Annotated in this window: 58 protein-coding genes, 4 tRNA genes and 1 riboswitch (1 of these 63 cut by a window edge); of the genes, 28 read left to right on the forward strand and 34 right to left on the reverse strand. The window is 68.9% G+C overall.

The features are described 5' to 3' along the window. On the forward strand, window positions 1-206 hold a 206-nt coding region (locus ACK5NO_RS10420), incomplete at its 5' end, for a transposase (protein ID WP_416812611.1). An 83-nt stretch (window positions 207-289) separates the two neighbouring features. Here the strand turns inward: ACK5NO_RS10420 and ACK5NO_RS10425 are convergent. Both ACK5NO_RS10425 and ACK5NO_RS10430 read right to left on the reverse strand, forming a co-directional pair. Then, the gene (locus ACK5NO_RS10425) at window positions 290-1327 is read right to left on the reverse strand and encodes a hypothetical protein (RefSeq protein ID WP_416812612.1); all 1038 of its coding nucleotides are present in this window, start codon (window positions 1325-1327) and stop codon (window positions 290-292) included. Window positions 1328-1429: 102 nt separating this feature from the next. After that, the gene (locus tag ACK5NO_RS10430) at window positions 1430-2449 is read right to left on the reverse strand and encodes a hypothetical protein (protein WP_416812613.1); all 1020 of its coding nucleotides are present in this window, start codon (window positions 2447-2449) and stop codon (window positions 1430-1432) included. A gap of 249 nt (window positions 2450-2698) precedes the next feature. On the opposite strand from ACK5NO_RS10430, the gene ACK5NO_RS10435 reads away from it, so the two are divergent. From ACK5NO_RS10435 to ACK5NO_RS10450, 4 genes are all read left to right on the forward strand, one after another. Next, window positions 2699-3139 (forward strand): MarR family winged helix-turn-helix transcriptional regulator, encoded by a 441-nt coding sequence (locus ACK5NO_RS10435; RefSeq protein ID WP_416812614.1) that lies wholly within the window; start codon window positions 2699-2701, stop codon window positions 3137-3139. After that, a complete protein-coding gene (locus ACK5NO_RS10440) occupies window positions 3136-3804 on the forward strand; it encodes an NAD(P)H-dependent oxidoreductase (RefSeq protein WP_416812615.1) in 669 nt (222 codons plus the stop codon). Before ACK5NO_RS10435 ends, ACK5NO_RS10440 begins: the two co-directional genes overlap by 4 nt. A gap of 188 nt (window positions 3805-3992) precedes the next feature. Continuing rightward, window positions 3993-4934: a phosphotransferase gene (locus ACK5NO_RS10445; protein ID WP_416812616.1), complete on the forward strand. Its 942-nt coding sequence runs from the start codon at window positions 3993-3995 to the stop codon at window positions 4932-4934. A gap of 12 nt (window positions 4935-4946) precedes the next feature. Continuing rightward, window positions 4947-5019, forward strand: a tRNA-Lys gene (locus ACK5NO_RS10450). Between the two features lie 216 nt (window positions 5020-5235). Here the strand turns inward: ACK5NO_RS10450 and ACK5NO_RS10455 are convergent. Next, window positions 5236-5442: a hypothetical protein gene (locus ACK5NO_RS10455; RefSeq protein ID WP_416812617.1), complete on the reverse strand. Its 207-nt coding sequence runs from the start codon at window positions 5440-5442 to the stop codon at window positions 5236-5238. Window positions 5443-5682: 240 nt separating this feature from the next. Continuing rightward, a protein-coding gene (locus ACK5NO_RS10460; protein ID WP_416812618.1) for an IS3 family transposase occupies window positions 5683-6944 on the reverse strand; the annotation gives its coding sequence in 2 pieces (ribosomal slippage) (window positions 5683-6659 and window positions 6659-6944; 1263 coding nt in all). A gap of 59 nt (window positions 6945-7003) precedes the next feature. Here ACK5NO_RS10460 and ACK5NO_RS10465 point away from each other — a divergent pair. The 5 genes from ACK5NO_RS10465 (at window position 7004) to ACK5NO_RS10485 (ending at window position 10930) form a co-directional block, all read left to right on the forward strand. Further along, a protein-coding gene (locus ACK5NO_RS10465) for an IS3 family transposase (RefSeq protein ID WP_416812619.1) occupies window positions 7004-8193 on the forward strand; the annotation gives its coding sequence in 2 pieces (ribosomal slippage) (window positions 7004-7270 and window positions 7273-8193; 1188 coding nt in all). Window positions 8194-9092: 899 nt separating this feature from the next. Continuing rightward, a complete protein-coding gene (locus ACK5NO_RS10470; RefSeq protein ID WP_416812620.1) occupies window positions 9093-9446 on the forward strand; it encodes an iron chaperone in 354 nt (117 codons plus the stop codon). A 124-nt stretch (window positions 9447-9570) separates the two neighbouring features. Next, entirely contained in the window at window positions 9571-10119 is a 549-nt protein-coding gene (locus ACK5NO_RS10475; protein ID WP_416812621.1) for a VanZ family protein, read from the forward strand. A gap of 68 nt (window positions 10120-10187) precedes the next feature. Then, on the forward strand, window positions 10188-10373 hold the full coding sequence (locus tag ACK5NO_RS10480) for a hypothetical protein (RefSeq protein ID WP_416812622.1): 186 nt from the start codon (window positions 10188-10190) through the stop codon (window positions 10371-10373). Between the two features lie 188 nt (window positions 10374-10561). Beyond that, window positions 10562-10930 carry a VOC family protein gene (locus tag ACK5NO_RS10485; RefSeq protein ID WP_416812623.1) on the forward strand — a complete coding sequence of 123 codons (369 nt, stop codon included), beginning with the start codon at window positions 10562-10564 and terminating at the stop codon, window positions 10928-10930. On the opposite strand, the gene ACK5NO_RS10490 is transcribed toward ACK5NO_RS10485, so the two are convergent. After that, complete coding sequence (locus ACK5NO_RS10490) at window positions 10927-11373, reverse strand: GNAT family N-acetyltransferase (RefSeq protein ID WP_416812624.1); 447 nt, start codon at window positions 11371-11373, stop codon at window positions 10927-10929. The genes ACK5NO_RS10485 and ACK5NO_RS10490 overlap by 4 nt on opposite strands. Before the next feature lie 59 nt (window positions 11374-11432). Continuing rightward, entirely contained in the window at window positions 11433-12110 is a 678-nt protein-coding gene (locus ACK5NO_RS10495) for a GOLPH3/VPS74 family protein (protein WP_416812625.1), read from the reverse strand. 231 nt (window positions 12111-12341) lie between these two features. Here ACK5NO_RS10495 and ACK5NO_RS10500 point away from each other — a divergent pair, with 231 nt between their 5' ends. After that, entirely contained in the window at window positions 12342-13700 is a 1359-nt protein-coding gene (locus ACK5NO_RS10500) for an MFS transporter (RefSeq protein WP_416812626.1), read from the forward strand. 19 nt (window positions 13701-13719) lie between these two features. Here the strand turns inward: ACK5NO_RS10500 and ACK5NO_RS10505 are convergent, their stop codons facing one another. Further along, window positions 13720-14577 carry a hypothetical protein gene (locus ACK5NO_RS10505; protein ID WP_416812627.1) on the reverse strand — a complete coding sequence of 286 codons (858 nt, stop codon included), beginning with the start codon at window positions 14575-14577 and terminating at the stop codon, window positions 13720-13722. Between the two features lie 90 nt (window positions 14578-14667). On the opposite strand from ACK5NO_RS10505, the gene ACK5NO_RS10510 reads away from it, so the two are divergent. Continuing rightward, window positions 14668-15516 carry an aldo/keto reductase gene (locus tag ACK5NO_RS10510; protein WP_416812628.1) on the forward strand — a complete coding sequence of 283 codons (849 nt, stop codon included), beginning with the start codon at window positions 14668-14670 and terminating at the stop codon, window positions 15514-15516. 2 nt (window positions 15517-15518) lie between these two features. Here ACK5NO_RS10510 and ACK5NO_RS10515 read toward each other — a convergent pair whose 3' ends face one another. After that, window positions 15519-16490 carry a cation diffusion facilitator family transporter gene (locus tag ACK5NO_RS10515; protein WP_416812629.1) on the reverse strand — a complete coding sequence of 324 codons (972 nt, stop codon included), beginning with the start codon at window positions 16488-16490 and terminating at the stop codon, window positions 15519-15521. A gap of 192 nt (window positions 16491-16682) precedes the next feature. On the opposite strand from ACK5NO_RS10515, the gene ACK5NO_RS10520 reads away from it, so the two are divergent. Both ACK5NO_RS10520 and ACK5NO_RS10525 read left to right on the forward strand, forming a co-directional pair. Continuing rightward, complete coding sequence (locus tag ACK5NO_RS10520) at window positions 16683-17075, forward strand: PadR family transcriptional regulator (RefSeq protein WP_416812630.1); 393 nt, start codon at window positions 16683-16685, stop codon at window positions 17073-17075. Then, window positions 17072-18418 (forward strand): permease prefix domain 1-containing protein, encoded by a 1347-nt coding sequence (locus ACK5NO_RS10525; RefSeq protein ID WP_416812631.1) that lies wholly within the window; start codon window positions 17072-17074, stop codon window positions 18416-18418. Before ACK5NO_RS10520 ends, ACK5NO_RS10525 begins: the two co-directional genes overlap by 4 nt. A gap of 35 nt (window positions 18419-18453) precedes the next feature. Here the strand turns inward: ACK5NO_RS10525 and ACK5NO_RS10530 are convergent, their stop codons facing one another. The 4 genes from ACK5NO_RS10530 to ACK5NO_RS10545 all read right to left on the reverse strand — a co-directional run bounded on the left by ACK5NO_RS10530 (window position 18454) and on the right by ACK5NO_RS10545 (window position 22521). After that, entirely contained in the window at window positions 18454-20085 is a 1632-nt protein-coding gene (locus ACK5NO_RS10530; RefSeq protein ID WP_416812632.1) for a bifunctional hydroxymethylpyrimidine kinase/phosphomethylpyrimidine kinase, read from the reverse strand. Further along, complete coding sequence (gene thiE / locus ACK5NO_RS10535; RefSeq protein ID WP_416812633.1) at window positions 20082-20729, reverse strand: thiamine phosphate synthase; 648 nt, start codon at window positions 20727-20729, stop codon at window positions 20082-20084. Before thiE ends, ACK5NO_RS10530 begins: the two co-directional genes overlap by 4 nt. Beyond that, window positions 20726-21553 (reverse strand): hydroxyethylthiazole kinase, encoded by an 828-nt coding sequence (gene thiM, locus ACK5NO_RS10540; protein ID WP_416812634.1) that lies wholly within the window; start codon window positions 21551-21553, stop codon window positions 20726-20728. Before thiM ends, thiE begins: the two co-directional genes overlap by 4 nt. Beyond that, a riboswitch (TPP riboswitch) is annotated at window positions 21545-21639 on the reverse strand. It overlaps the preceding gene by 9 nt. A 102-nt stretch (window positions 21640-21741) precedes the next feature. Next, entirely contained in the window at window positions 21742-22521 is a 780-nt protein-coding gene (locus ACK5NO_RS10545) for a siderophore-interacting protein (RefSeq protein ID WP_416812635.1), read from the reverse strand. A gap of 102 nt (window positions 22522-22623) precedes the next feature. Between ACK5NO_RS10545 and ACK5NO_RS10550 the strand changes: the two genes are divergently transcribed. Further along, window positions 22624-23247: a Pr6Pr family membrane protein gene (locus tag ACK5NO_RS10550; protein WP_416812636.1), complete on the forward strand. Its 624-nt coding sequence runs from the start codon at window positions 22624-22626 to the stop codon at window positions 23245-23247. A gap of 188 nt (window positions 23248-23435) precedes the next feature. Then, window positions 23436-25448 (forward strand): BCCT family transporter, encoded by a 2013-nt coding sequence (locus ACK5NO_RS10555; protein WP_416812637.1) that lies wholly within the window; start codon window positions 23436-23438, stop codon window positions 25446-25448. Window positions 25449-25583: 135 nt separating this feature from the next. Here the strand turns inward: ACK5NO_RS10555 and araA are convergent, their stop codons facing one another. The 12 genes from araA to ACK5NO_RS10615 all read right to left on the reverse strand — a co-directional run bounded on the left by araA (window position 25584) and on the right by ACK5NO_RS10615 (window position 39062). Further along, entirely contained in the window at window positions 25584-27083 is a 1500-nt protein-coding gene (gene araA / locus ACK5NO_RS10560; RefSeq protein WP_416812638.1) for an L-arabinose isomerase, read from the reverse strand. 24 nt (window positions 27084-27107) lie between these two features. Next, the gene (locus tag ACK5NO_RS10565) at window positions 27108-28694 is read right to left on the reverse strand and encodes a xylulokinase (RefSeq protein WP_416812639.1); all 1587 of its coding nucleotides are present in this window, start codon (window positions 28692-28694) and stop codon (window positions 27108-27110) included. Continuing rightward, on the reverse strand, window positions 28694-29419 hold the full coding sequence (locus ACK5NO_RS10570) for an L-ribulose-5-phosphate 4-epimerase (protein WP_416812640.1): 726 nt from the start codon (window positions 29417-29419) through the stop codon (window positions 28694-28696). The genes ACK5NO_RS10565 and ACK5NO_RS10570 overlap by 1 nt, the downstream gene beginning before the upstream one ends. Window positions 29420-29787: 368 nt before the next feature. Beyond that, entirely contained in the window at window positions 29788-31404 is a 1617-nt protein-coding gene (locus tag ACK5NO_RS10575) for a 5-oxoprolinase/urea amidolyase family protein (RefSeq protein WP_416812641.1), read from the reverse strand. Beyond that, window positions 31401-32219 (reverse strand): LamB/YcsF family protein, encoded by an 819-nt coding sequence (locus ACK5NO_RS10580; RefSeq protein ID WP_416812642.1) that lies wholly within the window; start codon window positions 32217-32219, stop codon window positions 31401-31403. The genes ACK5NO_RS10575 and ACK5NO_RS10580 overlap by 4 nt, the downstream gene beginning before the upstream one ends. A gap of 27 nt (window positions 32220-32246) precedes the next feature. After that, entirely contained in the window at window positions 32247-32753 is a 507-nt protein-coding gene (locus ACK5NO_RS10585; protein WP_416812643.1) for a hypothetical protein, read from the reverse strand. Between the two features lie 41 nt (window positions 32754-32794). Further along, window positions 32795-33517 carry a flavodoxin family protein gene (locus ACK5NO_RS10590; RefSeq protein ID WP_416812644.1) on the reverse strand — a complete coding sequence of 241 codons (723 nt, stop codon included), beginning with the start codon at window positions 33515-33517 and terminating at the stop codon, window positions 32795-32797. Window positions 33518-33567: 50 nt separating this feature from the next. Next, a complete protein-coding gene (locus ACK5NO_RS10595) occupies window positions 33568-33828 on the reverse strand; it encodes a YkvA family protein (RefSeq protein WP_416812645.1) in 261 nt (86 codons plus the stop codon). A 256-nt stretch (window positions 33829-34084) separates the two neighbouring features. Continuing rightward, on the reverse strand, window positions 34085-36874 hold the full coding sequence (locus ACK5NO_RS10600; RefSeq protein WP_416812646.1) for a hypothetical protein: 2790 nt from the start codon (window positions 36872-36874) through the stop codon (window positions 34085-34087). After that, entirely contained in the window at window positions 36871-37626 is a 756-nt protein-coding gene (locus tag ACK5NO_RS10605; RefSeq protein ID WP_416812647.1) for an ABC transporter ATP-binding protein, read from the reverse strand. The genes ACK5NO_RS10600 and ACK5NO_RS10605 overlap by 4 nt, the downstream gene beginning before the upstream one ends. Continuing rightward, window positions 37623-38207: a PadR family transcriptional regulator gene (locus tag ACK5NO_RS10610; protein WP_416812648.1), complete on the reverse strand. Its 585-nt coding sequence runs from the start codon at window positions 38205-38207 to the stop codon at window positions 37623-37625. Before ACK5NO_RS10610 ends, ACK5NO_RS10605 begins: the two co-directional genes overlap by 4 nt. Before the next feature lie 366 nt (window positions 38208-38573). Then, window positions 38574-39062: a beta-class carbonic anhydrase gene (locus tag ACK5NO_RS10615; RefSeq protein ID WP_416812649.1), complete on the reverse strand. Its 489-nt coding sequence runs from the start codon at window positions 39060-39062 to the stop codon at window positions 38574-38576. 223 nt (window positions 39063-39285) lie between these two features. Between ACK5NO_RS10615 and ACK5NO_RS10620 the strand changes: the two genes are divergently transcribed. Then, the gene (locus ACK5NO_RS10620; RefSeq protein WP_416812650.1) at window positions 39286-40053 is read left to right on the forward strand and encodes an SDR family NAD(P)-dependent oxidoreductase; all 768 of its coding nucleotides are present in this window, start codon (window positions 39286-39288) and stop codon (window positions 40051-40053) included. Between the two features lie 25 nt (window positions 40054-40078). On the opposite strand, the gene ACK5NO_RS10625 is transcribed toward ACK5NO_RS10620, so the two are convergent. After that, complete coding sequence (locus ACK5NO_RS10625; protein WP_416812651.1) at window positions 40079-41080, reverse strand: LacI family DNA-binding transcriptional regulator; 1002 nt, start codon at window positions 41078-41080, stop codon at window positions 40079-40081. A gap of 208 nt (window positions 41081-41288) precedes the next feature. Here ACK5NO_RS10625 and galT point away from each other — a divergent pair, with 208 nt between their 5' ends. From galT to galE, 3 genes are read left to right on the forward strand one after another with little or no spacing between them, the layout of a single operon-like run. Then, window positions 41289-42479: a galactose-1-phosphate uridylyltransferase gene (gene galT / locus ACK5NO_RS10630; RefSeq protein WP_416812652.1), complete on the forward strand. Its 1191-nt coding sequence runs from the start codon at window positions 41289-41291 to the stop codon at window positions 42477-42479. Further along, complete coding sequence (gene galK / locus ACK5NO_RS10635) at window positions 42476-43624, forward strand: galactokinase (protein ID WP_416812653.1); 1149 nt, start codon at window positions 42476-42478, stop codon at window positions 43622-43624. Before galT ends, galK begins: the two co-directional genes overlap by 4 nt. Before the next feature lie 21 nt (window positions 43625-43645). Continuing rightward, window positions 43646-44623 carry a UDP-glucose 4-epimerase GalE gene (gene galE, locus ACK5NO_RS10640; protein ID WP_416812654.1) on the forward strand — a complete coding sequence of 326 codons (978 nt, stop codon included), beginning with the start codon at window positions 43646-43648 and terminating at the stop codon, window positions 44621-44623. Between the two features lie 13 nt (window positions 44624-44636). Here galE and ACK5NO_RS10645 read toward each other — a convergent pair whose 3' ends face one another. Continuing rightward, window positions 44637-45014: a RidA family protein gene (locus ACK5NO_RS10645; protein ID WP_416812655.1), complete on the reverse strand. Its 378-nt coding sequence runs from the start codon at window positions 45012-45014 to the stop codon at window positions 44637-44639. A 75-nt stretch (window positions 45015-45089) separates the two neighbouring features. Then, the gene (locus ACK5NO_RS10650; protein WP_416812656.1) at window positions 45090-45443 is read right to left on the reverse strand and encodes a metallopeptidase family protein; all 354 of its coding nucleotides are present in this window, start codon (window positions 45441-45443) and stop codon (window positions 45090-45092) included. A 124-nt stretch (window positions 45444-45567) separates the two neighbouring features. Between ACK5NO_RS10650 and ACK5NO_RS10655 the strand changes: the two genes are divergently transcribed. From ACK5NO_RS10655 to ACK5NO_RS10685, 7 genes are all read left to right on the forward strand, one after another. Continuing rightward, a tRNA-Glu gene (locus ACK5NO_RS10655) sits at window positions 45568-45640 on the forward strand. A gap of 64 nt (window positions 45641-45704) precedes the next feature. Next, window positions 45705-45778: transfer RNA gene (locus ACK5NO_RS10660), tRNA-Asp, on the forward strand. 64 nt (window positions 45779-45842) lie between these two features. Beyond that, a tRNA-Phe gene (locus ACK5NO_RS10665) sits at window positions 45843-45918 on the forward strand. A gap of 98 nt (window positions 45919-46016) precedes the next feature. Further along, complete coding sequence (locus ACK5NO_RS10670; RefSeq protein WP_416812657.1) at window positions 46017-46574, forward strand: hypothetical protein; 558 nt, start codon at window positions 46017-46019, stop codon at window positions 46572-46574. 322 nt (window positions 46575-46896) lie between these two features. Then, entirely contained in the window at window positions 46897-47067 is a 171-nt protein-coding gene (locus ACK5NO_RS10675; RefSeq protein ID WP_416812658.1) for a hypothetical protein, read from the forward strand. Window positions 47068-47147: 80 nt separating this feature from the next. Beyond that, the gene (locus tag ACK5NO_RS10680; protein ID WP_416812659.1) at window positions 47148-47543 is read left to right on the forward strand and encodes a hypothetical protein; all 396 of its coding nucleotides are present in this window, start codon (window positions 47148-47150) and stop codon (window positions 47541-47543) included. A gap of 153 nt (window positions 47544-47696) precedes the next feature. Further along, a complete protein-coding gene (locus ACK5NO_RS10685) occupies window positions 47697-48068 on the forward strand; it encodes a phage holin family protein (RefSeq protein ID WP_416812660.1) in 372 nt (123 codons plus the stop codon). Here ACK5NO_RS10685 and ACK5NO_RS10690 read toward each other — a convergent pair. The 3 genes from ACK5NO_RS10690 to ACK5NO_RS10700 form a co-directional block, all read right to left on the reverse strand. Continuing rightward, complete coding sequence (locus tag ACK5NO_RS10690; protein ID WP_416812661.1) at window positions 48052-48966, reverse strand: DMT family transporter; 915 nt, start codon at window positions 48964-48966, stop codon at window positions 48052-48054. The two genes, ACK5NO_RS10685 and ACK5NO_RS10690, sit on opposite strands and share 17 nt — an antisense overlap. Continuing rightward, window positions 48963-49520: a methylated-DNA--[protein]-cysteine S-methyltransferase gene (locus tag ACK5NO_RS10695; protein WP_416812662.1), complete on the reverse strand. Its 558-nt coding sequence runs from the start codon at window positions 49518-49520 to the stop codon at window positions 48963-48965. Before ACK5NO_RS10695 ends, ACK5NO_RS10690 begins: the two co-directional genes overlap by 4 nt. Window positions 49521-49599: 79 nt before the next feature. Further along, window positions 49600-49803: a BldC family transcriptional regulator gene (locus ACK5NO_RS10700; protein WP_084104886.1), complete on the reverse strand. Its 204-nt coding sequence runs from the start codon at window positions 49801-49803 to the stop codon at window positions 49600-49602. 223 nt (window positions 49804-50026) lie between these two features. On the opposite strand from ACK5NO_RS10700, the gene ACK5NO_RS10705 reads away from it, so the two are divergent. Then, window positions 50027-50224 carry a DUF3073 domain-containing protein gene (locus ACK5NO_RS10705; protein WP_416812663.1) on the forward strand — a complete coding sequence of 66 codons (198 nt, stop codon included), beginning with the start codon at window positions 50027-50029 and terminating at the stop codon, window positions 50222-50224. A gap of 105 nt (window positions 50225-50329) precedes the next feature. Here the strand turns inward: ACK5NO_RS10705 and purM are convergent, their stop codons facing one another. From purM to ACK5NO_RS10725, 4 genes are all read right to left on the reverse strand, one after another. Beyond that, window positions 50330-51433: a phosphoribosylformylglycinamidine cyclo-ligase gene (gene purM, locus ACK5NO_RS10710; RefSeq protein WP_416812664.1), complete on the reverse strand. Its 1104-nt coding sequence runs from the start codon at window positions 51431-51433 to the stop codon at window positions 50330-50332. Continuing rightward, on the reverse strand, window positions 51434-52903 hold the full coding sequence (gene purF, locus ACK5NO_RS10715; RefSeq protein ID WP_416812665.1) for an amidophosphoribosyltransferase: 1470 nt from the start codon (window positions 52901-52903) through the stop codon (window positions 51434-51436). A 104-nt stretch (window positions 52904-53007) separates the two neighbouring features. Beyond that, on the reverse strand, window positions 53008-53856 hold the full coding sequence (locus ACK5NO_RS10720; RefSeq protein ID WP_416812666.1) for an ABC transporter ATP-binding protein: 849 nt from the start codon (window positions 53854-53856) through the stop codon (window positions 53008-53010). Beyond that, window positions 53856-54604, reverse strand: the 3' portion of a protein-coding gene (locus ACK5NO_RS10725; RefSeq protein WP_416812667.1) for an ABC transporter ATP-binding protein. 193 nt of this gene lie beyond the right edge of the window; only the last 749 of its 942 coding nucleotides appear in the window; the start codon falls outside the window, past its right edge — the gene reads right to left on this strand; its stop codon occupies window positions 53856-53858. The genes ACK5NO_RS10720 and ACK5NO_RS10725 overlap by 1 nt, the downstream gene beginning before the upstream one ends.

Raw genomic sequence — 54604 nt, forward strand, 5'->3', positions numbered from 1 at the left:
GCGACCCTCACTCACCCTGGCAGCGCGGCTCGAACGAGAACACCAACGGGCTCCTGCGCCAGTACTTCCCCAAGGGCACCAACCTGTCCGTCCACAGTCCGTTGGACCTCGAGCACGTCGCTCAGGAACTCAACGGCCGACCACGCAAAACGCTCGACTGGAATACTCCAGCCGAGCGTCTGCGTGATCTACTGATCACCACATAGACCAACAGGTGTTGCGAGGAACCCTAGAAACCGCCCGGTGATCGGGGGCTTCGTCATGCGTGGGCCTGCGAGGCGCCGCTCTGCTAGTCGGTGGTGAGGCCGAACGACAGGTCACCCGCGTACTCGCCGACCTCCTCAGGCCAAGGGTCGGCACAGTGGTCGATGCTGGCGCCGCCGTCGGCGCCCGCGTCACTGTCACCGCCCACGTCACCATGACCGGGCCGCGCGAGCCCGCACTCGGCGACCTCGAGCCCCCGGACTGTCCGTAGATCCAACGGGCCCCCGAGCGACACGAGCACACCTTGCTCCGTTACCGTGCCATGTGCGTCACCCAGGCACGCGCTCAGGTCAGCGTGGTCGCCGGACACCAGCGCCACCTCCACGACGGCCTCCCCGTTGCCGCGAGACACGTCACGCACCACCGCGCCGTCGACGGCGCACCCCAACTCCGGGCTCGCGATCAGCAGCATGTCCGCGGCATCGAGCATCGAGAGCGCCTCGTCACCCAGCGCGGTCGCGGCGGCAAAGAGCTCGGCGGGGCTTTCGAGGTCGTGGTCGATGACGACGTACGAGCCAACGGGATCAACCGCCATCCCACCCGGCCGCTCAGCCCACTGGCGTTGCTCGTGGCTGAACACCGCCCCCCACTCCTCAACCGCATCGGCCACCCACTGGTCGTGGCGATCGTCACTCGAGGTCTGTGCCCATGCGACCGCGCCAAAGATCACGGCCCCGACGGCGAGCCCTGCAAACGCGACCGTGGTAGCGCCGTAGGCCAGCGAGCTCGGCTCATCCGGCGGCAGGTCCGCGTCGTCGGAGCGCGCGTGGGCGCGCAGGGCAACGATGAGCATGCCAGCGATGGCTGCGGCGGTCAGGACGCTGCCGATCGCCATGAGGCGCAACGCGACGTCGTCGTCCTCGAACGGCAGGTGAGCGACGACGCTCACGGCACCAAGGCCGAGCAGCACCACGCCGCCCACGCGCCAGTAGGCGACCTGGCGCCCACTGGGCGCGACGCGTTCAGGAGTCCGCAGCGACAGCATCGCCCCGGCGCGCCACGCCGCGTGCGGAACCAGCACCTGTACCAGGCCCATTGCGACGAGCAACCACGACCACCACATGGCCCTACCCCCTCAGAAGTGACCTCAATGTAGCGCCGCCGCGCCCCCGTGCAAAGGGCCCGGCGACACTGCCGTCGCCACCCACCACACGGGGCGGCACGCCTAGGGCTGGGCTCGCCCCACGTCGACGTAGTCCGAGTACTCGTCGACATCCTCGACCCACGGCTGCGCGCAGTGGTCCACCGGATCGCTCCCGGGGGCCGCGCTTGAGGTTGCTCCCCACCGCGGCGTCGTGCATTCGGCCACGTCGAGCCCCCTGACCGGTCGCGCCCCGAGCGGCTCGGACAGCGTCACGAAGGCCGTCTGCTTGGCAGCGCGTGCCGGCGAGCCGCCCAGGCAGTCGCCCAGATCCGCGTGCTCACTCGAGACCAGCGCCACCTCGACATTGGAGTAGCCGTCGGCCCTGTTGACCTCGTGGACGACTGCGCCGTCGATCTCGCAACTGAAGTCGCGCTCGGCGATGAGCAGCAGGTCAGCGGCCTCGAGCATCGCCAGGGCCTCTTCGCCCTCGGCCTCTGCGGCCGTCCAAAGTCCGGCCGGCTCCTTGAAGAACGGATCGATCACGACGTAGGTGCCGACCGGGTCGATCGCCATGGCGCCCGGTCGGCTCTCCCATTGCTGCGCCCCGTGACTGAAGGCGGCTCCCCATTCGTCGACCGATGCGGCGACCCACTCCTCGTTGACGGGCTCGCCCAGCGGCTGCGCCCACATCACGGCCCCCATCACAGCCGCCCCGACCGCGAGCCCCGCGAACACGACCGTCTGCGCCTTGTACGCAAGGTCGCTCGGCTCGTCCGGAGGGAGCTGATCCTCGGGCGTGCGGCGCCACACCCTCACCGCGTAGACGAGCATCCCCGCGATCGCCGCTGCCGTCAGGAGGGCAACCACGCCGGACGCGCGCAACGCCGCGTCCTCGTTGAGCCGCGGCATACTCAACACGCCCCAGGCGACCCCCGCCCCAAGGCCGACGAGCGCGCCCACACGGGCGAACGCGAGCTGTCCCGGGCTCGGCTCGACGAGCTCGGGCGTGCGCAGCGACACGATCGCACGCGCCCACCACAGCGCGCGCGGCGCGATCAACGCGATCAGCGATAGAACGATCACCAGCAGCGCCACACCCATGGCCGCACCTCCTCATGTGTGGCCTCAATGTAGCCGCGCGCCGACAGTAGGAAAAGGCCTGGTAGTCCCTGGTTTGAAGAAATCGGCCGTACGGCCGATGGGTGGCCATCGGCAACCCGCCGTGCCAGCCCTCCCGGCCGATGCTCGCTCGCCTCTCGGACGACAGCCCAGCCCGCGCATCGGCCCTCCGGACGGGTCAAGTTGTCAACCTGTTGACAACTTGGACTCCTTGGTTGTTAACTGGTTGACATGTCCGACAAGCTGACCTTCACCCTCCACGAACTGGTCTCCGAGATTGACCTCGCGGCCGACCACATCCTGCAGTCACGTCACGGCGTCTCCGGCCCCACCTTCTTGTTTCTGGCCGTGTGCGCGGACGTCGAACCGGCCGACATCACGTCGCTCGCGCGCTGCCTGGGCGTGTCCAAGGCCGCGGTGAGCAAGCGAGTTCCCGCCCTGGCACAGGACGGCTGGATCACGACGTCCTCCGACCCCGACCACGCCCGCCGCGTGATCGTCTCGCTCACCGACAAGGCGCGCGTGCTCGTACGCAAGGCCGGCCGCGAACTCGACGACGCCTTCACCGCGACCCTCGCCGACCCGCGCGCAGACGGGATCGACCCCACCGTCCTCAACGCGCAACTCAACACGCTGCTCGAGATCATGCGCGAGAAGGGAGCACTGGGATGAGCGCGGCGACACGGATCCTGGTCGTCGTTGGCACGCCGCTGGGCGACTCCCTCGACCACGGCCTTGCGCGTTCCTACGTGGAGGCGGCGCAGGCAGCAGGGGCTCAGGTGCGCGTCCACGACCTCGCCGCCGATCCCATCCCCGAGCACCCGTCACTGCGCGATCAACTCCGCACCCCGCGCGCCGACCGGCCCGAGGACTTGCCGCTCGACCCCGCCGCCGCCGCGTACATCGACGACGTCGACTGGGCCGACCACCTCGTGTTCTTCTTCCCCCAGTGGTGGGGCACCTACCCCGCCGCGTTCAAGGCCTGGATCGACCGTGTGCTGCTGTCGGGCTTCGCGTTCGCCTACCGCCCCGCCGGCTCTGCGTGGGACCGGCTGCTCACGGGCCGCACCGCGCGCATCGTGATGACTATGGATTCCCCCGGCTGGTGGAGCCGCGTGCTGTACCGCGACGCGGGCGTGCGAGCACTGCGCACCGCGACCCTCTGGTACTGCGGCGTGCGCACGGTGGGCGTCACGCGCATCGGCTCGGTGCGGCACACCGAATCCGCGGGGCTTGAGCGCCGCGTGGGTGCGATGGCACGGCTCGGGACAGCCGATGCGCGGCGCACCTCGGGCGCAACGCGCCGGTCCCGTACCGAGGTGGGCGCTCAGGCCTGAGTTTCCTCGGCGTCTGGCGGGGCGCGCCGTGGTGGGGCCGTGGGCGTGGTCTACGCGTAGCGCGCACCGAACTCGGTGAAGTGGGCGAGGTCTACGCGAACCGGGGATGGGGCGGGGTGGGCTCGGGCGGGGCGGGCTCGGGCGGCGTGGCGGGTGGCGGGTGGCGGCGCGGTGCTAGCGTCGCGCACATGACCGATGCGCCGGAGCACACACCGCTCGACACGGGCCCACCCGCCGCGCATCCTGCGATTTCTGTGGCGACGGCCCGCGCGCTGGTCGATACGCAGATGCCCCAGTTCGCGGACCTGCCGCTCGGTGAACGGTTCGACGGCTGGGACATGGCGATGTTCCGCCTGGGCGGCGCGCTCGCCGTGCGACTGCCGCGTGCCGATCCCGCCGTCGCGTCCCTTGCGCGCGAGGTGCGCTGCACCACCGAACTCGCGGGCGAGTGGACGTTCGCCTACCCCCACGTGGTCACGCGTGGAGAGCCGGGAGAGGGCTACCCGTGGCCGTGGGCCGTCGTGACGTGGGTGCCGGGGAGCACGGCGGATCTTGTGCCACTGTTCGCGTCCGCCGGCCCCGACGTGGGTCAGGCGATCGCGCAGATTCACACGCCCGCGAGTGCCGATGCGTGGGTCAACCCCGAGCAGTCCCTCACCCTCGCGCAGCGCGACGACGAAACCATGTGGGCGCTGGGCCGGGCGGAACTGGGTTCCGGGCACGACGGGTTGGCACTCGACGCCGAATCGGCCAGGGCGCTGTGGCACGCAGGCCTTGCGGCACCTGAACCGTCGGCAGCCGAGTACGTGTGGTCGCACGCCGACCTGCATGGCTCCAACCTGTTGAGCGACAAGGGCACCTTCGCGGGGATCATCGACTGGGGCAAGATGGCCGCGTGCGACAGAGCCGTCGACCTCGCCTTCCTCTATACGGCAATGCCAGCGGCGGGCGTGGAGGCCGCGCTCGCGGCGTACCGCGAGGCCACTGGTGTCGACGACCCCGGGCTGGAAGCCCGCGTGCAGGCCATTGCGCTCCAGAAGTGTCTGCTGTGGGCGGGACTGGACCGGCCGCTCAATGTGACGATGGCCTGGCGGGGGCTGCGGGAACTGGGAGTCGCCGTACCCGCGTAGGATTCTGCACGCGGGCCTCTAGCTCAGTTGGTAGAGCAGCGGACTTTTAATCCGTAGGTCGTGGGTTCGAGCCCCACGGGGCCCACTGCTGGGAAGCGTGCAGAACTCTGGCGTTTCTGTTGCGTAACTGTACGAGACCGCGCTCCAGTTGGCCGTACTCAAGTGAGTGGGGTTCATTGGGGCGACGAAGGGCCGCCAAGCCTGATTCTCCGAGCTCTCCCATTGCGGTTGCCAACGCCGAGTAGGGCCCTCGCCTGCCGGCTGGGCCATGTCGGGGTGGTTCTGGGGTTCTGAGCGGCGGCTACGCGGCGCGCTTGTCGGGAGGGAGCCGTCCCGGGATGCGGAGTGGTGCGCTGCCCGGCTCGGTGCCGTACTTGGCGAAGCCCGAGTAGGTCAGCTTCCTTCCGCGCTTCACCTGCTGCTTCTCGTTCGGGTCGTCGTCAGTCGGGTCCGCGTCGGCCCACTTGCGGATGCTGTCCAGATTCGCAGCGACAATCTTGCAGACCACCGCGAGCACCTGCTTTCCCCAGCCGCGGAACTGTCGGTGGGAGACCTCATCGATGGAAGGTCCGGTGGCCTGCTTTAGTCGCTTGTTCTCCGACTCGATCTCGTTGCGCGGACCGGTGTACGCCGCGTACCACTCGGGGGTTCTGAACGGGATGTCCTGTCGAAACTTGAGTCCCAGCTCGGCGGGGATTGAAATGCTCTCCCTGCGCTGACATACCGCGAGTGAAGCGCCCCGGGTTTCTTAGAGGGCGGGTTGTCCCGCCAGCGTCTGCTGGCGGGTGTGGATGTCACTGTAGTACGCCGCTTCCTGCTCCAGCGGCGTGAGGTAGTCGATCGACGAGTGCAGGCGGTTCTCGTTGAACCAGTGCACCCATGACAGGGTCGCGAGTTCGAGTTCGTCTGCGGTCCTGAATGGGCCGTCGATCTTCACGCACTCGGTCTTGTACAGGCCCACGACGGACTGCGCCAGCGCGTTGTCATAGCTGTCGCCAACGGTTCCAATCGACGCGATCGCGCCGACCTCGGCCAGCCGGTCGCAGTAGCGCAGCGCGGTGTATTGGGCGCCGGCATCCGAGTGGTGGACCACGCCGGTGACGTCGTGTCCGGCCTGGTCGCGCACCCACAACGCCATCTCGAGGGCATCCAAGGGCAACTCGGTGGGCATCGCTGTCGCGGTGCGCCAGCCCACGATCCGACGTGAGTATACGTCGGTGACGAACGCGGTGAACGCCATGCCCGACCAGGTGGGCACGTATGTGAAGTCCACGACCCACAGCTCGTCGGGACGGCTGGCGCGGAAGTCCCGTTCGACAAGGTCCAACGGTCGTGTGGCGCGCTCGTCCGGTCGGGTCGTGACGTACTGCTTGCCGCGACGCACGCCGCGCAGACCCTGGTCGCGCATGAGCCGTTCAACGGTGCAGCGGGCCACGACGATGCCCTCACGGCGCAGCAGATGCCACATCTTGCGGGCCCCTGCGATGCCGCGGCCGAGCTTGCGGTCCCAGAAGATCCGCTGGATCTCGACCGTCAGTTCCTCGTCACGCAACGTGCGCGCGGCAACGGGGCGCGTGCGGTACGCGTAGTAGGTGGACGGGGCGATCCTCACGCCATGCTCACGCAGGACGCGGCAGATCGGCTCGACCCCGAACCGAGCCTTGAACTCATCGATGAAGTCGACTACCAGGGAAGTCGCGGGTCGAGCTCCCGCGCGAAGAAACTCGAAGCCGCCAACAGGATGTCGTTGGCACGCTTGAGCTCGCGCACCTCAGCCTCGAGGTCCTTGATGCGCTTGGCGTCGTTCGTGGTCACGCCGGGGCGCTCGCCCGCGTCGATCAGGGCTTGCTTCATCCACCCACGAAGGGTGTCGGGGTTCACGCCCGTGCGCTGTCCGATCCGCACGACCGCCGCATTCAACGACAGATCGGGATCCTCGCGGCGGGCCTGCGCCACGAGCCTCATGGACCGCTCCCGCAACTCCTGCGGATACCTCCTCGGTGCCGGCATGATCATCATCCTCTCGGGGATTCAGACCCTCCACCAAACCCGGGGCGCTTCAGTTCCTCATGCAAAAGGCGTTTCCGAAGGCGTTCAAGGAGGACGTGCTCAGGGTCGCTCGCAATCGCGGTCCGGACACGTCGTTGGAGATGATCGCGAAGGATTTCGGGATCTCGTCATCGTGTCTGCAGCGATGGATCAAGCAAGAAGCCGTCGATGAGGGCCGCGAGGTCGGAGTCTCGACAGACCAGGCGGCCGAGAACCGTGAGCTGCGTCGGCGCAACTGTCTGCTGGAGCAGGAGAACGAGGTCCTGCGGAGGGCGGCGGCGTATCTGTCGCAGGCCAACCTGAAACTCGGTGGCTCCCCAAAATGATCTACCCGCTCGTCCGCGAGCTGGCCGCGCCTTCCGCTCCCGTGAGGGTGCCGGTCGCGGTGACGTGTCGGGTGCTGAACATCGCCAAGCAGCCCTACTATCGCTGGCTCAAAGCCCCCATCTCCGACCGCGACTGGGATGACGCGCACCTGGCCAACGCCGCGTTCGATGTCCATGCCGACGATCCCGCGTTCGGGTATCGGTTCATCGCCGACGAACTCGCTGACGCTGGTTTCACGGCCTCGGAGCGCCGGGTGTGGCGGGTGTGCTCGGAGCGTGCGATCACGTCCGTCATCCAGCGCAAGCGCCGGGGCAAGACTGGCAAGGTCGGACCGCCGGTGCGCGACGATCTCGTGCAGCGAACGTTTAGTGCCGACGAGCCTGACCGGTTGTGGCTGACCGACATCACCGAGCATCCCACCCGTGAAGGCAAGCTGTATTTGTGCGCGGTCAAGGACGTGTTCTCCAACCGGATCGTGGGCTACTCGATCGACGCGCGCATGACATCCGACCTGGCCGTCGACGCCCTCAGGATGGCCGTCCAACGCCGCCGCCCGAGCGCTCCTGTCACGGTGCACTCGGATCGCGGAAGCCAGTTCCGAAGCCGTAAAAACCAGCACGAACTCGACCGCCACGGCCTGATCGGATCCATGGGACGCGTCGGCGCGGCTGGTGACAACGCCGCCATGGAGTCCTTCTTCGCACTCTTGCAGAAGAACGTCCTCAACCTCCGCGCCTGGGACAGTCGCGAACAGCTCCGGATCGCGATCGTGACCTGGATCGAACGTACCTATCACCGCCGACGCCGCCAACGCGTCCTGGGCCGGTTGACGCCCATCGAGTACGAAGCCATCATGGCCCCACAGGTCGCCCTCGCGGCCTAACCCCTCGAGTCACCAGAACCTTCAGCAGTCCCGCTCGTGGGATGCGCCATTCATTCCGCACGTCACATTCAGCGGACAACAGACCCATCGTGTCGGATTCATCACACTGCCGAGACTGAGTCCGTCACCTGCCCCGTCAAGCGGCCTTGCACGGCGGCGCTAAGGTCAATCGAACTTGGGGCAAACCCTCCCGGGATGCCGCGCGGCGCGACGCTCACGGGATTTTCCGAGCTGGGCTCGCTGACGGTTGAGGCGCGTCCGCGCGCACATCGCAAGGAGATGAGCGGAAGACCTCATTCGCGACGAACCGAACGCCTACGCGGGCGATGGCGTAGCTCCGATGTGCTCGTCCGAGGCGACCGGGCCGTGGTGGACGGTATCGCGCGCTGACCCGTGCCCTGAGTGCGAACGCCAGGCTCAGGGGCTCGCCGGCCAGTAGGAAACACCTGCAGGCGCCGGACACCGAGTCCATCGTGCTTGCGCAACGTTAAGGGCGCAATTTACCTGGGAAGACACCTAACCGATGGACTGGGCCCAGCAATTGCCTGGACTACGCTTTATCGGCCAGGCGTATCCATCGAGGTAGCAGAGTTGTGCGCGCTTCCCACTTGGCGTACCGCGCTGACCTCGCCGTCGCTCAGCTACCGGCACCTACCCTGCGCCCCCGCAGAATAACCACGCCACACACGAACGTCACCACCATGTACCAGCTGTTGAGCAGGATGGACGCGATCCCATCGTTCCAATACCAGACTGCGACCACGGCCGCGAAGATCGGCGAACCGACAGCGAGAAACCACCCCACACTTCGAGGTGGCACCCGGTCTCCAGGTGCCTTGTCAACGTTGCTGTCGGACACACCGCTCACGCTAGTGCGCCGGTGCATCAGGATGGAAGCCATGACCGCACCCACCACCCACGATGCCTACATCGCCGCTGCCCCCGAGCGCTTCCGTGACGTGCTCACGAGACTGCGCCAGCGCATCGGCGCCGCTGTGCCCGAGGCCGTCGAGACCGTCGCCTACGGCATGCCCGGCTTCCGCCTGGGCACCACGACGGCGATCGGCTACGCCGCATTCAGCGAGCAGTGCGGCCTGTACCTTCCGGCCGATGCGATTGCCGCCTGTGCGGACGCCCTCACCTCCGCGGGGCTCAAGTACTCGAAGACGGGCGCGACGTTCACCGCTGCTCGGCCGATCCCCGACGACGTCCTGACCGCACTACTCGACGCCACCCGGGCCACCCTTGCCTGACGCCACGCCCAAGTATGGGGGCACGGACGCGAGCCGATTTGTCCGTCTCGCGCGTTAGAGTGATGCGCGCTCACCCCCGCGGCCACTCGCAGGCCTGTGGCCGGGCAGCGTCTGGAGGAGACCGATGCTCACAGCCATGGCCGACGAGGCCCGCGACCTAGCGCCCTTCGCTGTGGTCGCGCTGGTGGTGCTCGTCGCGGTGTGGGGCATCGGCGCGGCTCAGGGAAAAGGCATGCGGTCACTGCTGTGGGCGGGGCTCGTGGTGTGCGTCGCGGCGATCCTGTGGGCGACCCTTGGCTCCGTCATCGCGACTGGCGACCGCGGCACCGGCGGCCTCAATCTGGTCCCCTTCCAGGAGATTCAGCGTGGGATCGATAACCAAGACACCAGCGCCTGGCGCAATGTGGTGGGCAACATCGTGATGTTCGTGCCGTTCGGGCTCGTGATCGCCCTGCTCGGGCGCGGGGGAATCTGGGTGCGCCTGCTCCTGGCCACCGTGGTGGGAGCGACGTTTTCCACCGTCATCGAGCTGACCCAATACTGGGCCGGGCGCGTCGCCGACATCGACGACATCATCCTCAACACCACCGGAGCCCTGCTGGGCGCCGTCGTGGGCGCCGTGATCGGCGGCAGCGTCGAGAAGGCGCGTCGGGCGCGAGCCGCACGCAGCTAGCGGCGGGCACCAAGCCAGCGGACGCATCGGCCCTACCGAAACCAACCGCGCAGGCGTAGCCTCGAAGGATGTCCACACCGCTGGCCGAGACCTGGCAGGATCCCCGCGAGGAGATCGAATTCAGCGTGCTCATGGCCAACGGCCGGCTCGCGCCGCGCACCTTCACCGACCGTGCGGAGGCAGAGGCGTGGGCCCGCCCCGAGGACGGCGACGAGGTCGTGTGCTTCAACCACGTGTGCGCCTGCGATCGGTGAGTGGGACCGCTTCCCGTCACACGGATCCGCATGGCTGGGGAAGCCGGGGCTGAGGCGATCCCTTCGCGATGAAAATGGATCCATTTGACGGAGAGGGAGGGCGGTTTTAGGGCGCAGCGGGCAAGGCGCGGGCGAAGAGGGCACACTGGGAAGCGTCGACGCCGACCCCTACACCGAGGAGGCCCTCCATGGCACACGGCGACATCACCCACATCGACATTCCCGTCAGCGACCTGGACGCCGCCAAGTCGTTCTACTCGACGCTTTTTGGCTGGCAGATCGCGGCTCCGCCCGGCTTCGAGGACTACCCCATGTGGCAGGCGCCCAACGAGATCAGCGGTGGCGGCCTCGCGCCTCGGTCCGAGGGGTTCAGCCAGCCGCGCAGCTACGTCGAGGTGGACTCGATCGACGACACCATCGCGCTTGCGAAGGAGCACGGCGCCACCGTGGTCATGGACAAATCCGAGATCACCGAGACCAGCTGGTGGGCCGTCATCACCGACCCCGACGGCAACGTGATGGGCCTCTACGAAGGTGTCACGGAGGTCGACGGCTAGACGGCCCGCTCCCCCACCACCTCGCCAAACAGCACCTCGCCCGTGGGCGTGAAGCCGCACTTGAGGTAGAACTCCTCGGGGCCGTCCTCGCCCGGCACCCACATCACCGTGATGCGGGACAGGCCGCGACGGCGCGCCTCCGCGACCACCTGCTCGACGGCAGAACGGCCCACGCCGCGCCCCCGTGCCGCATCGGCGACGTTGAGGCGCCAGATGCCCGCCCGAAACGCCTCGATGTCGCTGTCGGGATTCCAGTTAGCCATGACGAAGCCGACCGGATCGTCGCCGTCGACGATCAGCCGCGGCCAGGCGGTGGGGTTCACGTAGGCCTCCGCCAGGGAGTACACGACCGGCGCGACGGTGGACCTCTCCCCCGGCTTGGGCGGCAGCGCCACCGCAGCGTCGAGGTTGTCGGGGGTCAGTTCCACGAGGGTGAGCGCCATGCGCCCACGCTAACGCGCCTGGCGCATCGGCGACCGCGCCGCATCGGCGCCCGGCCCGGCTACGACCCTGCCGATGCCCCCGCCGCCGTGGCGGCGACCATGATCGCAACGGCCGATGCCGCCGCGCTCACGGCCTGGCTCACGCCCGCGGCACCCCAGTCACCCTTCTCGAGCGCCTTGCCGCGCGCCCGCACCTCGCCCGACCACGGGATGTCGCGGTGGAGGGCGTGCAACTGACCGCTCGCCGACAGCAGCGCAGCGAGCATGGCAGTGCGCGGCGGCGGCTCGATGCCGTTGACTAACACCGCATGCAACTGCTCGATGAGCGCGTCACGGCGGCCCGTGCCGCCGTCGCTGAGCTTGGTGCTCGGGAAGACCTTCCACCGCGTGCCGCGTGTGCGGACGATGTCGCCGCGCTCGACCAGCCGGTCCAGCACAGGGGTGCGCAGCCGCGGACCCACCGCAGTGAGCAGCGCGTAGACCTTCTGAGGCTTGGCGTCCACCCGCTCCCACATGTCACGCAGCAACGCGTCCTCGGGCGGGACACCCACCGCCGTCACCGTCGCGTTGTACGCCGAACGCGCCTCACTCAGTTCGACTGCGCCGTCCACCGCCAGTTCCGACAACACGGCGCCCGCGAGCGGGTAGTACAGAGTGCCCTCACCATGAATGGAGCCGTTGCGAGGGTCGAACAGCACCAGCAGCAGGTCCTCCACCACGGTCGGTGCTGCACTCACCATTGCGATGCTCCCCTCGCTGCGCCCATGCGCCCGCGCTCGCCACGGTAGCCCTCCGTACGCGCGCGCGCCTTCGGCCGCACGGCTGATCCCCGCCGTTCGCACGGCCGATGCGATGGCCGGGTGCCGTCCCCACTCACCCTGGCCTACGCGTAGCGCGCGCCGCGCGCCCAGATCTGGGCGAGGTCTACGCGAACACGGGTCCCGGGCGGCCGCGAGTACCCTTGCTCCGTGACTCGCACCTCCACCCCACGCGCCGCGTGGGCGGTGCTGGGTGCGGCAGCCTTCATCTACTTTGTCGCGGTGGTGCAGCGCACGTCGCTCGGCATCGCGGGCGTGGAGGCGCTCGACCGGTTCGGCGTCGAGGCGATCGGCCTGTCGATGCTGTCCGTGGTCCAGATCAGCGTCTACGCGGCTCTCCAGTTGCCCGCCGGAGTGCTGATCGACCGCTGGGGACCGCGCCGCATGCTCGTCGCGGGCTCACTCATCATGGGAGCCGGGCAGCTGGCGCTCGCCTTCGCCGACACCCTGCCCCTCGCGCTCGCAGCCCGCGTGCTGATCGGCGCGGGCGACGCACCGGTGTTTGTGGCCGCGACCCGCCTGGTATCCGAGTGGTTCCCGCCGCGGCGCGCGCCGCTGATGGTGCAGATCATGGGCATGCTGGGCCAGGTGGGCCAGATCGCGAGCGCGATTCCCGTCGCGTGGCTGCTGCACGCTCAGGGCTGGAGCCCCGCCTTCGCGATCCTCGCCGCGCTCGGGCTGGCGGCCGCCGCCATGGCGGCCTGGCAGATCCGTATGCCCCCCGACGACCACGCCCACCACGCCGTGCCGTCCGTCGCTGGCGCCCAGGGCGAGGTCGCCCCAGCCGCGCCGCCTTCTGCCTCCCAGCGGGCCGATGCGCCCATCACCTTGCGCGAGGCCGTGCGCCCGCCAGGGGTACGGCTGGGCTTCTGGACGCACTGGACCGGGCTGTTCTCCGCGAACACCGTGACGCTGCTGTGGGGCGTGCCGTTCTTTGTCCAGGGCCAAGGACTCGAGCCCGCCGCGGCTAGCGGATTGCTGACCCTGCTGGTCGTCACCAACGTGGCCAGCGCACCCATCATCGGCGCGCTCACCGCACGCCACCCCCTGCGACGCAGTTGGCTGATCCTCGCGGCCGCGATGGCCGCAGCGGTCGCGTGGGCCGCCGTTCTGATCCCGTCGGGACCGCGCCCGCTGTGGCAACTCGCCGTGCTCGTGATGGTGCTGGGCGCGTGCGGCCCCGCCTCGCTGATCGGCATGGACTACGCCCGGACGTTTGGCGTGCGCGGGCGCCTGGGCACCGCGACCGGATTCGTCAACATCGGCGGTTTCGCCGCGACCGTGCTGTCGGTCGCGCTGGTGGGCGCCGTGTTGCAGTGGGTCGCACCGGGCACCGCGGAATACGGATTGAACGACTACCGGATCGCGCTCAGTGCCATGGCCATCCCCTGGGTGATCGGGGTCGCGGGCATCCTGCATTCACGCCGGCGCACGCGCCAGGCAATGGCGTCCCACGGCGTGCTCGTCCCGCCGATGCGCCAGGCCTTCAAGGACGGCCGGCGGCTCTAGTGGGGGGCGCCTCCGTGCGCTATGACACGTCCAGGTCGAGCGCCAGGTCGCCCTCATCGTTGCGCTCAAGACTGCCGGTGACCGGGCCGTCGGCGCTGTCGAGCTCCGCAAGCCAACTCTCGCCGTCCTCCGTCCACACGCGCGTGAGGGTGAGTTCCTCAAGCCCGGCGTCCCAGCGAGCCTGAGCGACCTCGCGCTGGAGCGTCGCCAGCGCGTCGTCGGACACCGGCGTGCCCAGTTCCCAGGCCTCGCGCGCCACCCCGTCCACCGAGAACGCCTCCGACTGCGGGTAGGTGACCACGCCAGTAGGGTCCACGACCTCGACCACATATGTCGCCGGGAATAGTGTCAACGTTGCAGCCCCATCGACCACTGTGACCGCACAGTCGGCATCCGCGAACGGGGCGTCCGCGAGCCGTACCTGCGCCACCGCGGGCTCGCCAAAGGTCACCTCGAGGCCGTAAGTGTCAGGCAGTTCCACCAGCCACGCGCCATCTTCGCGCTTGAGCTCCAGGGTCAAGTCCTTGTCCCCACCCAGGCTCACGTCCACGCTCGCCGCATCCCCGTTGAGATTCACTGAGTCGGCCACGACCGTCGCGCCGACCATGCTCCGGCTCGGCGCGTCGTCGGCCACCAGTTCGCCGCACGCGAAGTCCTCGGCGACGGAGGTCGTCAGGGCGAGAGCGGTGGCGTAATCGCCGCCAGCCTGCGCGTCGAGAAAGCTCTGGACCACCGCATCGGGCCCTTGTCCATCCTCGGACTCGATGGGGGCCGGATCGCCTCCGCACCCCGTGAGCAGTGGCACACCGACAGCGGCGAGCGCCACTGCGCTGAGCGTGCGGACGGTCGGGGATCCAGGGCGCAGGCGAGGTCTCATGGTGAGGCTCACGCTAGCGAAGCGTGATCGGCGAGCGCTACCCCCTTCTACCGCTCAAGCGATGTCGGTAGCCGGGCGTAGGTTGGAGTCATGACCACTCCCGAGCGCACTCTGAACGACGGCCACCAGATCCCCGGCATCGGCTTCGGGACGTACCCCCTCAAGGAGGACGAGGCCCACGCGGCCATCACCTCCGCGCTCGACGTGGGCTACCGACTGCTGGATTCCGCAGTCAACTACGGCAACGAGGCCGAGGTCGGCAAGGCCGCCCGCGACTGGCTGTCCGCCAATGGAGTGGACGCCTCCGAGCTCACCATCCAGACCAAGCTGCCCGGCCGCCACCACGACTACGACTCGGCCCTCGCATCGGGCCTGGAGTCACGCGAGCGCCTGGGCGTGGACCGCATCGACGTCCTGCTGATCCACTGGCCCAATCCCATCACCAACAAGTTCCGCGAGGCGTGGCGTGCGCTGGTGGAGTTGCAGCACCGCGACGTGGTGCGCACCATCGGCGTCTCGAACTTCACCGCCGATCACCTCGAGGCGATCGTCGACGACACCGGCGTCACCCCCGCCATCAACCAGATCGAGCTGCACCCCTACTTCATTCAAGAGGACATGCGCGCGACCAACGCCGAGCGCGGCATCCTCACCCAGTCGTGGTCTCCCCTGGGCAAGCGTCAGGCACCCTTTGGGGAGCCCGCCGTGGCCGATGCCGCGGCAGCCCACGGCGTCACGCCGGCTCAGGCGATCTTGCGTTGGCAGGTGCAGTTGGGCAACGTGCCGCTGCCCAAGTCGGCGACGGCGGAGCGTCAGGCCACCAACCTCGACGTGTTCGGCTTCGAACTCACGGAGGCGCAGATGGCGGCGATCAGCGCACTCACCCGCGCCGATGGACGCCTGTTCGACGGCGACCCCGCCACGCACGAGGAGATGTAGCGCTACCAGGCAAGCTCTTCGCACGCATGCGACATGGTGCGTTCGATCTGAACGGTCGCGTGCTCAAGGCGGTAGGTGGTCGCAGCCACCGCCCGAGCCCGCGACAGCACCGTGTCCGCATCGGCGTCCTCGTCGACGTGCAGGTGCACCGTCATGACGTTCATGCCCGACGTCAGGGTCCACACGTGCAGGTCGTGGACCTCGCGGACGCCGTCGATGGCGGCGAGTTCGGCTTCGAGCGCCGCCGCGTCGACGTCGTGCGGAGTGTGTTGCGCGAGCACGTGCACCACCTCACGGCCCAGCGCAATGGCCCGCACCACCACGAAAGCTCCTACGGCGCACGCGAGCACGATGTCCCAGACGGCGTCGCCTGTCCACACCACCAGGACTCCGGCGACGATCACGCCTACCGAGCCCAGCGCATCGGCCATGACCTCGAGGTAGGCGCCCTTGACGTTGAGCGAGTCCTTCGCGCCGGGACGCAAAATCAGTAGCGTCACCAGGTTGACCAGCAGGCCCAGCACGCCGACCACGAGCATGGGCGTGGTCTCCACCGAGTGATCGCCGCCTTGCGCGAACGCGACCACGACCACGCCCACCGCGGTCGCGAGCATGATGAGTACCGCGATGGCGGACGCGAAGATCTCGACCCGATACGCGCCGTAGCTCGAGTGAGTGCTGCGGCGAGTGCGGGCGGCGATCGCCGTGGCGATAGTCGCGACCGTCAAGGTGACGGTGTCCGCGAGCATGTGCCCCGCATCGGCCAGCAGGGCGAGCGACCCTGACAGCCACGCGGCCGCAATCTCGACGGCGGTGAAAGTCACCACGAGCACAAGCGCGAGGTTCAGTCTCCAGCGGTGGACGGCGCCTGCGTGGCCGCCGGGTCCATGGTGGTGCCCGCTCATCGGCGCGGCCTCCTGAGTCTCGGTGAGGGCAAAGCCCAGGTCAGGGACAGGTCGGGACGGAACGGCCATCGTATCGAGGCGCCCTGTGAAAGACCACCCCCTCCCCCGTCAAATGGATCCATTTTCATCGTGAGAGGGGGTGGGGAGAGGGGGTGGGGAGCGGTGCCGCGGACCGGGCCAGAGGAGGGAGGGCTTTGACATACCTAGAACTGCTATGCATACTGCTTCAAGGGATGCGAATGCGCCCGCAGGAGGTGAGCAGTGGACATCCCCAAGGACCTCGTGGCCGCGAGCGCCGCGCCACTCGTGCTGAGCATCCTCGCCGAGGGCGACAGCTATGGCTACGCGATCATCAAGCGCGTGGGCGAACTGTCCGGCGGTGACCTCGAGTGGACCGACGGCCTGCTCTACCCCTTGCTGCACAGGCTCGAACGCCAAGGGCTCGTCGACAGCAGGTGGGGCGCCTCGGACACAGGCAGGCGCCGCAAGTACTACTCGCTGACACCCCAGGGCGATACGGCGATCACACAGCATCGCGCGCAGTGGGCAGCGGTATCCGCGGCGCTCGAGGCGGCATGGGATCGCACCCAGACGCAGTTGCGCGCGGCCGGCGCCGGGCCCGCCGCGCTCGGAGCGCAAAGAGCCCTCGCATGAGTGAGCCGGCAAGCGCCAACGACCTCACCGCCCAGGTTGCCCTGTGGCGCGCTCACATGGAGCGGCGCGGCTCAGTGGACGGCGCGGATGTCGACGAGCTCGAAGACCACCTCATGGGCCACATCGACGCTCTCACGGCGAGCGGACTCAGCGAAGACGAGGCCTTCCTTGTCGCCATGAAGCGCCTGGGCAGCCAAGACGCGATCGCGCGCGAGTTCGCTCGGGAGAACTCCAAGCGGTTGTGGAAGCAGCTCGTGTTGGGTGGGCCCAACCCCGCCACGCCGGCCGATGCGCGTGCTGGCGGCCTCGCCGCCGTCGCCTTTGGTGTCGCCGGAGGCCTGCTGGTGCAGGTGCCGCGGCTGTGGGGCGCGGGCGAGGCCTTCTGGATACCCAACCTCGCAGTCATGGGCATGGCCGCGCTCGTGGGATACCTGTTGTGGCGGCGGCCCCAAGGCCGGGCGTTCACCGCCGCCACCGCCCTCGCCTTCGCGGCCGTGGCCGCCGTCGCCAACCTCTACCCGCTCGACCCGGCCTCCGACGCGAGCGTCGTGACGGCGCTGCACGTGCCCATCCTGGTGTGGCTCGTGGTGTGCCTCGCGTATGCGGGACGGCGCTGGAACGGCGTCGACGGACGCATGGACGCCGTGCGCTTTACCGGCGAGTGGGTCATTTACCTGGCACTACTGGCCGCGGGAGGCGGCGCGCTCACAGGCGTCGTCATGGCCGTCTCCGAGGCTGCAGGCGTCAACGCCAACGTCTTTGTCGAGGGCTGGCTGATCCCGTCGGGCGCGGCGGGCGCTGTGGTGATCGCCGCGTGGCTCGTGGACTCCAAACAGTCGGTGATCGAGAACATGGCGCCCGTGCTGGCGCGCGTGTTCACCCCACTGTTCGCGGTGACCTTCGTCGCGCTCATCGCGGTGGTCGCACTGAGCGGGGAGGTCGCCAACCTCGACCGCGACGTGCTGCTCGTGTGCGACCTGGTGCTGGTGATCGCCGTGGGGCTGGTGCTTTACAGCCTCACTGCCAGGCCGGACGATGCGGTGGCCGGGTGGTTCGAACGCACCCAACTGGCGCTCGTGGCCGGGGCACTCGTGCTCGACGCCGTCGCGCTCGTCAACATCGTGGGCCGCCTGGATGACGGCTGGACCATCAACCGCACCGTGGTGCTCGGCATCAACGTGATCTTGCTGATCAACCTCGCGGTCAGCGCCTGGCTGCTGGTGCGTCTGTTGCGCACGCACCCAGGCGCCGCCCGCGAGTTGGAGCGGTGGCAGACGTCGCTACTACCCGTCTACGGGGTGTGGGCGCTGATCGTCATCGTCACCCTCCCCCTCCTCTTTTGAGTCAAATGGATCCATTCGACGGGAAAGGGGCGCGGCTACGCGATGAAAATGGATCCATTTGACGGGAGGGAGGGGAGGATGAGGGGGGCTGCGAAGAAGTCCCTCTCGTAGCGGACCGATGCGTCAAAGGCCACCCGCATCGCTTGCCTGGTGCGCGGATCGGCCTTGGCCGCAATCGCCGTGACAATCTCGATCGCCTCGCGCGTGCTGGCCGCGAACTGCTCGTCGCCGTAGGTCTCGATCCACGCGCTGTAGCCGTGCTGGCCGGTCTGCGCGGCAAGCAGCCTGGTGCCCACGTCCCAGTACACCCAGAAGCACGGCAGCAACGCGGCACACAGCGTCGCGTAGTCGCCGCGCGCCCCCGCCGCGAGCATGTGATCCACGTAGGCCTGCGTCACGGGAGCCGGGTCCGCGTCGAACGTGCTTTCTTGCGGCAGCCAACGCCCGTGCAGTTCCAGTTCGGCCACGATCGCCCCGTGCGCCGAGCGCGCCCAGAACCCCTGCTCGTGCGCGGTAGGCGCAAGCGACGCGGCAAGCGCGAGCGCCCGCGCATAGTCCCGCAGGTAGATCGCATCCTGAGCCAAGTACCAGCGGAATCGGTCCTCATCGAGCGACCCGTCACCCAAGCGGGTCACGAACTCGAGAGCATCAATTTCCGCCCGCACGGCCTCGACCGAATCCCACCAGTCGGCCGCGACATCGGCCGCACACCGGGGCGAGTCGGGAGCCATCCCCGCCGCCTCCCACAAGCCCGCAAAGTGCGAGACGGGACCGTGTCCGCGGCCCACCTCGAGCGCATCGGCCCCCTGCAGGCTCTGCGCGAGCCAGGCCTTCGCCTGCGCAACCGCGGTGTCCCAGCGGCCCGTCCTGACGCGCAACGTCGTGATCGCGGACGACATCGAGCAGCCCGTGCCATGCGTGTGTCGGGTGTCGACGCGGGGCGAGCTGAGCACCTGCGGCTCCTCCCCCACGGCCACCAGCGCATCGCGCACCGTGTCGCCACTCAGGTGGCCACCCTTGGCGAGCACCATGACGCCGTGCCGGTCCGCGAGCGTCTGGGCCTGCGCGAGCAGCGCCTCCCAGTCCTCAGCGGGCTCGACGCCGAGCAAGGCCGCAAGTTCGGGCACGTTGGGCGTGACCAGGTGGGCGCGGGTCATGAGGTCGGCGAGCGCAAGTTCGGCGCGCACGTCGAGCAGCCGGTCGCCGCTCGTGGCGACCATGACCGGGTCGAGCACCACGACGGCAGGCCGCGTGCGGTCGAGCCAGTCGCGCACCACGGCAATGATCTCCGCGTCAAACAGCATGCCGATCTTGACCGCATCGATCGCGACGTCGTCGCTCACCGCCTCCAGCTGCGAGGCCAAGAACGCCGCGGGCGGCGCGTGAATCTCACGCACCCCCTGCGTGTTCTGCGCGACGAGCGCGGTCACCGCCGCCATGCCGTAACCGCCGTTCGCGGCGATCGACTTGAGGTCCGCCTGGATGCCAGCACCCCCCGTCGGGTCGGTGCCCGCGATCGACAGCACTCGCGGCGGGATCAGGGCCGATGCACGGGCCGGCTGCCGCTCAGAGGTCGCCACGCGATGGCTCGCGGGGGCGCTTGCAGAGGCACTCGCGGGGACGCTCGCCGGTGCGCTCGCCACGTCCTGGTTCACGGTCGCGCTCATGCCGCCACCGCCCATGCGCCGCTGAGTTCGGCCGCCGCCGCGCGCGGATCAGGAGCCGCGCAGATCCACGACACCACCGCCGCGCCCGCAAGTCCGCCTCGCCTGAGCGCGGGAAGGTCCTCGGGCGTGACGCCACCAATCGCGACGGCGGGCAGCGCAACAGACTGGGCGAGCGCAATGACGCCGTCGACGCCCAAGGCGGCGGGCGCATCGGCCTTCGAGGCCGTGGTGCGCACGGTGCCGATACCCACGTAGTCGACGACCGCGCGCACGGAAATGGCCCGCAACTGCGCGGCGGTGTTGGCGGTCACGCCGAGCACGGGCTCCGGCCCGATGAGGGTGCGCACCTGCAAGGCGGGCAGGTCGTCCTGACCCACATGGACGCCGTGCACCCGAGCGCCTGCGTCGCGGGCGGCGAGAAAGACGTCCACCCGGTCGTTGACCAGCAGCGTCACGTGCGAAGGCAGGGCCGCCGCAAGAGCGGTGACCGCCTCAAGCGTGTCACGGGCCGAGGACTTTTCGCGCACCTGCACAGTGGTGGCGCCGCCGGCGACTCCTGCGAGCACGGTGTCGACGAGCGAGCGGCCCGCGCCCGCGGACTGGCCCGCGTCGGTGACCAGGTAGATCGACAGATCGGGGGTCATCGCACGGCCTCCGCTACCTGGGGCGTCGCGACGGCCGCCGGGTGAAAGTCCTCCGGGGTGAGCAGCGCGAGCGCATCCAAGAAGGCGGGCGCAAACGAGCCCGGGCCCTGCGCACGGGCGGCGGCACGCTCCGCTGCCGCCGAGTAGAACGCATGCGCGGCGACCGTGGCCTCGAACGCGTCCGGGTGGCTCGCGACGAACGCCGCCACAACGGCCCCCAGCGCGCAGCCGCCGCCAGTGACGCGCGTCAGCAATTCAGAACCGCCCGGCACGTGGGCCTCACGCTCGCGCGAGACCACCAGGTCGACCGCCCCCGACACGGCCACCACGGCTCCCGTCGAGCCAGCGAGCGTGCGGGCGGCCACCACCGCATCGGCCGTGCCGTGCGAGGAGTCGACTCCCCGGCCGCCGCCACCGAGCCCGGCCAGCGCGATGATCTCCGACGCGTTGCCGCGAATCACGGTCGGGCTCGCGGCGAGCAGGTCGCGAGCGAGGGCGGTGCGCACCGGCAACGCGCCCACCGCGACAGGGTCGAGCACCCACGGCGTGCCGGCGTCGCGGGCGGCGGTGGCGGCCTCGCGCATGGCGTCGCGCTGCTCCTCGTGCGGCGTGCCGACGTTGATCAGCACCGCAGAGGCGATGGGCGCAAACGCCCCGGCCTCCTCGCGAATGTCGACCATCGCGGGGGTCGCTCCCGCAGCGAGCAACACATTGGCTACCCAGTTGGTGGTCACGGCGTTGGTGAGGCATTGGATCAGCGGCGCCGTGTGACGCACGGCGGCGAGGGCCTGCTGAGAGGTGGACAGAGTCGTAGGCGCGCTCATGGGCGACATCCCTTCGCTAGTGCTAACTAGATCAGGTTCGACGGGTGTGTTCTCAGCCCCTTGGCGGGGCACCCCGTGTCACGTGCGTGCCACGCTAACGCGATCGCGCGGCGGTGTCGACCTCCCGCCCCTCCCGTCACGATGAAAATGGATCCATTTGACGGGAAGCGGGGTGGGGGCGCAGGTGGCTAGTGGGCGTCCTGCTCCGCTTCCATCTGCTCGACGAACTCGTGCTTGGAGGACTGCCAGCCGTCCTCGTTCATGCCCGTGCGCCAGTAGCCCGAGATCGACACGTGCTCGCGCGGCACCTGGCGCTCGTTGAACAGGTAGTGGCGCAGCGGCTTGATCATGTCGGCGTTGCCGTGCACGAACGCCTCGACATCACCCTCGGGAAACGGCGCGGTCTGCACCGCGTAGGTGAGCGCCTCGCCGTAGCCCATGTCGTGCTCGTCGCGGTGGATCCAGTGGACGGTCGTGTGATCAGTCACGGGCAGGTCCTGCCGGGCCGATGCGCTGGGCACCTCCACGAATACCTCCGCCTTTGCGTGGCTGGGCAGGGCGTCAAGCGCCGCGACGATCGCGGGTAGCGCCGAGTCGTCGCCTACGAGCAGGTGCGCCTCAGCGTCGCCGCGCGGCGCCCATGCGCCGCCGGGGCCAAAGAAGCTGATCTGGTCGCCTGCCTGGGCATCGCGGGCCCAGGGACCCGCGAGGCCCTCGTCGCCGTGGATGACGAAGTCGATGGCCATCTCGCGGGCCTGGTGGTCCAGCGAGTGGATCGTGTAGGTGCGCGTGACCTCGCCAAAGAGGAGCTTGACGTAGTGGTCGGTGTATTGCAGTGGCGGGATCTCATCGAGCGCGGGACCGCCCACGATCACGCGGACCATGGCGGGCGAGAGGAGCTCGGTGCGCAGCACCGTGACGGTGCGGGCGACGCGAGGGGGACGAGGGGAATGGTTCGGGGAAGTCACGCCGTCCATAATAAGCATCGCGACAGTTTCGTAAATAGGGCCGGCGCCTCGTCGGGACCTCCGGTCCAAGACTGACGGCAGCGTCCGGTTAGGATCGGAGGCATGATCAAGGCCGTTCGCGCGTGGCGCATTCTCACCGCGGTGGCCATCATCGCGGCCATCACTGACCTAGCCGCCGGAGGCATCAGCCGCGGCGACTTCGTGTTCTACGACTTCTTTGGCTACTTCACCATCCAGACCAACGTCATCGCCGTCGTTGCGCTCGTGATCGCAGCCATCTACGCCGGCCGTGAGCGCCCTCAGTGGGTCGAATGGCTGCGCATCAGCGCCGCGACCTACATGGTGATCGTGGTCGTCGTGTTCTGGTGGCTGCTGTACCCGACCATGGCGGAGTTCGGCGCCGGCTGGACCGACTACGTGCTGCACCTGGGTTCGGGCATCGTGCTCGTCGCCGACTGGGCCCTCGAGGGCCCCCGCACCCGGCTTCCGTTGCGCAATCTCGGCGTGTGCATGATCTACCCGTTCATCTGGCTCACCGTGGTGCTGATCCGCGGCGCGACCGACGGCTGGGTGCCCTACTTCTTCCTCGACCCCGCCAACGGCTACGCCTCCGTCTTCACGATGGTCGCGATCATCGTCGCCGTGGGCCTCACCCTGTGCGCCGCGCTGATCCCGCTCGCGCGCTTGCGCGTGATCGACCCCACCCCAGCCCAGGTAGCCGCCTAGGCGCCATCGCCCCCCAGGCCGCTCGCGCATCGGCCGTCAGCAGTGCCGTCCCCTCAATCCGCGCTTCCCGCCCGTCCGAGCAGTAGCGTTACTCCAGGAAGGAGGGGCGGCGCCATGCCCGCGCCGTCGACCCCATGACCACAGATGCACCAGCGTCCACGGGCGCAGCGGTCCCGGCAAAGGAGCCGATGAACCGCACCACCTTGGCCAAGTGGGTGTTCTACCCCTCAGCGGGGATCATCCTCACGTTCGTCGCGTTCGCGATCATCGCTCCCGACGTCGCCGAGCGACTGTTCGACGCGATTCAGTCCGGCATCATCAACTCCTTCGGCTGGTACTACGTGCTCATCGCGGCAGCCTTTGTGGGCTTCGCGCTGGTCATGGGATTCAGCCGTTTTGGCAACATCACGCTCGGGAAGGACGACGACAAGCCTCAGTTCTCGATGTTCTCGTGGTTCGCGCTGCTGTTCGCGGCCGGCATGGGCATTGGCCTGGTGTTCTACGGTGTCTCCGAGCCGCTGTCACACTTCGCCAACCCGCGTCCCGGTGTGGCCGGAACGTCAGAACAACTCGCCCAGCAGGCCATGGCGCAGACCTTCCTGCACTGGGGCATCCACGCGTGGGCCATCTACATCGTGGTGGGCCTGGGCATCGCCTACGCCGTGCACCGTCGCGGACGCCCCGTGTCCGTGCGTTACGCGCTCGAGCCGCTCCTGGGAGACCGCATCAAGGGCGCCTGGGGCAACGTCATCGACGTCACCGCCGTCGTGGGAACGCTGTTCGGTGTCGCCACCTCGCTGGGCCTGGGCGTCCTGCAGATCTCGTCTGGCCTCGAGGCCGTCGACATCGCTGACCCGTCAACCCGCACGCAGATCATCCTCATCATCGTCATCACGATCGTGACCATCTTCTCCTTGGTCACCGGCCTGCAGCGCGGCATGAAGTGGCTGTCGAACATCAACCTCGCGCTCGCGTTGTTCCTGCTGCTCTTTGTGCTGTTCGCTGGCCCCACCGCGTTCCTCATGCGCGAGTTCGTGCAGTCGATCGGCGTGTACATCCAGGACTTCATCGGGCTGTCCTTCAACGTGTCCGCCTTCCAAGGCGAGGCCGGCGAACAGTGGCAGGCATCGTGGACCACGTTCTACTGGGGCTGGTGGATCTCGTGGGCACCGTTCGTGGGAGTGTTCATCGCCCGCGTGTCCAAGGGCCGCACCGTGCGCGAGTTCGTGTGGGGCATCCTCATGGTCCCCACGTTCATCACCATGCTGTGGTTCTCCGTGCTGGGAGGCACCGCGCTGTACCGCGAGTTGTATCTAGGCGGCGGGATTGTGGGCGCAGACGGCGCCGTGGATTCCAACGGCTCGCTGTTCACCATGCTCGAGTTCCTCCCGGGCTCGACCGCGCTCATCATTGGCGCGATGGTGCTGATCGCCGTGTTCTTCGTCACCAGCTCCGACTCGGGATCGCTGGTGCTGTCCATGCTCACCACCGGCGGCAACGAGTCGCCCGCGCGCTGGGTGCGTGTGTTCTGGGCGTGCACCACGGCGCTCGTGGCGATCGCGCTGCTGCTGTCCGGCGGCCTGTCCGCACTACAGACAGCGGCGATCATCACCGCCCTGCCGTTCTCGTTCGTGATGATCGGCATCTGTCTGTCGACCATCAAGGCCTTTAGGCGCGAGCATCGCAAGTACCTGCGCACCAACCGCGAGGAGTTTGTCGAGCACATCACGACGACCATCGGCGAGGAGTACGGCCTCCAGCCGTCGACCGCCGAGATCGACGTCGAGGGCGCCAAGACCCACCTACCGCAGCCGCGACGCTGGCACCTGCCCGGACGCATGAGCCGTCAGGCCGATGCACGGGCCGGGTCTCCCAAGGGGCCCCGCCGGGCGACCGCGCCGGGCGTGACCGCCGCATCGGGCGCCGGGTTCGTGGGCATGGCCGCAACGGGCGGCTCGGCAACGGATGGCGTCGCCGCAAACGCGGGGGCGGCCTCACCCGAGGCCCGCGCATGGGCCGATGCGGTAGCGGGCAGCCAGCCCACGCCCGCCCAGCCCGAGGCTTCTGAACCCGAGCCGGTCACCGAGCCGGTGGTCCAGGAGGACGCGGCGGAGCACACCACCCCTGCGCCCACATTCGAGCTGCACCACACGGACGAGATTGTGCGTCCGCTGCCGGAGGACCTCGACCCGCGCACCTGACGCGCCCCTACGGCGCGCCGAAATGGGACATGGGTGTCAGATTCCGCGCGAATCTGGCACCCATGTCCCATTGAGAGCAGTTGGCCCCCGCCTCGACAGGCGGGGGCCAACGCGTATGGCTTGCAGGCGTCGGGGCTAGAGCGCCTGGGCCAGGCGGTAGTACGCCTTGTTCCAACGCACCTGGTCGCGGAAGCCGCGCGAGGTGGTGTCCTCGTCGATCTCCAGCAGCTCGACCTGGGCGATCTCCGCGAAGTCACGGAACACGTCGATGCCCACCGCGGTCGTCATCACCGTGTGGTGAGCGGCACCGGCCAGCAGCCAGCACTCGGCGCTCGTGGCGAAGTCGGGCGCGGGCTTCCACACGGCACGACCCACGGGCAGCTTGGGCAGGTCGGGAGCGTCGACGTTCTCGACCACGTTCGCCGTGAGGCGGAACCGGTCACGCATGTCGCTCATGGCGACCACGAGGGCGGGACCCGCATCGGCCGTGAAGACCAGGCGAACCGGGTCATCCTTGCCGCCAATGCCGAGCTCGTGCACCTCGAGGCGCGGCTTGGACGTGGTGAGCGAGGGGGACACCTCGAGCATGTGCGCACCGAGGATGCGCTCATTGCCGGGCACCAGATCGTAGGTGTAGTCCTCCATGAGGCTCGCACCACCGGGCAGACCCGCACCCATGACGTTGGCGACGCGCACCAGGATGGCGGTCTTCCAGTCACCCTCGGCGCCAAAGCCGTAGCCCTCCGCCATGAGGCGCTGGACCGCGAGGCCCGGGAGCTGCTTGAGCTCGCCCAGGTCCTCGAAGGACGTGGTGAAGGCGTGGAAGCCACCGGCCTCGAGGAACGAGCGCAGGCCCACCTCGATCGCGGCGCCGTCGCGCAGCGACTGGTGGCGCTCGCCGCCGGGCAGTAGTTCCTCGGCGACGTCGTAGGTCGCGACGTACTCGTCGACCAGCGCGTCGACCTGTGCATCGGTGGCGGCAGCCACGGCCTCGGCTAGCTCGTTGACGCCCCAAGTGTTGACCTGGACGCCAAAGCGGATCTCGGCCTCGGTCTTGTCTCCCTCGGTCACCGCGACGTAGCGCATGTTGTCACCAAAGCGCGCGAGCTTGAGGGTGCGAACGGCGGCCCAGCCGGCGCACGCGCGCTGCCAGGTTTCGACCTGTGCGAGCACAGCAGGGTTGGACACGTGGCCGACGACCGTCTTGCGCGGGATCGCCATGCGCGACTGGATGTACCCGAACTCGCGGTCGCCGTGGGCGGCCTGGTTGAGGTTCATGAAGTCGAAGTCGATCTCGTTCCACGGCAGCTCGACGTTGGCCTGCGTGTGCAGGTGCAGCAGCGGCTTGGCGAGCGCGTCTAGGCCGGTGATCCACATCTTCGCGGGGCTGAAGGTGTGCATCCAGGCCATCACGCCGATGACGTCATCGCGGGCGTTGACCTCGAGCGCCAGGCGGCGAATCGACTCGGCGTCCTTGAGGACGGGCTTCCAGACGACCTTGACGGGCAGGCCCTCGAGGCCGGCGACGACCTCCTGGGACTGCTCCGCGACCTGGCGAAGGGTCTCCTCGCCGTAGAGGTTCTGGCTGCCGGTGACGAACCAGATTTCGTACTGGTCCAGGCTGGGCTGGGTCATGAAGATTCTCCTTGATTCAGTGGGTCAGATGGCCGATGCGGCGGCACGCTCGATGGCGAGACCGTCCCGGTATCGGTCCAGGTAGGCGTGGTACCCGGCGACGTCCGCCGGGTCGGGATCAACGACGGTCACGGGCGCGTCAGCGAACACGTGCTCGTCCAGGTAGTGGGTGAGGTCGGTGCCCTCGGGGGCGGCGACGAAGCCGGCCAGGACGGCCATGCCCCACGCGCCACCTTCCGACGCGGTCTCGCCGACGGCGACGGGTGCGCCCACGGCCGCGGCGAGGAAGCGCTGGGCCACCCCCGCGGTGCGGAAGATGCCGCCGTGGGCGAACATCTTGTCGAGCGCCACCTGCTCGCCCGCGAGCACCTCCATGCCAAGGCTCAGCGTGCCAAACACGCCATAGACCTGTGCGCGCATGAAGTTCGCGAGCGTGAAGCGACTGTCGGGGGTGCGGACCACGAGCGGCCGGCCCTCGGGAAGGTCGGCGATGGGCTCGCCCGCGAGCGTGTTGTACGCGAGCAGGCCGCCTGCATCTGGCTCGGCAGACAGCGCCTCGGTGAGGAGCGTCGCAAAGACGGCATCCGCATCGGCCGGGCTGCCACTGGCCTCAGCAAACCGGGTGAACAGCGATGCCCAGGCACCCAGCTCGGAGGCGCCGTTGTTGCAGTGCACCATCGCGACGGCGTCGCCGGCGGGAGTGGTGACGAGGTCGATCTCCTCGTGCACCTTCGCCAGCGCGTGCTCGAGCACGACCATCGCAAAGATGGATGTACCAGCGGAGACGTTGCCTGTGCGCGGTGCGACCGCGTTGGTGGCGACCATGCCGGTGCCCGCATCGCCCTCGGGGGGAGCCACGGGAATGCCGGTCTGGAGCGCGCCCGTGGGGTCCAGCAGCGCCGCACCCTCGGGGGTCAGCGTGCCCGCCTGCTCGCCCGCGACGAGCACGCGCGGGAGCAGGCCGGCAACATCAATGCCGTGGTCGCCCAGCAGGCCGTTGTAGCGCTCGATGAGGGTCGCGTCGTAGTCACGCGTGGCCGAGTCGATGGGGAACATGCCCGACGCATCGCCAATGCCCAGCACCTTCTCGCCCGTCAAACGCCAGTGGACGTACCCCGCCAGCGTCGTGAAGAAGTCGACCTGGAGCACGTGCGGCTCGGCATCGAGCACCGCCTGGTGCAGGTGAGCGATCGACCACCGCAGCGGGATGTTGACCCCGAAGGCCTCGGTGAGCGCGGCGGCGGCTCGGCCCGTGTTGGTGTTGCGCCACGTGCGGAACGGCACCAGGATTTCGCCCACCTCGTCGAACGCGAGGTAGCCGTGCATCATCGCTGAGACGCCGATCGCTCCATAGGTCGTGGGAGCGATGCCGTGCTTGGCCTCCGCGTCCGCGACCAGCGCGGCGTAGGCGCCCTGCAGGCCTGCCCACACGTCCTCGAGCGAGTACGTCCACAAGCCGTCGACGTAGGCGTTCTCCCATGCGTGCGAGCCGACCGCGAGAACCTCGGACGTGTCCGAGTCGATCAGGCACGCCTTGATACGGGTCGAGCCCAACTCGATGCCGAGCGCCGTGCGCCCGGCCGCGAGCGCATCGGCCCCCTGGGGGGCCATCAGGCAGTCTCGCCGTCGCGACGGTCGTCGGAGGACTGGCCGTAGACGTTCTGGTAGCGGGCGTACAGGGAGTCGATCGCCTCCTGCGGGATGGGGATGAGCTCCCCGCCCTGCTTGGCGATGTGCACCGTGCGGGCCACGTCCTCGAGCATGACGGCCGCCTTGACGGCGTCCTTCGCGGAGGACCCGATGGTGAACGGGCCGTGGTTCTGCATCAGCACACCGCGTGAACGGTGGCCACGCAAGGTCTCCACGATTCCGCGGCCGATCGAGTCGTCGCCAATGATCGCGAACGGGCCCACGGGGATGGGGCCGCCGAACTCGTCTGCCATCGCGGTGATGACGCAGGGGATCTCCTCGCCGCGGGCCGCCCAAGCGACGCCATAGGTGGAGTGCGTGTGGACCACGCCGCCCACCTCAGGCATGTGGCGGTAGACGTAGGCGTGCGCGGCCGTGTCCGAGGACGGGCTGCGCTCAGAACCGGGCGTACCAGGGATGACGTTGCCGTCGAGGTCGCACAGGATCATGTTGTCAGGGGCCAGGTCGTCGTAGGAGACGCCGGAGGGCTTGATCACAAACAGATCAGCGCTGGGGTCATCACCCACCCGAACGCGGCCGGAGACATTGCCGCCGGTCCACACGATGAGGTTGTAGCGGACCAGTTCCGCGTGAAGGGTTGCGACGTCTTCGCGCACCTGCGCGATCGCATCATCGAGATCAGTCATGCCAGAAATGTTATCGTTCACAGAGGGCTCCTGTCCATTCAGTCGATCGTGTCACGCAGGCCGCGGGGGCGCGCGCCGACGCCCTACCGTCCCTGCCCCCTCGCGTCCCCGCCCTTTCCCCCTCTCCCCCCCTGGTTCGCGTAGACCTGGCCCAGATGTGAGGGGTCGGCGCGCGCTACGCGTAGGTGAGGACCACGCGGGGTACCTGGAATGCCACGGGTGCGGCAACCGGGCTCCAGTCCACGCGTCGGTTCGCCTCGGCCCGCGCGGGGGGTGCACCGGAGCCCGCGCACCGGGGCCCGCGCACCGGGGCCCGCGCACCCACACCTACGCGCAGGACGCACGGAACCCGCGAAAGTGGGCGAGGTCTACGCGAACCGGAAGTGGGCGATGGCGCCCGGCGCAAGTTGGGCAGCGCGGGCGAGGCTCAGGGCATCGAGCACCCCGATCACCGGGTAGCCGCCCGTGGTGGGGTGATCGGCGAGGAAGATGACCGGCTGACCCGACGGCGGCACCTGGATCGCGCCAGCCACCATGCCCTCACTGGGCAACTCACTGGGCAACTCGCTGGACAACTCACTGCCGAACCCGTCAACGCGCGCCCGCTCGAGCGCGGGCCCTGCCAGGCGCACGCCCACCCGGTTGGACTCGGCGAGCACCCGGTACGCCGCGCCCTCGAAAACCGCGAGAGCCTCCGGCGAGAACCAGTCATCGCGCGGGCCCCGGATCACCACCAGGGGCTCGTCACTACCCGCCGCACTACAAGCGCCTGTCGACCTCCGCGCCGCCGCCCGCAGCCGCGCGAACTGGGCTCCATCCACCTCCGGTGCAGCTCCCAGCGCCACCCGGTCGCCGTCGCGCAGCACCTTCGGCCCAAGCCCCGACAACGTGTCAGTGGACCGGCTGCCCAGAGTCGATTCAGCGCCAAATCCCCCGCGAATAGCCAGGTAACTGCGCAGTCCGGCGTCGGGAACACCCACCTCGAGCACCTGGCCCGCCGCCAAGCGCAGCGGCGCATCAAGCGGTGCAGCGACGTCCCCCACCCACACCGGCGCGCGGGCCCCGGTGACAGCCACCACTGCGGCGCGCTCTACACGAACGACACAGCCGTCGAGCGTGGACTCGAGCACGGCGGCGTCGGGCTCGTTGCCCACGAGCGCATTCGCGAGCGCCGCAGCCGGCGCATCGGCAGCGCCCGAGTGAGGAACCCCCAGGTGCGCACGACCCCCGCGCCCCAGGTCCTGGACCGTCGTGAACGTCCCCGCGCGAACCATCTCCACACCATCGGGGCCAGCGATCTTTACAGCGCGCTCAACAGGCGCCGCCACACGCACAGGTTCCGAGGGCTCGGCCTCCACGAGCCGCACCCTCGTCCCCGGCGTCAACAAGGCGGGCGGTTCACGTGAAACATCCCACAACACGGTGTCGACCGCCCGGCCCACGAGCTGCCACCCACCGGGAGAGGCCGCTGGGTAGATCCCCGCGTGGGCCCCCGCCAGCCCCAACGCGCCCGCCGGGACCCGGGTGCGAGGCGTCGCACGCCGCGGCACCGACCACTCCTCAGGAAGCCCCGCGAGGTAGGCAAAGCCCGGGGCGAACCCGCTGAAGGCCACCTGCAGCTCGACGGCGAGCATGCGCGCCACCACCGTCGCACGAGCCACTCCCCAGTGAGAGGCGACATCGTCGAGGTCCTCGCCGTCAAAGATGACGGAGATCGCCACCTCACGGACATCCTCGGCGGCCACCGGCGCGACGTCCCATGCAAGCGCCTCTTGCACGAGCGCCTCGGCCGTGATTCCAGTCAGTCCCGCGAGGAGCACCGTGCACGCACCAGGCACGATGTCACTCACCTGCCAGCCCTCGAGGGCCGATGCGCGAGCAGCCTGCGCTGCCACCGCGGCTACCGCTGGGGCGAGGTCGGGCGCGGCGGCAGTGACGTCGAGCAGCACCGCGTCCTCGCCGACGATGCGGGCGGAGGCGATCACCGTGTTGCGTCGGCCGTGGCGGCCTCGTCGTCACCCGTGAGGGCGACAAAGGGACGCAAGGTGACACCCGCATCGGCGAGGGCCTGGCGCACGCGGGAGGCCAACTCGACGGCCCCGGCCGTGTCGCCGTGCACACACAGCGAGCGAGCGGCGACGCGCAGGAGCGAGCCGTCGATGGCGCGGATGGGCTCACCGGTGGCGATGGCGACGGAGCGCTCGACCACGAGGTCGGGATCCTCGATGACGGCCCCCACCCGCGAGCGCGGCACGAGCGTGCCGTCGGGCAGGTACGCACGGTCGGCGAATGCCTCGGGCACGCACGGCAGGTCCTGCTCCTGGGCGATCGTCAGCAGCACCGAACCCGGCAGCCCCATCACGGGCAGCGGGCGCCCCAACCCCTCGCTCGCGATCAGCACGCCTTCGACCACCGCGCGAGCCTGGACCGGGTCCACCGCCACGCGGTTGTACAGCGCCCCGTGAGGCTTGACGTAACGCACGCCCTCGCCCGCCGCGGCGGCGAACACGTTGAGCGCGCCCACCTGATAAGCGACCTCGGCGGCGAGTTCGCTCGACGGCACATCCATGGCGCGCCGGCCAAAACCTGCCAAGTCGCGGTAGGAGACCTGGGCGCCGATGGCTACCCCGCCTGCCGCCGCATCGGCGCTGACCTGGCGCATGGTGAACGCATCGCCCGCGTGAAAGCCGCACGCGACGTTGGCGCTCGTGACGGACTCGAGCAACCCGGCGTCGTCGGTCAGGCTCCAGCGCCCGAACCCCTCGCCTAGGTCCGCATTGAGGTCAATCACAGCGTTCACGGGATCAACGTACCTTTTCGCCGTGACTCACGGTCGCAGGAGCAGGCACACCTCGACGGGACCCTCGGGGCCCTGGGTGCCGAGCGTGGGCGGCGCCGGGTACCACTCGTACCAGCACTGCCAGGTGTCGATCCCGCCCGTGCCCTGGTCGAGCGCGTAGTCCATCCCGCGGGCGTCGCCCCAGGCCATCAACTCACGGGTAAGGCCCCCGATCCACGCGTAGGGGCCGTGCTGCTCGGCCACCGCGAAGTGTCCGCCGGGGAGGGCGTCAATGACGAACGGTTCGCGCACCACCGGGGTGTCGCCGCGGCCGGTGAGCTCGAAACCCACCTCGATGACAAAATCTGTGCGGTGGCTCGCCACGCGGTAACGCACCAGGCTGGCCCCAGTGGTGTCGATGCCGCGCTGCTCGACGTAGCGTCCAAGGTCGTCGAAGGCCGTGCCGATCGCCTGCGAAAACGTGTCCATCGTGGCCTCGCGTGGCAGGCCGACGTACGCGACGGGAGTGCGGCTCGCGATGCGGAACTCGGCCATGCCTGCAGGCTAGCGAGCGCCGCCGCGCACGTACAGGGGGGCTAGCGGTATTCGGGGTTGGGGTGGCCGAACCGCTCGCCGTCGCTCCACGCCTTCGACGAGTTGCCGCCAGCCGGGAAGCCGCCGGACTTCTTGAGCCACGCAGCCGTGTGCATCAGGTTCCACGTCATGAAGGTGAGGTTGCGTTGGGTGAACCCCGTCTCGGGCCCACCGCTGCCCTCATCCAAGTAGGACGGGCCGGGCCCAATGGCGCCGATCCACCCCGCGTCGGCATTGGGCGGGATCACGTAGCCCAGGTGCTGCAGCGAGTACAGGACGTTCATGGCGATGTGCTTGACGCCGTCTTCGTTGCCCGTGACGATCACGCCCGCGGTGCGTCCGTAGTAGAGGAACTGGCCGCGGTCGTTGGTCTCGCCGGACAGGCCGTACAGGCGCTCGATCAGCCGGGTCGCGATCGACGACTTCTCGCCCAGCCAGATGGGGGTGCCGACCACGAGGATGTCAGCGGCGAGGATCCGCTCAGCGAGTGCGGGCCATTCGTCTCTTGGCTGCTTACCACCAGGGACGTCTTCGCGCATGTCGGGATAGACCCCCGGCGGCACGTCGTGATCGACCAGCCGAATCTGGTCCACCTCGACACCGTGGTCCTCCATGATCGCGATGGAGTCCTCCATCAGGCCCTGGGTGTGACTGAGCGCGGGGTTGGGCTTGAGCGTGCAATTGACGAAGACGGCCTTGAGTCCGGCGAAGTCGGGGTCGGTCATGTCATACCTCCACGAGGTGCGACGCTCTTGGCGGCCCGACTATTCCGTCGTTACGGCGTGCGGGGCGTGACGTCCACGTAGTCGTGGTCGCGAAGCTGCGTTTCCCAGGCGGTCTTCTCGCGATTGACCAGCGTGAACGCGAACGCCCAGAAACCAATGTCGTCGATCAGCCCAAACGGTCCAAGCATGATCTCCGGGATGAAGTCCACGGGGGTCAGGGTGTAGAGCACCGCACCGATCGCCGTGATCCACGTGGTGGTCGACAGTTTGTACTCGCCGCGCCGCACGGCCTGGATGAACTTCCACCACATGGGACACCTCCTTGAGGACCAGCCTCCACGGTAACCCCGGCGCTGGGGGCTCGCCTAGCGTCTGCTGGCTGCACGGATGGGTATCAAGCGGGCGGCAAGGCTCTGGATCCTGTCGTGACGGGTATCAACCGAGTGGGGTGTGCGGCGCCCCTGTTGATACCCGTCACGACGGCTTTCCCACCCCCCACGCGTGCTGGATACCCGTCACGACGGCCACGCCCCCACCACACGGCCGATGCGCGGGCCGGCCCGCGCGCTACGCCGCCAGTCGGTAGTGCACCGCCTTGGGCACCTTGGTCATCACCCACGCGAGCCCCGCCACGACGAGCGGCGGCGCCACCACGCCGATGACCAGCACACCCCACGCAAACTCGGACGACACCGACCGCTCAAGTGCACCCACGACGTCGATCATGACCGCGCCCGCCATACCCATCCAGACGGCGAGGGCCACCAGAATCCCGCCCTGCCACGCCGCGACCGACCGGGCCAGCCCCGGCGACGCCCCCAGCGAGGCAAGGGTCAGGTCGTCGCGCCGAGCATCGGCCCTCGCAAGTCCAAGGGACAGCCCGGCGGCAGCGCCGGCGACCAGCAGCGTCGCAATGAGCGAGCCCCACGCGATGATGCCCTCACCGAAGTCGATGGGGCGCTCGACGTAGACATGGTGTTCGCCCTCGCGCATGAGCGCCGCCTCAAGCTCGTCCTGCTCAAGTGGCGTGAAGCCCGCGTCGCGGTGCAGGTACAGCGTCCCCGGCACGACCGACGCACCCACCGAGGCCGCGGCCTCAGGCGACAGGAGCGCCGGATACTGGCGCACCCACGCCTCGGGAGTGGCGACGATCACGGGGACGTCAGTCTCGGCCACTGGAGCCGTCTCGCCTGTGGGCGCATCGCCCCCCATTTCCCAGACCTCGACGCGCATGGTGCCGGTGTCCCCGCCTACCGCGTCCGGGCCAGCAATCAGCGGGTCGAACACCACGGCACCACCGGATGAGAGTGCCGCGGCCTCCTCCGTGGTCGGCGGTCGGCCAGCGATGTACTCGAACTGCTCCACACCCCCCACGGCCAGGCCGTACACCTCCCCGCTCGACCCGTTCGCGCACCGCACGTCGCCGTAGAAGTCCCGCTTGGTCATCCTGGTGTAGTCGAACCACTGCGCCTCGGGGTCCCACGCCGGACACGTGCTCTCCTCGGGCAAGCGCGCGAACGCGACAGCGACCTCCGCCGTGCTGTCCCAGTCCGTTTGCACGACGTCGATCGCGAGAGCCGACGTCCCCGGAAACTCCGCCTGCGTGACGTCGGTGAGAGGACCAGCGTCGACAAAGACCTGGCCGGTGTCGTCCCAGGTAGACAGCGATACGTAAGCGTCGCCGGGTTGCGCCTGAAGTGCGTCACCCGCCGTCACGTCGTAATACTGTGCGTTGCGCATTTCGGCCAACGCAATATTGCCGGCCGCGGCCACCGTGATGGCGATCGCCGCGACCACGGGTACCGTCCTGCCCAAGTGGCGCGCGGCGTCGCGCGACGCCAGGCGAGCGCTCAGACTGACTCGGCCCAGCACCCGCGCGGTGAGCCGCAGCGCCGCCGGCGTGAGCGCGAGGGCGCCAGCGATGAGGAGGAGGGCTGCCGCAAGGGTCGCCTGCGCGGCCGCGGTGTCGACGCTGTTGGACTCGTTGAAGGGCGCGTCCCATGCCGCGTCGCGCAGGCGGAGCGCGACGCCCAGTGCGACGCCGGCGCCGACCACGAGCACCCCGCCCAGCACCGCCGGCCAACGCCGTGCCTTGCCCGGCTTGCGCGAACCACGCAGCGAAGCGAGCACGTCTCGCCGAGCCGATGCGATGGCTGGCACGAGCGCCGCGAGGGCACCCGCCGCTGTGGTGAAGGCCGCGATGGCGACGAGCTGTAGCCACGCGATGTGGAAGCCCCACACCGGGGAGTAGACGTCGCCCCACGTCTCGAGAATCCACAGCCATAGCGCCGCGACGCCGAGCCCCACCGGGATGCCCATCAGCCCGCCCGCGAGGCCCAGGATCGCACCGTTCCACACCCCGACGCCCACGAGCGTGGCGCGCCCCGCACCCGTCGCGGCCAACAGTGCGAGCCGCTCCTGGCGACGGCGCATCGACACCGTGAAGGCAGCCCCCGCGAGGAGCAGCACCTCGACCAACCCAAGCCCCATGCCGATGAGGATGGATGAGTCGAGCGACTCCCCCGACGCTTCCGCCGTCGCAAGGTACTCTGCGGGCGGGTCCTCAGTCACGGCCCGCGAGTACACCAGAACACCGTTGGCGTTGAGGGCCTGGACCGCGTCCCAGTCGAGTTCGAGGTCGGGCAGGTAGCTGGGGAAGGGTTGCGCCCCGCCCGCGCTATCGAGGCCCGGCGCCAGCGCGGCCTCGCTCCCAAAGATCTGGCCGTCGTCGCCGGAGAGCGGCGTGTCGATCACCCCCGAGATCTCCCTGGCCACTCCGTCACGCCCCACCGTGACAGAGTCGCCCACCTCCAGCCCCCACCGCTTAGCGAGCGCGCTGGAGACCATCACCTGCTCGTCGGTGGGCGCGGAGCCAGCCACCACATCGGCCATCCCCGCAAAGGCGGGATCCCACGCGGGACCGACGGTCGCCGGGAAGGTACCCGCGAGTTCGCCGTCGCTCGACGCGACGTAGAAGTTCCCGGGCTCGAGCGACAGAATCCGGGTGCCGTCGGGGAAGAGGTCGGCGACCTCGCGGGCATCCGCCTCGAGGGAGTCGCCGTTGGGTGGATCGCCGACCGAGTACATCGCCGGGTTGCCTGGATCCATCCAGACCGGCGCGCCCTCGGCACCGACGATCTGCACCCACGCCTCGTTCGCACCCAGTTGCGAGGTCATGAACTGCTCTGGCGTGGGCTGTTGGCTCTGGCTCACGACGCTCACGGTCGTCAGCACGGTCGCCGGCAGCGCTACCAGCAGCGCCACGAGCAACCCCTGGCGCGGGTCGCGGCGCAGTTCGCACCACGCGAGGCGCGCACTCGTGGCGGCCCGCCTGGCCGATGCGCGCGCACCTGTCATCGCGCGTCGCCCACGAGCAGTGCGTCGGGAGTGGAGGCGCGGGTCTCGGTGAGCACAGCGCCATCCGCGAGTTGCACAATCCGGTCGGCCCAGGCCGCGTGGCGTGCATCGTGCGTGACGAGGACCACGGCCGCGCCCTCCTCCGCGAGGGTCCGCAGGATCTTGAGGATCCGGTCGCCCGTCACCGAGTCGAGCGCACCCGTGGGTTCGTCGGCCAGGACCAGGCGGCGCCTGCCCACCATCGCGCGTGCAATCGCGACGCGTTGGCGCTGTCCACCAGACAGTTCATCGGGGAAATTCTTGGCGCGCTCGCGCAGCCCCACAGCTGCAAGCGCCCGCCGTGCCTCCGACCGCGCGGTCGCACGCGACTGGCCATCGAGGTCGAGCGGCAGCGTCACGTTCTCGAGCACCGTCAGGGCGGGGATCAGGTTGAAGTCCTGGAACACAAAGCCGATGCGCTCGCGCCGCACCCGCGCACGCGCACTCGCGCTCATCCCGACAAGGCTCTCGCCCGCGACCGACACCTCTCCGCTGTCGGGATCGACCATGGCGCCCGCGACGGACAGCAGCGTCGACTTGCCCGAACCCGAGGTGCCCATGACGGCCACCATTTCTCCTGCAGCGACCTCGAGAGTGGCGCCCCTGAGCGCGTGAACCGTGGAGTCGCCCTCGCCGTAGGCCTTGGACACGCCTCGAAGGCTCAGCACGATCTCGGGGCGGGCGCCATGCGCCTCAGTGGTGGCGGTGCTCACTTGGCCTCCTCCTTGGTGAGGTGGGTCGTGGAAGCCGCGGGCGCATCGGCCGTGCGGGGCGTCTGCTGCCAGGTGCCCTGCTTAAGGCGCGCCGCGGTGTGGTCGAGCCAGCGGATCTCGGCCTCGGCTCGGAAGATCATCGCGTCGGCCACGAGGGCCCACGCGCTGTCGCGGTCGCCGCTGGCGTGGCGGGCGCGGGTGAGGTCTTGCATGCGTGACAGGATGGCTGAGCGCTGCACCTGGATCACCTGCTCGGCGTCGATGCCCGGCATGCTCACGGCGAGCGCGATCTTGAGGGCGGCGTCCTCGCGGCTGGGGGCGCCAGGCTCGACGGGGGTGGTCCACCACGTGGCGGCCTCGGCCCGGCCGGAGTCGGTGAGGGAGTAGTGCACTTGGCGTGCGTCGTCGGCCTCCGAGCGGGCGACGAGCCCGTCGCGCTCGAGCCGATCGAGCGTGGTGTAAACCTGGCCGATGTTGAGGGGCCACACGCCTCCGGTGGCGTCTTCGAACTCGCTGCGCAGCTCGTAGCCGTAGCGGTCGCCGTTGGCCAAGAGTGCCAATAGTGCCTGCTTCACGCTCATGGGAGTTCCCGTCCGATAGGTGAATACCGAGTATGTACATACGCAGTATGCAAGGCAGCGGGGCACGAGTCAACGTCTGGTGCCGCGCGTGTCGCCCCTCCCGTGGACGCGCCTCGCCCCCGCACGCGCCACCCGGGACGCGCCACCCGCACGCGCCACCCGTTGATACCCGTCAGAGCAGGATCTGCGCTGCGACAGCGCGCCTAATACCCGGGAGCGTCACATGTGCGCTGAGACGCACCGCGCGGCGCCGCAGGCCCCAGAACTGCGCGCCACGACGCAGACCGGTATCAAGCACGCACCCAAGGCGCGGATCCTGTCGAGACGGGTATCAACCGGGAGGGCAGGGGGACATGCACCCCTGAACTAGACGACCTCGCGCAGGTTGCCCGTCGCCACGTCGAACACAAAGCCGCGCACCTGCGACGAGTCCACCAAGAACGGGTTGCGGCGCAGGCGCTCCATCGACTGGCGCAGGTCAGCGTCGAGGTCCTTGAACGACTCGGGTGACCACGTGGGCTTGAGGCCAGTCTCGTCGAGCAACTGATTGCGCAGTTCGTCATCGGTAAACGTGAGGGCGCCACAGTCGGTGTGGTGAATCAGAATGATCTCGCGGGTGCCGAGCTTGCGCTGCGAAATGACGAGCGAACGGATCATGTCGTCGGTGATGACTCCACCCGCGTTTCGCATGATGTGCGCGTCACCCACCTCAAGGCCGAGCATGGCGAAGGTATCGAGGCGCGAGTCCATGCAGGCCACGACGGCGAGTTTGCGGCGAGGCGGCAGCGGACGGTCGGGGGTGTACGACTCGGCGTACTCGCGGTTGTTCTCGATCAGTTCGTCGGCAATGCCCATGCGTGTCTCCTGACGGCTCCGGGGATGGTCTTGACCTGACGTTCACACGCCTTTGGGACGAGCGTCCGGTGTATTTAGCGTACTGGCGCGTAGGCTATGAGTCGTTGAGGCCGTACTTCTCCGGGCGATGTGTGCCGTTCCGGTGAAGTGCGGCCTCGACTTATGTCCCCTCCACGCCCCGAGATGTCTACGCTGATACCCGTCAGCACCGCCAGGAGGACCCGTGTCTCGCATCTTCATCACCGGCTCGTCGCAGGGCATTGGCGCTGAGTGCGCGCGCCAGCTCATCGCCGCGGACCACGAGGTGGTCCTCCACGCGCGCGACGCACACCGCGCCCAGGCAGCCACGGCCGCCAATCCCGGCGCGGTCGCCGTCCTCACCGCAGACTTGGCGAGCCTGACGCAGACCCGGGCCCTCGCATCGGCCGCAAGCGAGCACGGCCCTTACGACGCGATCATTCACAACGCAGGGATGGGCGCGACCACTCAGCGTGAGCTCACCGAAGACGGGCTCGAGCGCATCTTCCAGGTCAATGTCGCTTCTGCGTACGTGTTGACCGCGCTGCTGCCCGTGGCGCCACGGATGGTTTTCCTCACGAGCGGACTCGAAGCGGACGGCACCTGGACCCCCGAGGATCTCGACTGGGCCACGCGCGCGTGGGATGGCCGTCAGGCTTATGCGGACTCAAAATTGCACGACTCGATGCTCGCGTTCCACCTGGCGGGCCTGCACCCCGAGTCGGCGGTCAACGTGGTGGATCCCGGCTGGATTCGCACTGAGTTGGGCGGCCCGGACGCCTGGGACGAGGTCGACCAGGGCGCCGACACCCAGGTGTGGCTCGCCGTTTCGGACGAGCCCACGGCCCAGGACACCGGGCGCTACCTCAAGCGCCGCGCACCGCTCTCCCCCAACCCCATCGCCCGTGAGGCCGATGCCCGTGCTGAGTTGATCTCCCGGCTCGAGCGAGCGACGGGTATCGCTCTGCAGTAACGACAGCGCCGCTCGCCGGCACCGCCTACGCGTGGGGCGCGGCGACAGACGACCGTTCCACCAAAGTGGGAGCGATCAGCTCGGAGTGGGAGGGCGTGACGCCCGCGATCGCGGCGACGATGAGCTCCACGGCCCGCTTGCCCACGGCCTCGAAGTCCTGGCTGACGGAGGTCAGCGGCGGCAGGCTGTGACGTGCGGCGGCGATGTTGTCGTAGCCCACCACCGAGACGTCGTCGGGGACGGAGCGGCCTGCGCTCGTGAGGGCGTGGATGAGCCCTACGGCCATCTCGTCGTTGCCGCACAGGACGGCGGTCGCGGTGCGGTCGAGCGCGAGTCCGGCGGCAAAGCCGGAGTCCGTGCTCCAGTCGCCCTCGAGGATCTCTAGCGCGGGAAGGCCGCGACGGTCGAGCTCGGCGGCAAACTCGTCTCGGCGCAGTTGGGCCTCGGCGTAGGTCTGGGGTCCGGCGACGTGCTGAATACGGCTGTGCCCGTGTGCGACCAGGTGCTCGATCGCGAGCCGCACGCCTGCGCGTTGGTCGATCGACGCGGCCTGCCCTTCGGGCTCGCCTCCGGTGAGCAGGTGAACCACGGGGACGCCCGGGTCGTAGCCGTCGAGCGCCTCGCGCACGCTGACCTGTTGGGCGACCAGGGCGATCGCGTCGACGCCGCGACCCACGAGGAAGTCGAGCGCCTCGCGCACGCTGTCGGAGTCAGCGCCGGCGCTGGTCATCATGGTGTGCAGCCCGGCGCCCCGGGCCGCCCGTTCGACGGCATGGAGGGTCGACAACGGGCCGATGTCCGGGTTGCCAGGCCCGATCATGCCGATGGTTTGGGTGCGGCCAGTGACGAGCGCCCGCGCCGCGAGATTGCGGCGGTAGCCGAGCTCGTCGATGGCCTCGAGCACGCGCTCGCGCGTGGCCGGACGAATGCCCTCGAAGTCGTTGAGGACGCGACTGACGGTCTGGTGAGAGACTCCGGCGCGCGCGGCGACGTCGTGCATGCTGGGTCCGCGGTGTGTGCGTGCCACGGGCACCTCCTTCGCAGGCCAGGGTAGCGGCCACTGCCCACGCCACTGCCGCCACCAGCGCAGCACACGCCACGGGACCTTTGACTTTCGCGACAGGGGACGCCATCGGTAAACTGACTGTGACCGGTCACAGTCGGGAGAACAACGCCCCTCAACTGCCCCGTCGACCCACCACAGAACGCACAGGATTCCTAGGCAAGGAGGCCGCATGGCGGTCGAAGCAGGCACCACGCCCACGGCAGGCAACCCGACGCACGGGCGCACCGACTCGCTCACCCCGATCGCGTCCGACCCCACCATCCGGATCATCCGCGACACCCTCGCCGACGGCCGCGACCTGCTCTACTTCGACGATCGCGGCACCACACTGCCGCCCGAGCGCAAGGAAGACGCGCGCACCCTCGACCCGCGGCCCGAGACCGCACAGTTGCGCCAGGACCCCCTCACGGGCGAGTGGATCACCATCGCCAAGTCACGCCAGAACAGGGTCATGCTTCCGCCCGCACACCTGGACCCGCTGGCCCCCCAGAGCCCCGATAACCCCAGCGAGATCCCCGACGCCTACGACGTCGCGGTCTTCGAGAACCGTTCGCCGTCCTTTGGCCCCGCCGTGGGTGAGCCGGGCGACCGTGCCGCCACGGGCATCGGCATTGAGCGCGCCACCGTCTCGGTGGGCCGCTGCGAGGTGGTGTGCTTCTCCCCCGAGCACGAGGGCTCGTACTCGACGCTGGGTGACAACCGCGCCCGCACAGTGATCGAAGCGTGGGCGCAGCGCACGCACGAGCTCAGCCAGATCCCCGGCATCCAGCAGGTGTTCCCGTTCGAGAACCGTGGCGAGGCGATTGGCGTCACGCTGCACCACCCCCATGGCCAGATCTACGCCTACCCCTACGTGACGCCGCGCACGCAGCGCCTGCAGGCCTCCATCGCGCAGTACGGGCCGAGCCTCATGGCGGACATCCTTGACCGCGAGCGCTCGAGCAGCCGCGTGGTCATCGCCGGTGAACACTGGACCGCGTACGTGCCGTTCGCCGCCCGCTGGCCCATCGAGGTGCACCTGCTGCCCCACCGGGACATCCCCGACCTCGCTCACACGAGCCTCGCCGAACGCGACGAACTCGCACAACTGCACCCCCGCCTGCTGCGGGCGCTCGACCACCTGTATGACACTCCGACCCCGTACATCTCCGCGTGGCACCAGGCACCGCTCACCGACCCCGAGGGCATTCGCCTGATGCTCCAGGTCACGAGCCCCCGCCGTGGTGCTGACAAGATGAAGTTCCTCGCCGGTTCCGAGGCGGCTATGGGAGCCTGGGTAGGAGACTTGGTCCCTGAGACCTCGGCACAGAACCTTCGCGAGGCACTCGCCCGCGCCGACCACCACTGGAGCAACCGATGACCACCCTCTCCCAGGCCTTCGAGGCCGCGTATGGCTACGCCCCCACGGGCGTGTGGTCGGCTCCCGGCCGCGTCAACCTCATTGGCGAGCACACCGACTACAACAACGGCTACGTGCTGCCCTTTGCGATCGACCGGCGCACCTGGGCCGCGGTGGGTGTGCGCGAGGATCGCACCATCCGCCTGCGCTCGACCTTCGCCGACGCCGAAGTCACCGCGAGCCTCGACGACCTCTCGCTCGACGGCATGTCCGGCTGGAGCGCCTACGTGTTGGGCGTCGCCTGGGCAGCGGCCGATGCGGGTGCTGACTTGAGCGCCGCCGCCGGCTTGGACATCCTCATCGACTCGGACGTTCCGGTGGGCGCGGGGCTCAGTTCCTCGGCCGCCCTCGAGTGCGCGGTGGGTGTGGCCTTCAACGAACTGTGGGGACTTGGCCTCGACAAGCTCGCCCTCGCACGTATTGGCCGCGTCGCGGAGAACAAGGCTGTGGGCGCGCCCACGGGCCTGTTGGATCAGGCCGCGAGCATGCTGGGCGAGGCCGACCACGTGGTGTTCCTCGACTGCGACACGGAGCAGGCGCACCCGGTCGCGCTGCACCTCGCGCAGGAGAACCTGCAGATCCTCGTCATGAACTCCAACGTCGAGCACGAGCACGCCACGGGCGGCTACGGCGAGCGCTTCGCCTCGTGCGCCAAGGGTGCTCAGGAGCTCGGCGTCGCCACGCTGCGCGAGGTCACCGCCGATGGCCTTGCCGACGCTCAGGCCCGCCTGGACGACGTCACCTACCGCCGCGTGCGCCACGTGGTCACCGAAAACCAGCGCGTGCTCGACACCGTGGCGACCCTCGACGCCGACGGTCCGCGCGCGATCGGAGACCTGCTCAATGCGTCGCAGGTCTCGATGCGCGACGACTTCGAGATCACCGTGCCCGAGATCGACCTCGCATGCGACACCGCCGTGGCCCACGGAGCCATCGGCGCCCGCATGACCGGCGGCGGGTTCGGCGGCTCGTCGATCGCCCTGGTGCCGGCCGAGCGGGCCGAATCCATCGCATCGGCCGTCCGTGACGCCCTCAGCGCCGCTGGCCTGCGCGAGCCCTCGATCTTCACCGTGGTGCCCTCGCAGGGCGCGCGGCGCGACAGCTAACCGCACACAAGGAGAACTGACATGACCTGGATGGTGACCGGCGGCGCCGGCTACATCGGCTCGCACGTGGTGCGCGCGCTCATTGATGGCGGCATCGACGCCGTCGTGCTCGACGACCTGTCGAGCGGCTACGAGAAGTTCATCCCCGAGGGCGTGCCGTTTGTGCAGGCGAGCATCCTCGAGACGGACAAGGTGCGCGCGGCGCTCACCGAGCACGGTGTCAAGGGCGTGATTCACTGCGCCGGCTACAAGTACGCCGGCGAGTCCGTGAAGTTCCCCATCCACACGTACCGCCAGAACGTCGAGGGCACCGCATGCCTGCTCGAGGCGATGGCCGATGCGGGTGTCACCAGGCTCGTCTTCTCCTCCTCCGCAGGGGTCTACGGCACGCCCGCCGAGTCGGTGGTCACCGAGGAGACCGGCACCACGCCCGAGTCGCCTTACGGCGAGTCCAAGCTGATTGGCGAGTGGCTGATTCGCGACCAGGTGCGGGCGACGGCCGGTACCGATGCGCCGCTGCGTGCGACGTCGCTGCGCTACTTCAACGTGGTCGGCTCGGGCACGCCCGACGTCTACGACGCGAGCCCCCACAACCTGTTCCCCAAGGTGATCCGTGCCATCAAGGCCGGGCAGGCGCCGCTGATCTTTGGCGACGACTACGACACCGAGGACGGCACGTGCGTGCGCGACTACGTGCACGTCCAGGACCTGGCCCACTCGCACGTGGCCGCTGCCCGCATGCTCGACTTTGGCAAGCCGCTAGCCCCCGTGTACAACCTGGGGTCGGGTGACGGCACGTCGGTGCGTCAGATCGTGGGCTCGCTGCTGGCCGCAGCACGCTCCGACCTTGAGCCCGAGGTGCGCGAACGCCGCCCCGGCGACCCGGCGCGCATTGTCGCCACCGGCGAGCTCGCAGCGGACGACATCGAGTGGAAGATGGCGCACTCCATCGAGGAGATGGCTTCAAGCGCCTGGGAGGCCGCGCCCGACGAGGCGTAAACCTGGGCGGCGGTTACGCCTGGGCGACTACCGCATCGGCCTGGATCTCGACCAGGTACTTGGGGTCGGCCAGGCGTGACACCTCGACGATGGTCGCGGCCGGGCGCACGGCGTCGAACACCTCGCTGTGCGCGGCCGCGATCTTCTCGAGGTCCCTGATGTCCGTCACGTAGGTGACGGTGCGCACCACGTCGCCCACGCTCGCGCCTGCCTCCTCGAGCGTGCGCACGATCGTGTGCAGCGCGTCGAGCGCCTGGGCGTAGGCATCGGCCACGACCGCGTCGTCGCGGGCACACGTGCCGGACACGGAGATGTGGTTGCCCACCCGCACCGCGCGCGAGTAGCCGTAGAGGTCTTCGAAGGGGCCACCCGAGGGGAAGTTCTGTCTCATGGGCCACACGGTACTTGCTGGGCACCCGCGTGGACCGTTGGAGGCCCGTGTCGCGGCAACGGGGATCCCGTGCCCCTAGCCCCAGCCGAGCTCGTGCAGACGCTCGTCGTCAATCCCAAAGTGGTGGGCGATCTCGTGCACCACCGTGATCGCGACCTCCTCGCGCACGTGGTCTGCGTCGTCGCACACCCGCAGCGTGGGGTTCATGTAGATGAAGATCCGGTCGGGCAGGTCACCCATGCCCCAGTCCGCGCCTCGCTCGGTCAGCGCCACCCCGTCGTACAGGCCCAACAGGTCGGGATCGCCCTCGGGAGCGTCCTCCTCCACGAGAATCACGACGTTGTCGACAAGGTTCAGCAGATCCTCCGGAATAGCGTCGATCGCGTCGTCAACAGCGGCCTCGAACTCCTCGCGGGTCATCTGCACCATGGCGCCATTGTCGCCCACCCAGCAAGAGCATCGGCCCTGATGTGGGGCCGAGTTGGAGAACTGGCCCCCTGACCCGTACCATAGTCAGGTCCTCGGCGGCCGGAAGTTTCGGGCGTCGGACGGCGCCCTCATCGTCTAGCGGCCTAGGACGCCGCCCTTTCACGGCGGTAGCACGGGTTCGAATCCCGTTGGGGGTACGGAGCACCCCTCGGGATGGTCTATGATTTTCTTCGGCCCACTTCTCACGAGGTGGTCCAGCAAGGCCCTGTAGCGCAGTTGGTTAGCGCGCCGCCCTGTCACGGCGGAGGTCGCGGGTTCAAGTCCCGTCAGGGTCGCGGTGCGATTCAGCCCCTTCTTGTGGAGGGGCTTTCGCGCAAGCAGGGGTTCGCCCCAGCGCAAGGCTCTGTAGCTCAGTTGGTAGAGCGTTCGACTGAAAATCGAAAGGTCACCGGATCGACGCCGGTCGGAGCCACCAGTGAAGGCCCTCGGGAAACCGGGGGCCTTTTGCGTTGCCCCTGCTAGCGGTATGGTCAAGGGAGTCTCCAACTCGTCACGACCGCCAAAGGGGGGCGAATGTCATACGAGGAAGAGGACGATGCGCAGGTAGAGCCGCGCCGTCCGGTGCCGGCCAGTCGCTTGCTGACCATCGCAGGCGTGATCGTGGGCAGCGTGATTGTCCTGTGGGCACTGCGTGAGTTGCTGTGGCGCTCGTGGGAGCTCGCGGACCAATACGACGCGGGCAGAGCCCTGGTGGTGTGGTGCTACGACCTGGGCTTGGACGTGGGACTCCCCGTCGCCGCTGCGCTGGCGGTGGCGTGGTGGGGGCTGCGGCGCGGGCACACGCTGAGCCTGGGACAGGGTGACCGCAGCGCCGTCGGTGCGCGCATGGTCAAGGTGGCCATCCCCATCTTCGCTGTGGTCGCCGTCATCTCGCTGCTCGGAACCGAAGTCACCACTCGCGTGTGGGCCTCGACGGGACTCATGTGGCCCACAGACCTCATGATGACGGTCTCGATGGTGCTGATTCCGTCCGTGGTGACGCCCGTCGCGACCGCGCTGTTGGCCGCGGGGCTCGTGCTGCGTGCCTCGGTGTCCGACCGTTCCGCCTCGGAGGCGCTTTCCGCTCCCTAGGCTGGGGACCATGGCCCCGGATGCACCGCCGGCGACGACGCCGGCCCCGATCTCGATCACTCCCGCGCCCGCTCCTTCCCCTAGGCGTGGCCAGCTACCCATGGGCGAGCCGGCCGGCACCCCCCCGATCGCATTGAGATCACCAGCCGCTCGCTCGAGCGCGGCGGCGCCCCCACGTTCCCCATCACGGGCGAGATCCACTACTCGCGGTTGCCGCGCGAACACTGGTCCGACACCCTCGCCCACGACTTTCACCCGCCGCTGGGCGAGCACGGCCAGGTGCGGCTGCACCACCACCTGCTGCGCCGCCAACCACGCGTACGTGCTCGACGTGTGGGGCCGCGAGCGCCTGATCCTCGCCGACCAGCCCATCACCGCCTCCGACGGCGCACTCGTGGTCCATCCCGCCGCGCCCGTCGCGTCGCTCGCGGTCCTGCCCTCCCCCGGCGCGCTCGCCGCCGAGGGCGGGACGCTCTCCCCCCCCAGGCCCTGACGGCCGATGCGCTCTCCTGGGCTCGCTGGACCGTCACCTCAACGGCCGGGCCGGTCGCGCTCGAGGCGCCCGGCGCCCTGGTGGCCACCGCCCCGGCGCCCACGCGAGGCGGGCCGCTGCACCGCCTGAGCGCTCCGACGGACTACTCGGGCGCGGCGCGCGTGAGCGTCCAGGTGACCGCCGCAGCAGTCGTCGGTGCGGATCGCGCGGTGCTGGGCGTCGAGTGGACCGGCGACGTGGCGCGTGCCGTGCGCGACGACCAGGTGATCAGCGACCACTCCTGGCATGGGCGCGCGTGGGACATCGACGTGACGGACGGCCGCGACCTGACCCTCGAGGTGCTGCCGTGGAGCGATGCCACGGGGGTGTGGGTCGACCCCAGAGTGAGGCCCGTCCCCGAGGGGGCGAGCATCCGTGCACTGTCGATCCAGCGCATCGGCCGCGTGAGCCTGACCGCACCGCAGGCCAGTGGTTAGCCGCCATCGACGCGCAGCGCGCACCGGATCGGCCAAAGTGGGCGTCACCTACGCGAACCCCGGGAGGGGGGGGCGGCACACGCTGGCCTTACGCGTTTGCGCTCGTGTGCCGATAGACGGTGTACTAGGACCACGCCATTTCAGGGAGAAATCATGGGCTCGAGTTTCGGTAAGACCATCCTCAACGCGCTGCTGGGCGCCATCGCGGGCCAGTGGATCGCCACCATCCGCACTGAGGTCGAGGTGGTCAAGGTCGAGCTCAAGTACAAGAGCCGGGAGCTGGGCAAGGGTGTGGGCCTCATGGCCGCGGCCGCCGCACTGGGCTTCTTCTTGTTCTTTGTGCTGATTGTGGCGGCGATCGCGGGCCTGTCCGTCGTGTTCGACGTGTGGCTGTCGGCGCTCATGGTCGCGGGCGTGATGCTGTTCATCATCCTGATCCTGGTCGCCGCGGGCGCACGAAAGATCAAGAAGAACAAAGACCTGTTCCCCACCGCCTCGGTCGAGCGGATCAAGAAGGCGTTCTAAGCCTGGGCCGCCGCTGAGCGAGCCACACTCCCGTCAGCACGATCGCGGCGCCAACGGGCTCGTACCAGTGCAGTCGCTCATTGAGCACGAGCACGCCGAGCGTAGTCGCGACCACGGGAACCACATAGGTCACTGACGTCGCGGTGGTCGCCCCGACGGCTTTGACGACCTTCCAAAACCACACGTACGCGAACGACGTTCCCGTCACGCCCAGCGCGACGATCGCCCACAGCGACCACGAGTCCCACGCGATCGCGCCGGGCTGTGGCGCGGGGGATGCCAGCGCAAAAGGCGCCACGATGAGTGCCGACAGCGTGATCTGCACCGCGGAGAGCACCACCGGGGACTCCTGCACGCGCCCGAGCAACACTCGCGACAGCGTCGAGCCGATGCCGTAGCAGGCTGTCGCCGCCAACATCAGTGCCGCTCCCAGAAGCGGCACTTCGGCCACGTTCCACGCGCCCAGCAGCACGGCGATGCCGAGGGCGCCGAGCACGAGGCCGAGCAACTGTGCTCGGGTCACCCGCTCGGTGGGGATCAGCAGCGCCACGAACAACGCGGTCCATAGCGGCGTGGTCGCGTTGAGCAGACTCGCGAGGATCGACGTCACGTGCTCTTGCGCGAGCGGGATCAGGATCAGCGGGATCCCTGACAAGAACGCCCCCACCGCCGCGATCGCTGCCACCGTGCGCCACGTCAGGCGCGGCAGCCGACGCAGTGACGCCACCATGGCGATCAGCACCATGGCCCCAAAGACCAGCCGACCTAGCCCCACCTGTGCAGGAGCGAAGCCCCTGAGCCCCACCTCAATGAACAGAAAGCTCGAGCCCCACGCGGCGGCCAGCGCCACAAAATACGGAAGCCACGACCGCAGCGGCACCTCGCCCACGGTGCTCACCAGGTGCTCGCCGAATCGACGGGACCGCCCACGCGGGTGGCCTCCGACACCGGCCCGGCACTCAGCCGCATGCCCTCGTGCTCGAGCAGCGCGGCCTTGATGCCCGGGCCACCGAACCCATACGACCCCAGGCGCCCTCCCGCCGCAATCACCCGGTGGCACGGGACAAAGAGGGCGATCGCGTTGCGTGCGCAGGCCGTCCCCACGGCGCGCATGGCGCGGGGGCTGCCTGCCATCTGCGCGAGCTCACCATACGAGACCACCTCGCCGGCGGGTACGGTGCGCAGCGTCTCCCACACGTGAGTGGTGAACGGCCCACCACTCAGGCGTACCGGCACCTCGCTGAGCGCAGCGGGCGCGCCGCCCACCCAAGCCTCGACGGCGGCGGCCACGTGCGAAAGGTGACCTGGCTCCAGGTGGCCACCCGCATCGGCCATGCTCAACTGCGCCACCACCTCACCGAGTGGGCGAAAGCCCGCGGCCAGGACAGTGCCGTCGTCATCTGCGACCACGGTGAGCACACCCAAGGGCGTCGCCAGTCCGGTACTGAGCATGGGTCAAAGATACGGCCCATGGACGCACAACGGCCCCCGTCATCAAGCAAAGGGGACGGGGGCCGATTAAGCGGCAATACTAGGGGCGGCGCTGCTCCTGTGCCTCCGCGAGGAGGGCCTGCACCTCTGCCTCGCGAAAACGACGGTGGCCGCCCAGGGTGCGGATCGAGGACAACTTGCCCACCTTGGCCCACCGCGTGACGGTCTTGGGGTCAACCCTGAAGATCGCCGCGACCTCGGAGGGCGTGAGCAGCTTGTCCGGCTCCTGGACTGTGTCAGCCATCATGTCTTGCTTCCTATCGGTTCCATGCTGACCCTGATGGGTCGGTGCCTCATGAGACACGAGACATTCTCGATTATGACGACGTTTGCTCGAGTTTTCTCAAATCGGACGTGGCTGGGGACTCGCAACCATCGACCGGACCGATGTAAAGTACCCCCAGGACTCAAACCGCAGGGCCCGCAGCATGTGCGCGCCCGCGACGCAACTGAGAAAGGACGGCGACATGGGGCGCGGCCGTCAGAAGGCTAAGGACGCGAAGATTGCGCGTCAGCTGAAGTACTCCAACCACGGCGCGGACCTGCGCGACCTGGAGCGCGAGCTGATTAGCGGGTCTGCCCAGTCCACGCCGTCGGTCTCTTCCGTCGAGGACACCGACGACACCGACCTGTACGCCGACCGGTGGGCGGACGACGAGCGCTAACCAGCGCTGACGATTCGCACTGACGGCCCGCGCTTGGCGCGGGCCGTTCTTTGTGCGTCCGACCTTCGTGGTGCGCGCGGACGGAGCGGCAGGCCGCCCGCCGCCCTAGCGGCGGTAGGCGCCCGTGAGGTAAACCGCGCCGCCGTGCACGCCCTTGGCGCCACGCACGGTGTCGGGCCCGGTGATGCGGCCATCGTCGTCGCCGACCTCGCCGAGCACCCAGGCGTCCACCCCTGCTGCGGTCGAGGTTGCCACGAGTGCGTCCACATCCTCGGGAGCCACCACTGCAACCATGCCCACACCCATGTTGAGCGTCGACTCGAGGTCGTTGACGGGCACCGAGCCCGCGTCTTGTACCACCGAGAACACGGGCGGCAAGGTCCACGAGTCACGCGCAATGGTCGCCGCCAAGCCGCCGGGCAGCACGCGCGCGAGGTTCGCGGCAAGGCCGCCGCCGGTCACGTGCGAGAACGCCCGCAGTCCAGGGGTGCTGTGGGCCAGCGAGACACACAGACGCGAGTAGATACGCGTGGGCTCGAGGAGTTCCTCGCCCACGGTGCGACCCAGATCATCGAGGTGGGTGTCGAGCGACCAGCCCGCGTGCGAGACCACGCGGCGCACCAGCGAGTAGCCGTTGGAGTGCAGGCCGGAGGAGGCCATGGCGACCACCACGTCACCCGCGCGGACGCGGTCGGGGCCCAGCAGCGCATCGGCCTCCACCACACCGATCGCGGCGCCGGCCACATCGTAGTCGTCGGCGTCCATGACGCCCGGGTGCTCCGCGGTCTCGCCGCCCACGAGGGCGACTCCGGCCATCTCGCAGCCCTCGGCGATGCCGCGGACAATGTCCGCGATGCGCTCGGGGACCACGCGGCCGCACGCGATGTAGTCGGTCATGACCAGGGGCTTGGCTCCACACACGACGATGTCGTCGACCACCATGGCGACCAGGTCCTGGCCAATGGTGTCGTGCACATCGAGCGAGCGGGCGATCACAATCTTGGTGCCCACCCCATCGGTCGACGAGGCGAGCAGCGGCCGGTCGTAGTCCTTGAGAGCGGAGGCGTCGAAGAGCCCGGCAAACGCGCCAATGCCGCCCAGTACCTCGGGGCCGTGAGTACGGGCCACGGCGGACTTCATCAGCTCGACGGCCTTGTCACCCGCCTCGGTGTCGACTCCTGCGCCTGCATAGGTGATGGGCTCGGACATTCAGACCTCCACGGGCTGGATCGCCAGCAGGTGGCGCGCGTTGACGGGCGGGGTGATGGGGTACTCGCCCGTAAAGCAGGCGGTGCACAGACGCTCTTGGGCCTGCTCGGTCGCGGCAATCATGCCGTCGGCAGAGATGTAGCCCAGGGAGTCGGCGCCAAGCTGGTCGCGGATCTCGTCGACCGTGTGGCCCACGGCGGCCAGTTCCTCGCGGGTCGCAAAATCGATGCCGTAGAAGCAGGGCCACTGCACGGGCGGCGACGAGATGCGCACGTGCACCTCGGCTGCGCCCGCGTCGCGCAGCATCTGCACAATGGCGCGCTGGGTGTTGCCACGCACGATCGAGTCGTCGACCACCACCAGGCGCTTGCCCTCGATCTGCTCGCGCAGCGGGTTGAGCTTGAGGCGGATGCCGCGCTGGCGCAGGGTCTGCGACGGCTGAATGAAGGTGCGGCCCACGTAGGCGTTCTTGGTCAGGCCCTGACCGAACGGAATGCCGGACTCCTGCGCGTAGCCCACGGCCGCGGGGGTGCCGGACTCGGGGGTCGGCATCACCAGGTCTGCCTCGACGGGGTGCTCGCGCGCGAGGGCGCGGCCCATTTCGAGGCGCGCAGCATGCACCGAGCGCCCGGAAATGGTGGTGTCGGGGCGGGCCAGGTAGACAAACTCGAAGACGCAACCCTTGGGGTCAGCCTGCGCAAAGCGCTGCGAGTACACGCCGTCGCCGTCGATGGTGACAAACTCACCGGGCTCGATCTCACGCACCACACGCGCGCCCACGATGTCGAGCGCGGGGGTCTCCGAGGCCACCACCCAGCCACCGGACTCGAGTTCACCGAGCACGAGCGGACGCACCCCCTGGGGGTCGCGCGCGGCGTACAGCGTGGTCTCGTCCATGAATACCAGGGAGAAAGCACCCTCGATATGCGGCAGCAGCTCGATCGCGGTCGCGGCAAGGTCGCCGTGCCCTTCGGCACCCAGCAGCGCGGTGACGATCATCGTGTCGGAGGCGCCGCGCGCCTGCATGTCTGCGCGCCGGTCGGCTCCCAGCCGCTCCTCGACCAATTCCAGCAGGCGGTGCGTGTTGGTCAGGTTGCCGTTGTGGCCCAGCGCGACGGTGCCCGATGCGGTGGGCCCCAGGGTCGGCTGTGCGTTAGCCCACGTGGACGCGCCGGTCGTCGAGTAGCGCGCGTGGCCCACGGCGATGTGGCCCTGAAGTGCCTCGAGCGCCCCCTCGTCGAACACCTGCGACACCAGGCCCATGTCCTTGAACACCAGAATCTTGTCGCCGGTCGACGTCGCGATGCCGGCGGACTCCTGTCCACGGTGCTGGAGTGCGTAGAGCCCAAAGTAGGTGAGCTTGGCTACCTCTTCTTGCGGAGCCCAGATGCCAAACACTCCGCAGGCGTCCTGCGGGCCCTGATCTTGGGGGTCGAGCTCATGGGTAAGTCGGCCATCACCGCGGCGCATCAGCGGTCCTCCTGGCTGGAGCGGGGGGTCACTTCACAAGTCTCCCACACGGCCGATGCGCTGCCTCCCTTATCTCAAGCAGCGCATCGGCCGTATGCCGGGGCTTAGCCCTTTGCTGCGGCGAGTGCGGCACGGACCTCGTCGCGCATCTGCCCTAGCCGGTCCGGGTCCGGAGCGGCCTGGAGCAGGGTCTTGGTGTAGTCGTGCTGGGGGTCGAGGATGACCTGGTCCGCAGGACCACGCTCGACCACATCACCGCGGTACATGACCATGATCTCGTCAGAGAAGTGACGGGCCGTGGCCAGGTCGTGGGTGATGTACAGCACACCCAGGTTCTCCTCGCGCTGCAGGCGCGCCAGGAGGTTGAGGACACCCAGCCGGATCGACACGTCGAGCATCGACACCGGCTCATCGGCAATGAGGAACCGGCTGCCGGGCGCGAGCGCGCGGGCGATCGCCACGCGCTGACGCTGACCGCCGGACAACTCGTGCGGACGGCGCCTTGCGATCGGCTCGGCGGGAGTGAGGTTCACTCGCTCGAGCAGCTCGATCACACGGTCATGGACCGACTGGCCCTTGTCCACGGCCTTGTGCAGCTTGATAGGTCGCTCAAGGTGGTGCTCGATGGTGTGGAACGGGTTGAGCGAGGCAAACGGGTCTTGGAAGACCATCTGCACGTCCTTGCGGTAGCGCTTGAGAGCGCGACCGCGGCGCGGCACCGGCTTGCCGTCGATGAAGACACCACCGGAGGTCGGCCGTTCGAGCTGCAGGATGGTCTTGGCGATCGTGGACTTGCCCGATCCCGACTCCCCCACCAGCGCGATGGTCTTGCCCGCCTCGAGGGTGAAGGACACGTCGTTGACGGCCCGCAGCGTCTTGTGCGCACCGCGCACGCGGTACTCCTTGACAACGTTGCGGAACTCGAGGGTGCCGTAGGCGTCGTTGTCAGTCATCACTGCTCCTGTCCGGTGCGCAAGAACGCACCGCGATCGCCGGTGAGGCTCGGGAACGAGTCCAGGAGCCTGCGGGTGTACGCGTGCTGGGCGTTCGTGTAGATCTCCGTCGACGTGCCACGCTCGACGATCTGGCCTTCCTTCATGATCGCCACGCGGTCCGAGATCTCCAGGAGCATGGGCAGGTCGTGCGTGATAAAGATGACGGAGAACCCAAAGATCTCGCGCAAGCGCATGATCTCGCGGATGATGCCGCGCTGGACCACCACGTCAAGGGCGGTCGTGGGCTCGTCCATGATCATGAGCTGAGGCTCAAGCGTGAGAGCCATCGAGATCATCACACGCTGACGCATACCGCCCGACAACTCATGGGGGTACGAGTTGATGCGGTCGGGGTCGACGCCCACGAGCTCGAGCAGTTCGCGCGAGCGTGCCTCCATCTCGTCGTTGTCCATGCCAGGACGGTGGGTCCGGTAGACGTCGAACAACTGCTTGCGAATCTTGATGACCGGGTTGAGCGAGTTCATCGCCCCCTGGAAGACCATCGAGATCTTGTCCCACCTGAACGCGCGCAGGTCTTCGCCCTCAAGCGCCAGCACGTCGATGTCGGTGCCCGACTTGTCGTGGAACGTCACCGAGCCGTCTGTCATCAGCGCGGGCGCCTTGAGCAGCCGATTGATGCCGTAGGCGAGCGTGGTCTTGCCGCAGCCGGATTCTCCCGCGAGGCCAAGGATCTCGCCGCGCTCGA

Origin of the sequence: Demequina sp., from assembly GCF_047975725.1 — a bacterium.
Lineage (GTDB): Bacteria > Actinomycetota > Actinomycetes > Actinomycetales > Demequinaceae > Demequina.

Excerpts from the sequence above, each read along its gene's own strand:
- ACK5NO_RS10480 (WP_416812622.1), top strand. The coding sequence starts at position 10,188 with ATGTCCACACCGCTGGCCGAGACCTGGCAGGATCCCCGCGAGGAGATC.
- galE (WP_416812654.1), top strand. The coding sequence starts at position 43,646 with ATGACCTGGATGGTGACCGGCGGCGCCGGCTACATCGGCTCGCACGTG.
- ACK5NO_RS10490 (WP_416812624.1), bottom strand. The coding sequence starts at position 11,373 with ATGGCGCTCACCCTCGTGGAACTGACCCCCGACAACCTCGACGCTGCG.
- ACK5NO_RS10610 (WP_416812648.1), bottom strand. The coding sequence starts at position 38,207 with ATGAGCGTGAAGCAGGCACTATTGGCACTCTTGGCCAACGGCGACCGC.
- thiM (WP_416812634.1), bottom strand. The coding sequence starts at position 21,553 with ATGAGCGCGCCTACGACTCTGTCCACCTCTCAGCAGGCCCTCGCCGCC.
- ACK5NO_RS10720 (WP_416812666.1), bottom strand. The coding sequence starts at position 53,856 with ATGACTGACAACGACGCCTACGGCACCCTCGAGTTCCGCAACGTTGTC.
- ACK5NO_RS10435 (WP_416812614.1), top strand. The coding sequence starts at position 2,699 with ATGTCCGACAAGCTGACCTTCACCCTCCACGAACTGGTCTCCGAGATT.
- ACK5NO_RS10505 (WP_416812627.1), bottom strand. The coding sequence starts at position 14,577 with ATGAGACCTCGCCTGCGCCCTGGATCCCCGACCGTCCGCACGCTCAGC.
- ACK5NO_RS10615 (WP_416812649.1), bottom strand. The coding sequence starts at position 39,062 with ATGGGCATTGCCGACGAACTGATCGAGAACAACCGCGAGTACGCCGAG.
- ACK5NO_RS10440 (WP_416812615.1), top strand. The coding sequence starts at position 3,136 with ATGAGCGCGGCGACACGGATCCTGGTCGTCGTTGGCACGCCGCTGGGC.
- galK (WP_416812653.1), top strand. The coding sequence starts at position 42,476 with ATGACCACCCTCTCCCAGGCCTTCGAGGCCGCGTATGGCTACGCCCCC.
- ACK5NO_RS10445 (WP_416812616.1), top strand. The coding sequence starts at position 3,993 with ATGACCGATGCGCCGGAGCACACACCGCTCGACACGGGCCCACCCGCC.
- ACK5NO_RS10705 (WP_416812663.1), top strand. The coding sequence starts at position 50,027 with ATGGGGCGCGGCCGTCAGAAGGCTAAGGACGCGAAGATTGCGCGTCAG.
- ACK5NO_RS10695 (WP_416812662.1), bottom strand. The coding sequence starts at position 49,520 with ATGCTCAGTACCGGACTGGCGACGCCCTTGGGTGTGCTCACCGTGGTC.
- ACK5NO_RS10515 (WP_416812629.1), bottom strand. The coding sequence starts at position 16,490 with ATGGCCGTTCCGTCCCGACCTGTCCCTGACCTGGGCTTTGCCCTCACC.
- ACK5NO_RS10670 (WP_416812657.1), top strand. The coding sequence starts at position 46,017 with ATGTCATACGAGGAAGAGGACGATGCGCAGGTAGAGCCGCGCCGTCCG.
- ACK5NO_RS10555 (WP_416812637.1), top strand. The coding sequence starts at position 23,436 with ATGAACCGCACCACCTTGGCCAAGTGGGTGTTCTACCCCTCAGCGGGG.
- ACK5NO_RS10570 (WP_416812640.1), bottom strand. The coding sequence starts at position 29,419 with ATGACTGATCTCGATGATGCGATCGCGCAGGTGCGCGAAGACGTCGCA.
- ACK5NO_RS10590 (WP_416812644.1), bottom strand. The coding sequence starts at position 33,517 with ATGACCGACCCCGACTTCGCCGGACTCAAGGCCGTCTTCGTCAATTGC.
- ACK5NO_RS10475 (WP_416812621.1), top strand. The coding sequence starts at position 9,571 with ATGCTCACAGCCATGGCCGACGAGGCCCGCGACCTAGCGCCCTTCGCT.
- ACK5NO_RS10550 (WP_416812636.1), top strand. The coding sequence starts at position 22,624 with ATGATCAAGGCCGTTCGCGCGTGGCGCATTCTCACCGCGGTGGCCATC.
- ACK5NO_RS10685 (WP_416812660.1), top strand. The coding sequence starts at position 47,697 with ATGGGCTCGAGTTTCGGTAAGACCATCCTCAACGCGCTGCTGGGCGCC.
- purM (WP_416812664.1), bottom strand. The coding sequence starts at position 51,433 with ATGTCCGAGCCCATCACCTATGCAGGCGCAGGAGTCGACACCGAGGCG.
- ACK5NO_RS10650 (WP_416812656.1), bottom strand. The coding sequence starts at position 45,443 with ATGGTGCAGATGACCCGCGAGGAGTTCGAGGCCGCTGTTGACGACGCG.
- ACK5NO_RS10700 (WP_084104886.1), bottom strand. The coding sequence starts at position 49,803 with ATGGCTGACACAGTCCAGGAGCCGGACAAGCTGCTCACGCCCTCCGAG.
- ACK5NO_RS10565 (WP_416812639.1), bottom strand. The coding sequence starts at position 28,694 with ATGGCCCCCCAGGGGGCCGATGCGCTCGCGGCCGGGCGCACGGCGCTC.
- thiE (WP_416812633.1), bottom strand. The coding sequence starts at position 20,729 with ATGACCCCCGATCTGTCGATCTACCTGGTCACCGACGCGGGCCAGTCC.
- ACK5NO_RS10430 (WP_416812613.1), bottom strand. The coding sequence starts at position 2,449 with ATGGGTGTGGCGCTGCTGGTGATCGTTCTATCGCTGATCGCGTTGATC.
- ACK5NO_RS10595 (WP_416812645.1), bottom strand. The coding sequence starts at position 33,828 with ATGTGGTGGAAGTTCATCCAGGCCGTGCGGCGCGGCGAGTACAAACTG.
- ACK5NO_RS10470 (WP_416812620.1), top strand. The coding sequence starts at position 9,093 with ATGACCGCACCCACCACCCACGATGCCTACATCGCCGCTGCCCCCGAG.
- purF (WP_416812665.1), bottom strand. The coding sequence starts at position 52,903 with ATGCGCCGCGGTGATGGCCGACTTACCCATGAGCTCGACCCCCAAGAT.
- ACK5NO_RS10485 (WP_416812623.1), top strand. The coding sequence starts at position 10,562 with ATGGCACACGGCGACATCACCCACATCGACATTCCCGTCAGCGACCTG.
- ACK5NO_RS10510 (WP_416812628.1), top strand. The coding sequence starts at position 14,668 with ATGACCACTCCCGAGCGCACTCTGAACGACGGCCACCAGATCCCCGGC.
- ACK5NO_RS10425 (WP_416812612.1), bottom strand. The coding sequence starts at position 1,327 with ATGTGGTGGTCGTGGTTGCTCGTCGCAATGGGCCTGGTACAGGTGCTG.
- ACK5NO_RS10600 (WP_416812646.1), bottom strand. The coding sequence starts at position 36,874 with ATGACAGGTGCGCGCGCATCGGCCAGGCGGGCCGCCACGAGTGCGCGC.
- ACK5NO_RS10525 (WP_416812631.1), top strand. The coding sequence starts at position 17,072 with ATGAGTGAGCCGGCAAGCGCCAACGACCTCACCGCCCAGGTTGCCCTG.
- galT (WP_416812652.1), top strand. The coding sequence starts at position 41,289 with ATGGCGGTCGAAGCAGGCACCACGCCCACGGCAGGCAACCCGACGCAC.
- araA (WP_416812638.1), bottom strand. The coding sequence starts at position 27,083 with ATGACCCAGCCCAGCCTGGACCAGTACGAAATCTGGTTCGTCACCGGC.
- ACK5NO_RS10585 (WP_416812643.1), bottom strand. The coding sequence starts at position 32,753 with ATGGCCGAGTTCCGCATCGCGAGCCGCACTCCCGTCGCGTACGTCGGC.
- ACK5NO_RS10645 (WP_416812655.1), bottom strand. The coding sequence starts at position 45,014 with ATGAGACAGAACTTCCCCTCGGGTGGCCCCTTCGAAGACCTCTACGGC.
- ACK5NO_RS10530 (WP_416812632.1), bottom strand. The coding sequence starts at position 20,085 with ATGAGCGCGACCGTGAACCAGGACGTGGCGAGCGCACCGGCGAGCGTC.